Annotated in this window: 57 protein-coding genes, 3 tRNA genes, 1 pseudogene and 1 riboswitch (1 of these 62 running past the window's edge); of the genes and pseudogenes, 25 read left to right on the top strand and 36 right to left on the bottom strand. The window is 71.6% G+C overall.

Annotated elements, in window-relative coordinates; all coding sequences use genetic code 11:
- Positions 1-172 carry the start of a M6 family metalloprotease domain-containing protein gene (locus NQU55_RS13045; RefSeq protein WP_168095676.1) on the bottom strand. It extends 1052 nt beyond the left edge of the window, so 172 of the gene's 1224 nt are visible here — the first part of the coding sequence; it begins with the start codon at positions 170-172; the stop codon falls past the left edge of the window.
- Positions 173-528: 356 nt separating this feature from the next.
- Between NQU55_RS13045 and NQU55_RS13040 the strand changes: the two genes are divergently transcribed.
- The gene (locus NQU55_RS13040) at positions 529-2337 is read left to right on the top strand and encodes a putative bifunctional diguanylate cyclase/phosphodiesterase (RefSeq protein WP_168095675.1); all 1809 of its coding nucleotides are present in this window, start codon (positions 529-531) and stop codon (positions 2335-2337) included.
- Positions 2338-2365: 28 nt separating this feature from the next.
- Here NQU55_RS13040 and NQU55_RS13035 read toward each other — a convergent pair whose 3' ends face one another.
- Complete coding sequence (locus NQU55_RS13035) at positions 2366-3454, bottom strand: MsnO8 family LLM class oxidoreductase (protein WP_168095674.1); 1089 nt, start codon at positions 3452-3454, stop codon at positions 2366-2368.
- A 262-nt stretch (positions 3455-3716) separates the two neighbouring features.
- Between NQU55_RS13035 and NQU55_RS13030 the strand changes: the two genes are divergently transcribed.
- The 5 genes from NQU55_RS13030 (at position 3717) to NQU55_RS13010 (ending at position 6927) form a co-directional block, all read left to right on the top strand.
- Complete coding sequence (locus NQU55_RS13030; protein ID WP_168095673.1) at positions 3717-4475, top strand: IclR family transcriptional regulator; 759 nt, start codon at positions 3717-3719, stop codon at positions 4473-4475.
- 100 nt (positions 4476-4575) lie between these two features.
- Positions 4576-4649: transfer RNA gene (locus tag NQU55_RS13025), tRNA-Lys, on the top strand.
- Between the two features lie 107 nt (positions 4650-4756).
- Positions 4757-5179, top strand: coding sequence for a hypothetical protein (locus tag NQU55_RS13020; RefSeq protein ID WP_168096373.1), 423 nt, complete (start codon positions 4757-4759; stop codon positions 5177-5179).
- A 77-nt stretch (positions 5180-5256) separates the two neighbouring features.
- Positions 5257-6081, top strand: a complete 825-nt coding sequence (locus NQU55_RS13015) for a DsbA family protein (protein WP_168096374.1) — start codon at positions 5257-5259, stop codon at positions 6079-6081.
- Positions 6082-6090: 9 nt separating this feature from the next.
- The gene (locus NQU55_RS13010) at positions 6091-6927 is read left to right on the top strand and encodes a cytochrome c biogenesis CcdA family protein (RefSeq protein ID WP_168096375.1); all 837 of its coding nucleotides are present in this window, start codon (positions 6091-6093) and stop codon (positions 6925-6927) included.
- A 91-nt stretch (positions 6928-7018) separates the two neighbouring features.
- Here the strand turns inward: NQU55_RS13010 and NQU55_RS13005 are convergent, their stop codons facing one another.
- From NQU55_RS13005 to NQU55_RS12995, 3 genes are all read right to left on the bottom strand, one after another.
- The gene (locus NQU55_RS13005; protein WP_168096376.1) at positions 7019-7609 is read right to left on the bottom strand and encodes a lytic polysaccharide monooxygenase auxiliary activity family 9 protein; all 591 of its coding nucleotides are present in this window, start codon (positions 7607-7609) and stop codon (positions 7019-7021) included.
- 70 nt (positions 7610-7679) lie between these two features.
- Entirely contained in the window at positions 7680-8336 is a 657-nt protein-coding gene (locus tag NQU55_RS13000) for a nucleoside/nucleotide kinase family protein (protein ID WP_168096377.1), read from the bottom strand.
- Between the two features lie 53 nt (positions 8337-8389).
- Entirely contained in the window at positions 8390-8899 is a 510-nt protein-coding gene (locus tag NQU55_RS12995; RefSeq protein ID WP_256790580.1) for a C40 family peptidase, read from the bottom strand.
- Positions 8900-9041: 142 nt separating this feature from the next.
- Between NQU55_RS12995 and NQU55_RS12990 the strand changes: the two genes are divergently transcribed.
- The 3 genes from NQU55_RS12990 to glxA all read left to right on the top strand — a co-directional run bounded on the left by NQU55_RS12990 (position 9042) and on the right by glxA (position 13208).
- Positions 9042-9115 (top strand) — tRNA-Lys (locus tag NQU55_RS12990).
- A 305-nt stretch (positions 9116-9420) separates the two neighbouring features.
- The gene (locus tag NQU55_RS12985; RefSeq protein ID WP_256790578.1) at positions 9421-11256 is read left to right on the top strand and encodes a glycosyltransferase family 2 protein; all 1836 of its coding nucleotides are present in this window, start codon (positions 9421-9423) and stop codon (positions 11254-11256) included.
- Positions 11253-13208, top strand: coding sequence for a radical copper oxidase GlxA (glxA, locus tag NQU55_RS12980; RefSeq protein ID WP_168096315.1), 1956 nt, complete (start codon positions 11253-11255; stop codon positions 13206-13208). The genes NQU55_RS12985 and glxA overlap by 4 nt, the downstream gene beginning before the upstream one ends.
- Before the next feature lie 22 nt (positions 13209-13230).
- On the opposite strand, the gene NQU55_RS12975 is transcribed toward glxA, so the two are convergent.
- The 5 genes from NQU55_RS12975 to NQU55_RS12955 all read right to left on the bottom strand — a co-directional run bounded on the left by NQU55_RS12975 (position 13231) and on the right by NQU55_RS12955 (position 17630).
- A complete protein-coding gene (locus NQU55_RS12975; RefSeq protein WP_168096314.1) occupies positions 13231-14265 on the bottom strand; it encodes a glycoside hydrolase family 6 protein in 1035 nt (344 codons plus the stop codon).
- Between the two features lie 151 nt (positions 14266-14416).
- Entirely contained in the window at positions 14417-15082 is a 666-nt protein-coding gene (locus NQU55_RS12970; protein ID WP_256790572.1) for a class F sortase, read from the bottom strand.
- A 19-nt stretch (positions 15083-15101) separates the two neighbouring features.
- The gene (locus tag NQU55_RS12965; RefSeq protein ID WP_168096412.1) at positions 15102-15749 is read right to left on the bottom strand and encodes a hypothetical protein; all 648 of its coding nucleotides are present in this window, start codon (positions 15747-15749) and stop codon (positions 15102-15104) included.
- Between the two features lie 165 nt (positions 15750-15914).
- Positions 15915-16694 (bottom strand): HAD-IIA family hydrolase, encoded by a 780-nt coding sequence (locus tag NQU55_RS12960; protein WP_168096411.1) that lies wholly within the window; start codon positions 16692-16694, stop codon positions 15915-15917.
- Positions 16695-16826: 132 nt separating this feature from the next.
- Positions 16827-17630, bottom strand: coding sequence for a hypothetical protein (locus tag NQU55_RS12955; protein WP_168096410.1), 804 nt, complete (start codon positions 17628-17630; stop codon positions 16827-16829).
- A 248-nt stretch (positions 17631-17878) separates the two neighbouring features.
- Between NQU55_RS12955 and NQU55_RS12950 the strand changes: the two genes are divergently transcribed.
- Together NQU55_RS12950 and NQU55_RS12945 are read left to right on the top strand one after the other, a co-directional pair.
- Positions 17879-18085, top strand: a complete 207-nt coding sequence (locus NQU55_RS12950; RefSeq protein ID WP_168096409.1) for a DUF5988 family protein — start codon at positions 17879-17881, stop codon at positions 18083-18085.
- 2 nt (positions 18086-18087) lie between these two features.
- Positions 18088-18528 (top strand): hypothetical protein, encoded by a 441-nt coding sequence (locus tag NQU55_RS12945; protein WP_256790568.1) that lies wholly within the window; start codon positions 18088-18090, stop codon positions 18526-18528.
- On the opposite strand, the gene NQU55_RS12940 is transcribed toward NQU55_RS12945, so the two are convergent.
- Entirely contained in the window at positions 18494-19648 is a 1155-nt protein-coding gene (locus NQU55_RS12940) for an ROK family transcriptional regulator (RefSeq protein WP_168092439.1), read from the bottom strand. The genes NQU55_RS12945 and NQU55_RS12940 overlap by 35 nt on opposite strands.
- A 65-nt stretch (positions 19649-19713) precedes the next feature.
- Here NQU55_RS12940 and NQU55_RS12935 point away from each other — a divergent pair, with 65 nt between their 5' ends.
- Positions 19714-20844 carry a Gfo/Idh/MocA family protein gene (locus tag NQU55_RS12935; RefSeq protein WP_168092434.1) on the top strand — a complete coding sequence of 377 codons (1131 nt, stop codon included), beginning with the start codon at positions 19714-19716 and terminating at the stop codon, positions 20842-20844.
- A gap of 84 nt (positions 20845-20928) precedes the next feature.
- Positions 20929-21894, top strand: coding sequence for a phosphotransferase (locus NQU55_RS12930; RefSeq protein ID WP_168092433.1), 966 nt, complete (start codon positions 20929-20931; stop codon positions 21892-21894).
- 29 nt (positions 21895-21923) lie between these two features.
- On the opposite strand, the gene NQU55_RS12925 is transcribed toward NQU55_RS12930, so the two are convergent.
- Complete coding sequence (locus NQU55_RS12925) at positions 21924-23063, bottom strand: alkene reductase (protein WP_168092432.1); 1140 nt, start codon at positions 23061-23063, stop codon at positions 21924-21926.
- Positions 23064-23127: 64 nt separating this feature from the next.
- Between NQU55_RS12925 and NQU55_RS12920 the strand changes: the two genes are divergently transcribed.
- A complete protein-coding gene (locus NQU55_RS12920; RefSeq protein WP_168092431.1) occupies positions 23128-23529 on the top strand; it encodes a MerR family transcriptional regulator in 402 nt (133 codons plus the stop codon).
- Between the two features lie 111 nt (positions 23530-23640).
- Here NQU55_RS12920 and tgmC read toward each other — a convergent pair whose 3' ends face one another.
- The 5 genes from tgmC to NQU55_RS12895 all read right to left on the bottom strand — a co-directional run bounded on the left by tgmC (position 23641) and on the right by NQU55_RS12895 (position 26862).
- Positions 23641-24837, bottom strand: coding sequence for an ATP-grasp peptide maturase system methyltransferase (gene tgmC / locus NQU55_RS12915; RefSeq protein WP_168092430.1), 1197 nt, complete (start codon positions 24835-24837; stop codon positions 23641-23643).
- Positions 24834-25796: an ATP-grasp ribosomal peptide maturase gene (gene tgmB, locus NQU55_RS12910; RefSeq protein ID WP_372504702.1), complete on the bottom strand. Its 963-nt coding sequence runs from the start codon at positions 25794-25796 to the stop codon at positions 24834-24836. The genes tgmC and tgmB overlap by 4 nt, the downstream gene beginning before the upstream one ends.
- Entirely contained in the window at positions 25796-26044 is a 249-nt protein-coding gene (tgmA, locus tag NQU55_RS12905) for a putative ATP-grasp-modified RiPP (protein WP_168092429.1), read from the bottom strand. The genes tgmB and tgmA overlap by 1 nt, the downstream gene beginning before the upstream one ends.
- Positions 26045-26461: 417 nt before the next feature.
- Positions 26462-26698: a DUF6255 family natural product biosynthesis protein gene (locus NQU55_RS12900; RefSeq protein ID WP_168092428.1), complete on the bottom strand. Its 237-nt coding sequence runs from the start codon at positions 26696-26698 to the stop codon at positions 26462-26464.
- Positions 26695-26862, bottom strand: coding sequence for a hypothetical protein (locus NQU55_RS12895; RefSeq protein WP_168092427.1), 168 nt, complete (start codon positions 26860-26862; stop codon positions 26695-26697). Before NQU55_RS12895 ends, NQU55_RS12900 begins: the two co-directional genes overlap by 4 nt.
- A 269-nt stretch (positions 26863-27131) precedes the next feature.
- On the opposite strand from NQU55_RS12895, the gene NQU55_RS12890 reads away from it, so the two are divergent.
- Both NQU55_RS12890 and NQU55_RS36805 read left to right on the top strand, forming a co-directional pair.
- Positions 27132-28016 (top strand): helix-turn-helix domain-containing protein, encoded by an 885-nt coding sequence (locus NQU55_RS12890; protein WP_168092426.1) that lies wholly within the window; start codon positions 27132-27134, stop codon positions 28014-28016.
- Positions 27997-28245: a DUF397 domain-containing protein gene (locus tag NQU55_RS36805; RefSeq protein WP_256790565.1), complete on the top strand. Its 249-nt coding sequence runs from the start codon at positions 27997-27999 to the stop codon at positions 28243-28245. Before NQU55_RS12890 ends, NQU55_RS36805 begins: the two co-directional genes overlap by 20 nt.
- Here NQU55_RS36805 and NQU55_RS12880 read toward each other — a convergent pair.
- From NQU55_RS12880 to NQU55_RS12855, 6 genes are all read right to left on the bottom strand, one after another.
- On the bottom strand, positions 28230-28490 hold the full coding sequence (locus NQU55_RS12880) for a hypothetical protein (RefSeq protein ID WP_168092425.1): 261 nt from the start codon (positions 28488-28490) through the stop codon (positions 28230-28232). The genes NQU55_RS36805 and NQU55_RS12880 overlap by 16 nt on opposite strands.
- A gap of 90 nt (positions 28491-28580) precedes the next feature.
- Complete coding sequence (locus tag NQU55_RS12875) at positions 28581-29438, bottom strand: fumarylacetoacetate hydrolase family protein (protein ID WP_168092424.1); 858 nt, start codon at positions 29436-29438, stop codon at positions 28581-28583.
- Positions 29439-29559: 121 nt separating this feature from the next.
- The gene (locus NQU55_RS12870; protein WP_256790562.1) at positions 29560-30672 is read right to left on the bottom strand and encodes an amidase domain-containing protein; all 1113 of its coding nucleotides are present in this window, start codon (positions 30670-30672) and stop codon (positions 29560-29562) included.
- 363 nt (positions 30673-31035) lie between these two features.
- Complete coding sequence (locus tag NQU55_RS12865; protein WP_168092436.1) at positions 31036-32532, bottom strand: sodium:solute symporter family protein; 1497 nt, start codon at positions 32530-32532, stop codon at positions 31036-31038.
- Positions 32533-32573: 41 nt separating this feature from the next.
- Positions 32574-32771: a DUF3311 domain-containing protein gene (locus tag NQU55_RS12860; protein WP_256790560.1), complete on the bottom strand. Its 198-nt coding sequence runs from the start codon at positions 32769-32771 to the stop codon at positions 32574-32576.
- A 41-nt stretch (positions 32772-32812) separates the two neighbouring features.
- Positions 32813-34093 carry a DUF445 domain-containing protein gene (locus NQU55_RS12855; RefSeq protein WP_240976290.1) on the bottom strand — a complete coding sequence of 427 codons (1281 nt, stop codon included), beginning with the start codon at positions 34091-34093 and terminating at the stop codon, positions 32813-32815.
- Between the two features lie 312 nt (positions 34094-34405).
- On the opposite strand from NQU55_RS12855, the gene NQU55_RS12850 reads away from it, so the two are divergent.
- Positions 34406-35731 (top strand): SGNH/GDSL hydrolase family protein, encoded by a 1326-nt coding sequence (locus tag NQU55_RS12850; RefSeq protein ID WP_168092421.1) that lies wholly within the window; start codon positions 34406-34408, stop codon positions 35729-35731.
- 151 nt (positions 35732-35882) lie between these two features.
- On the opposite strand, the gene NQU55_RS12845 is transcribed toward NQU55_RS12850, so the two are convergent.
- Positions 35883-36551 carry a DUF1707 SHOCT-like domain-containing protein gene (locus NQU55_RS12845; protein WP_240976289.1) on the bottom strand — a complete coding sequence of 223 codons (669 nt, stop codon included), beginning with the start codon at positions 36549-36551 and terminating at the stop codon, positions 35883-35885.
- Between the two features lie 354 nt (positions 36552-36905).
- Between NQU55_RS12845 and NQU55_RS12840 the strand changes: the two genes are divergently transcribed.
- Positions 36906-39260, top strand: coding sequence for a transglycosylase domain-containing protein (locus NQU55_RS12840; RefSeq protein WP_168092419.1), 2355 nt, complete (start codon positions 36906-36908; stop codon positions 39258-39260).
- 139 nt (positions 39261-39399) lie between these two features.
- On the opposite strand, the gene NQU55_RS12835 is transcribed toward NQU55_RS12840, so the two are convergent.
- The 3 genes from NQU55_RS12835 to NQU55_RS12825 form a co-directional block, all read right to left on the bottom strand.
- Positions 39400-39720 carry a DMT family transporter gene (locus NQU55_RS12835; RefSeq protein ID WP_058044297.1) on the bottom strand — a complete coding sequence of 107 codons (321 nt, stop codon included), beginning with the start codon at positions 39718-39720 and terminating at the stop codon, positions 39400-39402.
- 31 nt (positions 39721-39751) lie between these two features.
- Positions 39752-39812: riboswitch (guanidine-III (ykkC-III) riboswitch) on the bottom strand.
- A gap of 11 nt (positions 39813-39823) precedes the next feature.
- A complete protein-coding gene (locus tag NQU55_RS12830; protein ID WP_058046871.1) occupies positions 39824-40126 on the bottom strand; it encodes a GroES family chaperonin in 303 nt (100 codons plus the stop codon).
- Between the two features lie 103 nt (positions 40127-40229).
- Complete coding sequence (locus NQU55_RS12825) at positions 40230-40550, bottom strand: DUF3618 domain-containing protein (protein WP_168092821.1); 321 nt, start codon at positions 40548-40550, stop codon at positions 40230-40232.
- 141 nt (positions 40551-40691) lie between these two features.
- Between NQU55_RS12825 and bcp the strand changes: the two genes are divergently transcribed.
- The gene (bcp, locus tag NQU55_RS12820; protein WP_168092820.1) at positions 40692-41159 is read left to right on the top strand and encodes a thioredoxin-dependent thiol peroxidase; all 468 of its coding nucleotides are present in this window, start codon (positions 40692-40694) and stop codon (positions 41157-41159) included.
- 165 nt (positions 41160-41324) lie between these two features.
- On the opposite strand, the gene NQU55_RS12815 is transcribed toward bcp, so the two are convergent.
- Both NQU55_RS12815 and NQU55_RS12810 read right to left on the bottom strand, forming a co-directional pair.
- Positions 41325-42566: a sensor histidine kinase gene (locus tag NQU55_RS12815; RefSeq protein ID WP_168092819.1), complete on the bottom strand. Its 1242-nt coding sequence runs from the start codon at positions 42564-42566 to the stop codon at positions 41325-41327.
- Entirely contained in the window at positions 42566-43096 is a 531-nt protein-coding gene (locus tag NQU55_RS12810) for a hypothetical protein (RefSeq protein WP_168092818.1), read from the bottom strand. Before NQU55_RS12810 ends, NQU55_RS12815 begins: the two co-directional genes overlap by 1 nt.
- 231 nt (positions 43097-43327) lie before the next feature.
- Here NQU55_RS12810 and NQU55_RS12805 point away from each other — a divergent pair, with 231 nt between their 5' ends.
- The 4 genes and pseudogenes from NQU55_RS12805 (at position 43328) to NQU55_RS12790 (ending at position 46372) form a co-directional block, all read left to right on the top strand.
- A complete protein-coding gene (locus tag NQU55_RS12805; protein WP_168092817.1) occupies positions 43328-44803 on the top strand; it encodes an MFS transporter in 1476 nt (491 codons plus the stop codon).
- Between the two features lie 107 nt (positions 44804-44910).
- Positions 44911-45590 (top strand): annotated as a pseudogene (locus NQU55_RS12800) (HNH endonuclease signature motif containing protein).
- The gene (locus tag NQU55_RS12795; protein WP_168092816.1) at positions 45587-46243 is read left to right on the top strand and encodes an HNH endonuclease signature motif containing protein; all 657 of its coding nucleotides are present in this window, start codon (positions 45587-45589) and stop codon (positions 46241-46243) included. The pseudogene NQU55_RS12800 and the gene NQU55_RS12795 overlap by 4 nt, the downstream one beginning before the upstream one ends.
- A 54-nt stretch (positions 46244-46297) precedes the next feature.
- Positions 46298-46372, top strand: a tRNA-Leu gene (locus tag NQU55_RS12790).
- 55 nt (positions 46373-46427) lie between these two features.
- Here the strand turns inward: NQU55_RS12790 and rdgB are convergent.
- The 4 genes from rdgB to NQU55_RS12770 form a co-directional block, all read right to left on the bottom strand.
- Entirely contained in the window at positions 46428-47030 is a 603-nt protein-coding gene (gene rdgB / locus NQU55_RS12785; protein ID WP_168092815.1) for an RdgB/HAM1 family non-canonical purine NTP pyrophosphatase, read from the bottom strand.
- Between the two features lie 37 nt (positions 47031-47067).
- On the bottom strand, positions 47068-47451 hold the full coding sequence (locus NQU55_RS12780; protein ID WP_168092814.1) for a hypothetical protein: 384 nt from the start codon (positions 47449-47451) through the stop codon (positions 47068-47070).
- Positions 47452-47546: 95 nt separating this feature from the next.
- Positions 47547-48278: a ribonuclease PH gene (gene rph / locus NQU55_RS12775; protein ID WP_168092813.1), complete on the bottom strand. Its 732-nt coding sequence runs from the start codon at positions 48276-48278 to the stop codon at positions 47547-47549.
- A 121-nt stretch (positions 48279-48399) separates the two neighbouring features.
- On the bottom strand, positions 48400-48633 hold the full coding sequence (locus NQU55_RS12770; protein ID WP_030369451.1) for a PTS sugar transporter subunit IIB: 234 nt from the start codon (positions 48631-48633) through the stop codon (positions 48400-48402).
- Positions 48634-48836: 203 nt separating this feature from the next.
- Here NQU55_RS12770 and NQU55_RS12765 point away from each other — a divergent pair, with 203 nt between their 5' ends.
- Together NQU55_RS12765 and NQU55_RS12760 are read left to right on the top strand one after the other, a co-directional pair.
- The gene (locus NQU55_RS12765; RefSeq protein WP_168092812.1) at positions 48837-50168 is read left to right on the top strand and encodes a PTS transporter subunit EIIC; all 1332 of its coding nucleotides are present in this window, start codon (positions 48837-48839) and stop codon (positions 50166-50168) included.
- A gap of 188 nt (positions 50169-50356) precedes the next feature.
- Positions 50357-51649, top strand: coding sequence for a PTS transporter subunit EIIC (locus NQU55_RS12760; protein WP_168092811.1), 1293 nt, complete (start codon positions 50357-50359; stop codon positions 51647-51649).
- Positions 51650-51755: 106 nt separating this feature from the next.
- On the opposite strand, the gene NQU55_RS12755 is transcribed toward NQU55_RS12760, so the two are convergent.
- From NQU55_RS12755 to NQU55_RS12745, 3 genes are all read right to left on the bottom strand, one after another.
- Positions 51756-52508: an MBL fold metallo-hydrolase gene (locus NQU55_RS12755; protein ID WP_168092810.1), complete on the bottom strand. Its 753-nt coding sequence runs from the start codon at positions 52506-52508 to the stop codon at positions 51756-51758.
- Positions 52509-52683: 175 nt separating this feature from the next.
- Positions 52684-53634: a PLP-dependent cysteine synthase family protein gene (locus NQU55_RS12750; protein ID WP_168092809.1), complete on the bottom strand. Its 951-nt coding sequence runs from the start codon at positions 53632-53634 to the stop codon at positions 52684-52686.
- Between the two features lie 9 nt (positions 53635-53643).
- Positions 53644-53979: a MoaD/ThiS family protein gene (locus NQU55_RS12745; RefSeq protein ID WP_168092808.1), complete on the bottom strand. Its 336-nt coding sequence runs from the start codon at positions 53977-53979 to the stop codon at positions 53644-53646.
- Positions 53980-53994: the final 15 nt, after the last annotated feature.

The raw sequence follows: 53994 nt of genomic DNA, 5'->3' as shown, positions 1-53994 counted from the left end.
TCCAGCTGTCGAGCCCTTCGGAGTGGTGGGCCTGGCTGCGCGGGAGCGCGCAGGGCCCGCCGGGCCCCACGGCCTGGGCGGGGACGGCGACGAGGGTGGTCGCCGCGATGGCGCACAGGACGGTGAGGACGGCCCCGACGCGGCGCAGCGGCCGCGGCCGGTCCACTCCCATGGGTGTCTGCGGACGCACCACGTCGACCTCCCGGGACGGATTCGGGACACCTCATCCACCCTCGGTGGATTTATGGTGGTATGCCCTATTCCGCTGCTCCGGTCGAGTGACTAGGCCGACTTCTGGGTACATCACACTCAGTCACTGATGGTCAATCGAGATGGTGTGGCACAACAGCCTCAGGCACGAGCGCGCACGGTCGTGCAGAAGTGGACACCCCGGGGGCCGCGGCCCGGCCTCTCGCGGAAGGGCCGCTGGAACGGTCCCCCCGCGAGCTCTATGATCGCCACATTTCCAGCACGGATACCCCGGGCGGACGGCCTCCCGCCGTCCGTTCGGACACGCGTACGAGATCCATGAGACCCATACGAAACCAGTGCGGAACGAATGCCTTGCGGGAGCGAGCGGTGAGCGGAACCCTCGATGGCCAGGGCGGCGCGCCCTGCCCAACGCCTACAGTCGTCACGCAACGTAATGAATCCAGTGATTTTCGTGCCGCGTTCAATGCCGCGCAGCTCGCCATGGCCGTGGTGGGCCGCGACGGTCTGGTGCGCACCGCCAACCACGCGCTCGGGGCGCTGCTGGGCACCGACCCGGCCCGGCTCGCCGACGCCCCGGCCGCCGAGTTCACCGGCCTGCGCGAGGACTCGCGCACCTGGAGCGCGTACCGCGAAGTGCTGCTCGGCCGCCGCGAGCGGCTGCACTGCACCCGGCGGCTGAAGCACACCGGCGGCCAGGGGGTGTGGGCCGAAGTGATCGTCACCCCGCTGCCCGACAGCTGCGACACCCTGCTGTCCGTCGCCGACATCAGCGACCGGCGCGACCTGCGCGCCCGGCTGCGGCACCTGCGGATGCACGACCCCGTCACCCGGCTGCCCAACCGCAGCCTCTTCTTCGAGCGGCTGACCGCCGCGCTGGCATCGGCCTCCGCCGCACCGGGCGGACAGGGCCGGATCGGGGTCTGCTACCTGGACCTCGACGGCTTCAAGGCCATCAACGACACCCTCGGCCACCGGGCCGGGGACCGGCTGCTGGGCGCGGTGGCCCGGCGGCTGAGCGAGTGCGCGGCGCCCGGCGGGCACCTCGTCGCCCGGCTCGGGGGCGACGAGTTCGCGCTGCTGGTGGAGGGCTCCGGGGGCACCGAACAGCTCGTCGAGCTCGCCGCCCGCATCCAGGACGCACTCCAGCGGCCGTTCGAAGTGGCCGGGCAGCAGCTGTCGGTCTCGGCGAGCATCGGCGTCGTGGAGCGCCCCGCGGCCGGCACCCACGCCACCGAGCTGATGCAGGCCGCCGACACCACGCTGTACTGGGCGAAGGCCGACGGCAAGGCCCGCTGGACGCTCTTCGACCCCGAGCGCAACGCCCACCGGATGACCCGCCAGGCCCTGTCCAGCACGCTGCGGCCCGCGGTCGAGCGCGGCGAATTCGTCCTGCAGTACCAGCCGTTGGTGGGCCTGGGGGACGGGGTCGTGCGGGGGGTGGAGGCGCTGGTCCGCTGGCGTCACCCGCAGTTCGGGATGCTCGCGCCGAATCGGTTCATCGGCCTCGCCGAGGAGACCGGCGCGATCGTCCCCCTGGGCCGCTGGGTGCTCGCGACGGCCTGCCGCCAGGCACGGCGCTGGCAGCTCGCCCACCCCGACGAGCCGATCGTCGTCAGCGTCAACGTCGCGGTGCGGCAGGTGTGGGACTCCGACCTGGTCTCCGACGTCGCGGCGATCCTCGCCGAGACGGGGCTGCCGCCCCGGCTGCTGCAGCTGGAGCTCACCGAGTCGGCGGTGATGGGCTCGGCCGGCCGGCCGCTGCAGCAGCTGCGCCAGCTCAGCGACATGGGCGTGGCCATCGCCATCGACGACTTCGGCACGGGCTACTCCAACCTCGCCTACCTCAGCCGGCTGCCGGTCTCCACGCTCAAGCTCGACGGCTCCTTCGTCCGGGGCTTCCGCTCCGGGGAGCCGCCGAACCCCGCGGACGAGACGATCGTCGAGGCCCTCGTCCAGCTCGCGCACCGGCTGGGGATCACCGTGACGGCGGAGTGCGTGGAGAGCGCGGAGCAGGCGGAGCGGCTGGGGCGGATCGGCTGCGACACGGGGCAGGGCTGGTTCTACTCCCGCCCCGTGCCGGCGGACTCGATCTCCTCCCTGCTGACGACGGGGGTGCGGCCCTAGCACCCCCGGTCCGGGCCGGAGCCCCGCGTCACATGCCGTACACGTCCGCGATCAGTTCGTAGCTGCGCAGCCGCGCCCCGGCGCCGTGCGCGTTCGTAGTGATCATCAGTTCGTCGACGCCGGTCGTCTTGACCAGGTGGTTCAGCCCCTCCCTGACCGCCTCGGGCGTACCGTGCACCACATTGGCGATCCGGCTGTCGACGAACTCCCGCTCCGCGGGGCTGAAGTCGTACGACGCCGCCTCCTCCGGCGTCGGGACCAGCCCCGGGCGCCCCGTGCGCACCCGCAGCATCGACAGCGCACCGGTGAGCACCTGGCGGCGGGCCTCCCCCGCGTCCTCCGCCGCGAACGCCTGCACGCCGATCTTGGCGTACGGGCGGTCGAGGACCGAGGAGGGGCGGAAGCACTCGCGGTAGAGCTCCAGCGCGGCCACCGTGCTGCCGGAGGAGAAGTGGTGCGCGAAGGAGAAGGGCAGGCCGAGCGCGCCCGCGAGCCGCGCGCTGAAGCCGGAGGAGCCCAGCAGCCAGACCGAGGGGCGGTCGGCGCGCTGCACCCCGCCGGGGACGCGGCCCTGGACCGGGCCGGGCACGGCGTGGATCCCGGCGTAGCGGTGGCCGTCGGGGAAGTCGTCGTCGAGGAAGCGGATCAGCTCGGCCAGCTGCTGCGGGAACTCGTCCGCGCCCTCGCTCAGCCGGTCGGTGCGGCGCAGCGCGGCGGCGGTGGCGCCGTCCGTGCCGGGAGCGCGCCCGAGGCCGAGGTCCACGCGCCCGGGGGCGAATGCCTCCAGGGTGCCGAACTGCTCGGCTATCACCAGCGGCGCGTGGTTGGGGAGCATCACCCCGCCGGAGCCGAGGCGGATGCGCTCGGTGTGCGCCGCGAGGTGGGCGAGGACGACGGCCGGGGAGGAGCTCGCGATGGCGGGCATCGAGTGGTGCTCGGAGACCCAGAAGCGGTGGTAGCCGCGGCGCTCGGCCAGGCGGGCCAGCTCGACGGTGGTGGTGAGGGCCTGCCGGGCGGTCCGTCCGGCGCCGACGGTCGCCAGGTCCAGTACGGACAGGGGAACGGGGGCGCTGCCCAGGGCCTGCCCCCGGATGAAGTCGTCCTGCGCGTCGGGCACGGTGGTCCGCCTTCCTGTTCCTGATCGTCTGCGGTGCGCTGTGCGGCACCGCGCCGGGAGCCGGTCCGCTGCGACCGGCCGAAAGGAGCAGCCGGAGAGTGTCTCCGGTTATTCCCCCGCCGGGCCCCCGCACCGTCCGCAGGCACGTTTCCTCCGCTATGGCATCGGCATATGCCGAGGTGACAACACCCCCTGCTTGCGGCACGTTTCGCCGTTATCGTGGTCGGCGGGACACTCGCCGGAAAGCCCGTAGGGGGAGACCGTGGCGCTCATGCCCGACCCGACCGCACCGTTGCATTCGGTGCAGTACGCCCTGCGGGTGCTCGAGGCCATCGCCCGGCACTCCGGAGGGGTGACCACGATCCAGATCGCACGCGAGACCGGGCTGCCCGCCGCCCGCCTCGCCCACCTCCTGCCGATGCTCCGCCGGGAGGACTACGTCCAGCGCACCGGCGACGGCGGATACGTCACGGGCGACGCCCTCGTCCTGCTCGGCTCCGGCGGCGACCGCAGCACCGCCCTGCGCCACAAACTGCAGCGGTCGCTGGCCGAGCTCCGCGACTCCCTCGGCGCCGCCGTGTACCTGAGCCGCTACATCGACGGCGAGGTCAGGATCACGCAGGTCGCCGACGGGCCGCACACCCCGCGGGTCAACGAGTGGGTCGACTTCCGCTCCGCCGCCCACGCCAGCGCCGTCGGCAAGTGCCTGCTCACCCAGCTCGACCACGACGACCGCCGCGACCACCTCTCGCGCCACCGGGCCGCCCGGCTCACCTCCCGGACGATCACCAGCGAGAAGGTGCTCCTGAACACCCTGGAGCGGCAGCCCGCCACCGTCCCCGTCCTCGATCTCCAGGAGTACGCCGTCGGCACGGTGTGCGCGGCCGTCCCGGTCAGCGCGGGCAGCGCCGTCGGCTGCCTGGCCCTCTCGCTCCCGCTGACCCACGCCCACCGGCTGCGGCAGGCCGCGGAGACACTGAACCGGCGGGCCGCACCCCTGATGCTGTCGATGGCCCTCTGAGGGCGGGCGGGAAGGCGGCAGGAAGGGCGGACGAGCGGTCCGAGGGGAAAGGCGGTCGAGAGCACCCCTCCGGACCAGGTATATTTATCTCTGTCAGCAGGCGCCGCTAGCTCAGTTGGTTAGAGCAGCTGACTCTTAATCAGCGGGTCCGGGGTTCGAGTCCCTGGCGGCGCACAGACAGCCGAAGGCCCTCACCGTCAGGTGAGGGCCTTCGGCGTATGCGTCCCCCGCCCGTAGCATGGAGCCCGTCCGTCCCGCCCGCGCGCAAGGAGAGGAGAGCCGTGACCAGCACGCCCAAGGGTCACCGGCCGGTGGCCGCGGCCGCGCTCCTGCTCCTCCTCGCGGTCGTCTTCGGCCCGCTCCCGGGCGGCGCACAGCCGTACGCCGAGGTCACCTCGCCTGTACGCGCCACGGAGCCCGTCCGCCACGCGGAGCCCGTGCGCCACGCGAACCCGGCATCCGCCGGGGCCCGGCAGCTCGTACGGGCCGACGCTCCGGACACCGGCTCCAGCTGCCGGCAGCAGGACGTGCCGCTGAAGGACGCCGAGACCGCCGTCGCCTCCGGGCACGCCGACCCCGTCACCGCGCCGGGCACCGCCCGCGCCCCGCTCCCCCAGGCCGCCGCGCCCCGGGCGACCGCGCCGCGCGCGCCGCCTGCCCCCGCCGCCGGCTGCGCCGAGCTGCTCCCCGTTCTGCGGATCTAGATCCGCCCGACACGGCCCCCGCCGGGCCGTGCTCCGGCACATCCAGATTCCGTCCGCTTCAGGGAGCTTTCTCCTTTATGTCCGCCAAGTCCCCCAAGGTCGCCAAGACCTCCAAGGCCGCCGCTCCGTCGTCCAAGGCCGCGAAGCCGTCCCCGGCCAAGGCCCGCACCGCCTCCCTCCCCCGCCGTCTCGCCGCCCTCGGCGCGGTCCTCGCGCTCGTCGTCGCCGTCGTCGCGGTGGGCATGGCCATCGGCAAGAGCGGCAGCGGCTCCGGCACGCGCAAGCCCTCCGCTTCCGGCACGTCCACCGCCGACCCGATGGAGGGGATGTACGCCCAGGCCGAGCGGGCCACCAGCCGCCGCCAGGACGGCGACCCCCTCGCGCTCGGCCGGAAGGACGCGCCGGTCGTGCTCGTGGAGTACGCCGACTACCAGTGCTCGTACTGCGGCAAGTTCACCCGCGACAGCCAGCCCGAGCTGGTCAGGAAGTACGTCGACCAGGGCGTGCTGCGCATCGAGTTCCGCAACTTCCCGATCTTCGGCAAGGACTCCGAGCGCGCCGCCCGCGCCTCCTGGGCGGCCGGTCAGCAGGGGAAGTTCTGGCAGTTCCACGACGAGGTCTACGCCAAGCTCCGCAAGGGCGACGCCCTCGCCGAGGACAAGCTCGCCGACCTGGCCGGCAAGGCCGGCGTGAGCGACATCGACCGCTTCCGCTCGGACCTGAACGGGTCGGCTTCCGAGGAGGCCGTCAAGAAGGACCAGAAGGAGGGGTACGACCTCGGCGTGGCCTCCACGCCGTCCTTCCTCGTCGGCGGCCGCCCCATCGCCGGTGCCCAGCCGATGGCCGCCTTCGACGAGGCCATCGCCCAGGCCGAGCGGGCCGCGCACGCGCGCAAGAAGTAAGGGGACGCCGTGACCGACATCGGCTACCTCGCCGCGTTCCTCGGCGGCGCCCTCGCCCTGGTCAGCCCGTGCAGCGCGCTGCTGCTGCCGGCCTTCTTCGCGTACTCCCTGGCGAGCCCGGGCCGGCTGCTGGCCCGCACCGGCGTCTTCTACGTGGGCCTCGCGACCACGCTCGTCCCGCTCGGCGTGGCCTCCACCGCCGCGAGCAGGCTGTTCAACGGCCACCGCGAGGCGCTGGTGACCGCGGGCGGCTGGATCGTGATCGCCCTGGGCGCCGCCCAGATCCTGGGCCTGGGCTTCGCGTCGAAGAAGGCTCAGGCCGCCGCCGGGCGGATCACGCCGCGCTCGGCCGCGTCCACGTTCCTGCTGGGCTGCGTGTACGGGCTGGCCGGGTTCTGCGCCGGGCCGATCCTCGGTGCGGTCCTCACCGTGACGGCCGTCAACGGCAATCCCGTCTACGGCGGCTCCATGCTCGCCGTCTACGCCCTCGGCATGGCGCTGCCGCTGTTCGTGCTGGCGGTCTTCTGGGACCGCTTCCGGCTCGGCGGCCGGCGCTGGCTGCGCGGCCGGGAGCTGCGCCTGGGACCGCTGCGGCTGCACACCACCTCGCTGGTCTCGGGCCTGTTCTTCATCGGCATCGGGGTGCTCTTCCTCGCCTACGACGGGACGACGGGCCTGCCCGGGCTCCTGGACGCCGACCAGGAGTACCGCCTGGAGGAGCTCGCCTCCCGGGTGGGCGGCGCGGTGCCGGACTACGCGCTGCTGGCGGGGGTCGCGCTGGTGGTCGCGGGGGTGCTGGCACGGATCGCCCTGCGGCCGGGGAAGGGTGACGCGGAGAGCGAGTGAGCCCCGCCCCGGGGAGCCGGGTGGCGCCTCCCCGGGGTGGGGCCGGGGAGGCGCCGGGATGCTCCGTCCGTCCGTACGGCCGCCGGGGCCGTCAGAACCGGACGTCGGAGCAGGCGTAGAAGGCGTTGCCCGTGTCCGCGATGGTCCAGACGGCGAGGACGAGCTGCTTGCCGCTGCGGCCCGCGGGGAGGGTGCCCTGGTGGGAGACGGTGGCGTCGGGGACCCGGCCGCCGTAGGGAACGGTCAGGAAGGGCTGGGATTCGAGGTCGGCGCGGGTGAGCGGCCGGCCCGGGTCGTAGGTGGGCCTGGTGAGGTAGTAGCGGAAGTCGGTGGTGGCGTGGCGGGCCGTGAGCCGCCATCGGAACGTGAGGCTCTGGCCCGCGGTGACCTGGGTGGCGGGCCACTGGCCGCCGCGCGGATCGTCGAGCTCCGCGAAGCGGCTGTTGCCGCCGGAACATATGGTGCCGTCGGCGGGCCCGCGGGCCGGGAAGCCCTTGGAGCCCTCGACGCTCTGCGGCTCCCACTGGATCGCGCCGCAGTTCTTGACGGTGCCGTTGGAGCAGTACACCTGGCGACTGGTGGGGGAGTCGGTGTAGCCGTGACTGCTCGCGCTGCCGGTGGCGAACAGGGACACGCCTGCGATGCCGAAGCCGATGATCGCCGCACTGATCTTTTTGCGCATGCTTTCGCTCCTCGGAGAACGTGGGGGGTTCTGTGAGCCGAGTGAAATGCGGTCTAGACCAAGGCGGAGGCTAGTACCGGCCGTTTGGCATGTCTAGGCCAACGGTCGCAAGAATCCGGTCACACCGCCGACGCGAAGCCTTCACTTGTTCGCCGTTGGGACCGTCATTGCCCTGCACCCATGCCCGTGCGGCAACCTCGTCCCGCCCTCCGGTCATTTGCCGTTCAAGCAGGCGGTCTTGACGGACTTCGTCAGGTGTCTCGAGGTACCAGACCTCGGCGAGGTACCGGCGGGCGTCCCGCCAGCCCGGTTCGTCGCAGGCCAGGTAGTTGCCCTCCGTCACCACCAGCCGGGCGGACGGCGGGACCAGGTGCCGGGCGGCGACCGGCTCGTGCAGCGTGCGGTCGTAGTCCGGCACGTAGACGTCCCGGTCGCGCTCCTCCGTCACACGGCGCAGCAGGTCGGCGTAGCCCCACACGTCGAAGCTCGGCGCGGAGCCCTTGCGGCCGGTCAGGCCGAGGCGCTCCAGCTGCGCGTTGGAGAGGTGGAAGCCGTCCATCGGCAGGTACGCGGCGGAGCCGGCGCCGTGCCGCCGGCGCACCTCCGCGACCAGGGCCCGGGCGAGCGTCGACTTTCCCGCGCCCGGCGGTCCGGCGATGCCGAGGAGGGACCGGCCGTCCGCGGCCGCGAGGGCCCAGGCGTCCGCCGCCCATGTGGTGATCGTCATGCGGGCACGCTAGCGCCGCACGTCACCGGCGCCGGGGCCGGACGCCGGAAGGCTCACCGCACCCGCCCGTAGAGGGTCGGCCGGTAGCGGGAGAAGGTGGAGATCCGCACCTTCGCCCCCGGGTGCGGCGCCTCGATGTAGCGCTGCCCGCCCAGGTAGACCGCCACGTGGTGGACCCCGGAGGCCCGGCCGTTGCGGGACCAGAAGACCAGGTCGCCGCGGCGCAGCGCGCGGCGGTTGATCCTTTTCGTGGCCCGGTACTGGTCGGAGGCGATGCGCGGCAGCCGCACGCCCGCACGGCGGTAGGCCTGCTGGACGAGCCCGGAGCAGTCCCAGCGGCGGGGGCCCGTGCCGCCCATGGCGAAGGGGTCACCCAGATGGGCCATGGCGTAGCGGATGGCCGGTTCCAGACGGTCGTCGGCGGGCGGGGCCGCCGGGAACACCGTCCGGGGGCCGCCGCGTCCCGCCTGCGGACCGGGGGCCGCGGCCGCGGGGGCCGCTCCGGGCCCGGCCAGCACCGCCGCCCACACAGCCGCCACGACCGCGCCGCGTATTCGCACCACGCCCGTCGCCTTCCTTCGTTCCGGCACCCTGCCGGCACTCGGGCACAGCTTCTCAGCAGTCCCGGAGAACCGCATGTCGGAGCGGCCGGCCGGGTGGTCGGGAGCACCCTCCGGGATCAGGTAGAGTTTTCTCTGTCAGCAGGCGCCGCTAGCTCAGTTGGTTAGAGCAGCTGACTCTTAATCAGCGGGTCCGGGGTTCGAGTCCCTGGCGGCGCACGCGAGTCTCAAGGCTCCTCACCACCGGTGAGGGGCCTTGAGTCATTTTCCGGTCAATGGCATGACTCATCATGGCAGGTCGCACCACTTTGCCCGGTAAACACCTTGTTTCACCCTTGCGATCATGCCCGGGCGTCCGAGATCCTGAACTGACAGCGATGACCCAACATCACTGAGTGACTATCGAGTTGAGTTGGGCTGCGCCGGGGGGGCCGGTGCTCTTGGGGTCCGTGCGGCCGTGGGGGGCCGGATGAGACCCGCGATCTGACACACGCAGTCAGCATGCGTGCGGGGGGCAATGACAGATGACGTCCACTCCTGCCGACGCCCGGCGGCAGCTCCACGACCCGACGGCGGCGGCCGGGCCCCGCACACCCGTCAGCCAGGGAACGATTCCCCAGCAACCGGGGCATAATCGTGCGCTTCCGTCGCGGCCGCCGAGAGCCCGGCCCCGCTTCGACTACGAGCACTACAGCCGGCTGGCCGGCCCGCTCACCCAGCCCGACCCGGACCGCCCCTATCGGGTGCGCTACCGCAGCCTGCTCGCCGAGGAGACGCACCGCGTCCTCGGCGCGGCCCTCCTCGGCGCCGCGCCCGTCGTATCGCTGGGCCTGCTGATGTGGCTGATGCAGCCGGCGCACTGGACCCAGCGCGACCACGCCACGCCCCTGATGCGGGCGCTGGATGCGGTGATGCTGGTCTCCATCGGGCTCATCGAGCTCTTCCGCACGATGAACGTCGCCTCCAACGCCCACGCCACCCTCGTCGCCCGCGACCCCGTCCCGGTCGTGCCCGAGACCGGCACCAAGGTCGCCTTCCTCACCTCGTTCGTGCCCGGCAAGGAGCCGCTCGAGATGGTCACCCGGACCCTGGAGGCGGCGGTCCGGCTGCGCCACCGCGGCCCGCTCGACGTCTGGCTGCTCGACGAGGGCGACGACCCCGCCGTCAAAGCCGTCTGCCGGCGGCTCGGCGTGCGCCACTTCTCCCGCAAGGGCATCGAGAAGTGGAATCAGCCGAAGGGCTCTTTCCGCGCCAGGACGAAGCACGGGAACTACAACTCCTGGCTCGACGCCCACGGCGACGACTACGACTTCTTCGCCTCGGTCGACACCGACCACGTCCCGCTGCCCAACTTCCTGGAACGCATGCTCGGGTACTTCCGCGACCCCGATATCGCGTTTGTCGTTGGTCCTCAGGTCTACGGGAACTACGATGCGGCCGTGACCAAGGCCGCAGAAAGCCAGCAGTTCCTTTTCCACGCCCTGATCCAACGCGCCGGAAACCGCTACGGCGCACCCATGTTCGTCGGCACCAACAATGCCGTCCGGATCAGCGCCCTGAAGGGAATCGGCGGCCTCTACGACTCGATCACCGAGGACATGGCCACCGGCTTCGAACTGCACCGTCACCGCAATCCCGCGACCGGCCGGAAGTGGCGCTCGGTCTACACCCCGGACGTCCTCGCGGTCGGCGAGGGCCCCAATGCCTGGACGGATTTCTTCACCCAGCAGCTGCGCTGGTCCCGGGGCACGTACGAGACCATCATCAAGCAGTACTGGAAAGGCCCCTGGAGCCTCTCCCCCGGGAAATTCCTCAATTACACCCTCATGGTCATCTATTATCCGATGACCGCACTCAACTGGATGCTCGGCGCCCTCAGCTGCGCCCTGTTCCTCGGGCTCGGGGCCTCCGGGATCCAGATCAATTCCGAGGTCTGGATGATGCTCTACAGCGATGCGGCCGCGCTGCAGATCGGGCTCTACATCTGGAACCGCCGGCACAATGTCTCGCCGCATGAGCCCGAGGGCTCGGGCGGGCTGGCCGGCATGGTGATGTCCGCGCTCTCCGCGCCGGTCTACGCCCGCTCGCTGACGGATGCCGTGCTGCGCCGCAAGAGCGGCTTCGTGGTCACGCCCAAGGGGGATTCGGCGAGCCCCGACACCCTCTTCGGGACGTTCCGCATCCATCTGTTCTTCCTGCTGGTCTTCGGCGGCTCGCTGGTGGCCTCCTTCTGGCTCGGCCACACCCACGTCGCCATGCGCACCTGGGCGTCGCTGGCCCTCGCGATCACCCTCGCCCCGATCGTCGCGTGGTGGTGGACCGCGCACCGCGCCAAGAGAGCCGTGGAGGCCTCCCGATGAACTTCCGGCACTACCGTGTCAGCCGCCGCACCCGCCGCTTCGCGGTCGGGTCGGCGGTGGTGCTCGCCCTGGCGGGCATGAACGGGCCGGCCATCTGGGGCTACGCCTCCCACCAGTACCACGACTACAAGATCAATCAGCCGGAGTACAAGGCGAAGAACGGCCACTGGGCCGTGGTCGACGTCCCCGAGCGGTACCGGATCAATACGATCCACGCGGCGCTGCTGCACACCGGGAAGGTGCTCCTCGTCGCCGGCTCGGGCAACAACGCCGCCAACTTCCGGGCGAAGTCCTTCCGCACGGTCCTGTGGGATCCGGCGCGCAACACCTTCAAGGACATCCCGACCCCGAAGGACCTCTTCTGCGCCGGCCACACCCAATTGCCCGACGGCCGCCTGCTGGTGGCCGGCGGCACCCAGCGCTACGAGAAGCTGGAGGGCGACGTCGACAAGGCCGGCGGGCTGATGGTCGTCCACAACGAGGACCCGGACAAGCCGATGACGCTCCCCGCGGGCACGCGCTTCACCGGCCGCAAGAACAGCAAGACCTTCGAGGCGAAGGACACGGTCCTCGTCCCCCGCGCCAAGAAGGAGCAGGACAAGCAGACCCGCAAGGTCACCGTCACGGTCTCCACCGCCCGCGTCTACGTCGAAGCGCTGCACAAGGGCCACCAGTACGAGACGGGCCTGACCGACAACTACCGGGTCGAGGGCCTCACCGGCAAGGACGCCCAGAACGTCTACGGGATCGCCAACAAGCTCTCCTTCGACAAGAAGGACTTCCAGGGGATCAAGGACACCCTGGAGTTCGACCCCGAGGCCGAGCGCTACGTCACGGTCGACCCGATGAACGAGGCCCGCTGGTATCCGACGCTGACCACCCTCCAGGACGGCCGGGTCCTGTCCGTCTCCGGCCTCGACGAGATCGGCCAGGTCGTCCCCGGCAAGAACGAGATCTACGACCCGAAGACCAAGAAGTGGACCTACCTCCCCAAGGAGCGCTTCTTCCCGACGTACCCCGCCCTCTTCCTCACCGACAAGGGCCGCATCTTCTACACCGGTTCGAACGCCGGGTACGGCCCGGCGGACAAGGGCCGCGTGCCGGGCCTGTGGGACCTGACGAGCAACGACTTCACCGAGGTCCCCGGCATGAGCGATCCGGACACCCTGGAGACCTCGATGTCCGTGCTGCTGCCCCCCGCCCAGGACCAGCGGTACATGGTGCTCGGCGGCGGCGGGGTCGGCGAGGACAAGAAGTCCACGGCCAGGACCCGCATCGTCGACCTGCACGACCCCAGCCCGCGCTTCCGCGACGGCCCCGACCTCTACGCCGAGGCCCGCTATCCCAGCAGCGTCATCCTCCCGGACGACACGGTGCTGACCACCAACGGCTCGGGCGACTACCGCGGCCGCAGCGACTCCAACATCCTGATGGCCGAGATCTACGACCCGGCGGCCAACAGCAGGCGCGCCGTCGCCGATCCCCTGGTGGGCCGCAACTACCACTCCGGCGCCCTGCTGCTGCCCGACGGCCGCGTGATGACCTTCGGCTCCGACTCGCTCTTCGGCGACAAGGCCAACACCAAGCCGGCCGTCTTCCAGCAGCAGATCGACCTCTACACCCCGCCCTACCTCTTCCGGAAGGACCGCCCGGAGCTGAAGGACGCCGAGCCGAGGACGGTGGAGCTGGGCGGCACGGCCACGTACCGCACGGACCGCCCGCGCGACATCGCCAAGGCGCGGCTGATCAGGCCGGGCTCGTTCACGCACGTCACCAATGTGGAACAGCGCTCGATCGCGCTGGAGTTCACCAGGACGGCGGACGGGATCACGGTCACCCTGCCGAAGGACGCCTCGCTCGTCCCGCCCGGGTGGTACATGCTCCATGTCGTCGACGGCAAGGGGACGCCCTCACCGGCGGTGTGGGTGAAGGTGCCCGTGGCGGAGTCGTGAGGCCGTGGCGCCGGCGCCCGGGTCAGCGGGCGTTGCGCGCCAGGTCCAGCGCGTAGGTCTCCCACCACTGGCCCGCGTCCGGGCCGCCCTTGCACGTGCCGTCCGACTCGCCGGGCCGCTTGACCCACAGGTACGCGTCCACCTTGTCGTCGCCGGTGCGCGTGGTGGGGGGCTCGCCGAGGGCGCGGCCGCGGGGGTTGCACCAGGCCTTCTCGTGGTCGGCGGCGCGCAGCGGGCCGTTGCCGTTGCGGCTGGTGTCGATGACGAAGTGCTTGCCGCCCAGGAGCTGGGACAGCCGGTGGCCGTACTCCTTGCTGGCCTTGGTGGTCTGGAAGTTGGAGACGTTGAGCGCGAAGCCGTCGGCGCGGTCGATGCCGGCGCGGAGCAGCGGCTCCTCCATCCGGTCGGCCGGGGTGACCCAGCTGGGGTTGCCCGCGTCGAGGTAGACCTTGGTGCGCGGGAGCGCCTTGAGGCGGCCGACGGCCTCCTTGAGCAGCGCGAAGCGCTCCTCGTGGTGCTCGCGGGGGGTGCAGCCGTCGGAGATGTGGGGCAGGGCGTCGGGCTCCAGGATGACCGTCGCGCCGCGGTCGCCGATGCCCCGGACGGCGCCGTCCAGCCAGCCCCGGTAGGCGTCGCCGTCGGAGGCGCCGCCCTGGGAGTACTGGCCGCAGTCGCGGTGGGGGATGTTGTAGAGCACGAGGACCGCGGTCCGGTCGGCCTTGGCCGCGGCTTCGGTGAAGCCCCGGGCCTGCCCCTCCGGGTCGTCGGGCCCGATCCACTCGGCGACGGGCTGGGCCGCGATCCTGGCGAGGAGGTCGGCCTGGCCGCTCCGGCCGCCCTTGCGGAGCTCGGCCGCCCGCTTGGCCGCGGTGGACTCGGGGTTGACCCAGAACGGGTCCTTCGCCTTGGGCTGCTGGGCCGGCGCCTGCACGGGCGCCGCTTCCGCGGGGGGTTCGGGAGAGGACGAGGAGCAGCCGGAGAGGAGCAGCAGCGCCCCCACGGCGGCCCCTGCGGTGGTGAGCGACGCGCGGGCGCGGCCGGAGTGACTGCCGTACATCGATTCCCCCTCGGGTGCATTCCTGTAGGGGTGGCCCCACGCCCCCACGGGACATGACCGGTCCCTGCAATGCTGGCACAAGCCACCGCAGGCCGGTGAGTGATCCGCTGATGACGGGCAGTCAATTCGCCCGGTTGGAGCACCCATACGCTCAGTTCCGTCCGGTTCCGGTCAGATAGGCGGAGACGACGACGTTCGCGCTGTACGAGCGGCGGTCGCGGTCGTAGTCGCCGCCGCAGGTGATCAGGCGCAGCTCGGCGCGTTTGGTGTCGCGCGCGCCGTAGGCCTTGGCGGCGTCGAAGCGGTCCTTGGTGAAGACGGAGACGTCCTCGACGGTGAACTCGGCGGTGGTGCCGTCCGCGCGGCGGACGGCGACGGTCTCGCCGGGCTTGAGGCTGCCGAGGTCGTAGAAGACGGCGGGCGCGTTGTCGGTGTCGACGTGGCCGACGAGCACGGCGGCGCCGGGCGCGCCGGGGGCCGGCCCGCCGCGGTACCAGCCGACGGCCCCGGCCCGCGCGTACGGCGGCGGGTCGACGGCGCCCGCCCGGTCGAGCCCCCTCTCCTCGACGGGGGCGTTCACGTCCAGGGCCCCGATGACCAGGGCGCGGGGCCGGGCCGGGGGCAGGGGCGCATGGGCGGGGGGCAGCGGTTCGGCGAGCGGCCGGCCCGCCGCGGCGACGTCCCCGGCCGTGGGGGTGGCGGACGACCCCGGCCCGTCGGTGATCTCCCGCCCCCACAGCCACAGGGCGAGCAGCAGGACGCACCACACCGCCCCCGTCAGGAGCCGGCCGCGGCCGCCGGCGTGCGCTTCGGACATGGCCCGGGATCGCCTTCCCTCACTGCTGCCGGGACGACTCGGTGCGGCGCCGCTGCCAGATCAGGCCCGTGGCGATCAGCGCGGTGATGCCCGCGAGGACGAGGCCGGGGGTGCCGGGGGCGCCCTCCGCCGCGGTGCCGCCCCCGCCCGCGGGGACGGGCGCCACCGGGGCCGGCTGTTCCGGCGGCTTCTGCTGGTCCTGCGGGTGGACGGACGGCCGCTCCGGCACCGCGCGCTGCGCGGGGGGCTGTGCCTCCGGGGCCTGGGAGGGCAGCACCACCTGGTCGTGGGCGCGCGAGGGCGGCAGGGGCTTGCCGTGGGGGACGACCGTCAGCTTGCCCTCGGCCACCGCGTCGTAGCCGTCGCAGTTGACCCTGACCGGGTAGACGCCGGGGTCCACGGTCGAGCGGACCGTGGCCTCGGCGAAGAGCCCCGCCGAGTCCTTGGCGAGCTTGGCGTCGGTCACGAAGGCCTCGGAGGCGGCGGTGGCCCTGTTGCCCGCGCAGCCGGCCACGCGCAGCTGCACCTGGCCCCCCGGGTGACTGCTGACGGGGGTGAGTTCGATCGTTCCGGACATGGTGGCGGGCTCGTCGTTGGCGTGCGCGGCGGGCACGCAGACGGCGACGGCCGCGAGAGCACCGCACAGGGCGAGACGGACAGAGTCCATGGTGAACCTCCTGGTGTTCAGAGGTTCACCCGCTCCTCCCCGCGGGCGCATCCGCTCCGTAGGCGAGTTGCTCCGTTCGGTGCCGGACGGGGCCCGTTCAGATGAGGGCGGCGGGGCCCGTTCGGATCAGGGGCCGGAGACCGGGCCGCCCTGCGGGCCGGGACGTCAGATGAGATCGGCCAGGTCCGCGATGGAGTCGACGACGCGGGAGGGCCGGAACGGGTAGCGGTCGACCTCCTCGGGGCGGGTCAGCCCGGTCAGCACGAGGTAGGTGCGCATGCCCGCCTCCAGGCCGGCCAGGATGTCGGTGTCCATCCGGTCGCCGATCATGGCGCTGCCCTCGGAGTGGGCGCCGATGGCGTTGAGCCCGGCCCGCATCATCAGGGGGTTGGGCTTGCCGACGAAGTACGGCTCGCGGCCGGTCGCCTTGGTGATCAGCGCGGCCACGGAGCCGGTGGCGGGCAGGGCGCCCTCCGCGGAGGGCCCGGTCTCGTCGGGGTTGGTGGCGATGAAGCGCGCACCGGCGTTGATCAGCCGGATGGCCTTGGTGAGCGCCTCGAAGGAGTAGGTCCGGGTCTCGCCCAGGACGACGTAGTCGGGCTCGGCGTCGGTGAGGACGTAGCCGATGTCGTGCAGGGCAGTGGTCAGGCCCGCCTCGCCGATGACGTAGGCGGTGCCGCCCGGCCGCTGGTCGTCCAGGAACTGGGCGGTGGCCAGCGCGGACGTCCAGATGTTCTCCACCGGCACGTCCAGCCCGATGCGGGCGAGGCGGGCGTGCAGGTCACGGGGGGTGTAGATGGAGTTGTTGGTCAGGACGAGGAAGGGCTTGCCGGACTCTCTGAGCTTCTTGACGAAGGCGTCGGCCCCGGGGATCGGGATGCCCTCGTGGACCAGCACGCCGTCCATGTCGGTGAGCCAGGACTCGATCGGCTTGCGCTCTGCCATGCGGTACTCCTGCCGTACGCGCCCGCTCGCGGGCCTGGGGGGCGGCCGGGTCGCACCTCTTCGTGCCGCGGCCTGCCCTCCAGCGTAATCAGCTCCCGCCGGCCTCCTTCCCCACCGGGGTTCCCCGGGTGCTCAGCGCCCCGAGCGGCGGGCGCCGACGACGAGGGACGCTCCGGCGAGGAGGAGGGCGCCGGCCGCCGCGGCGATGGCGAGCAGGGGGCGCTGGGAGCCCGTGTCGGCGAGGATCGGCTGTTCGCCGTCGTCGGCTCCCCGTTTCTTGCCGGGGGCGGCGCGGCCGGGGGCCTTGCCGATGCCGAACGTGTAGTCGTTGGACTCCCCCACCCAGTCGCCGTCGTCGCCGCGCCGCTGCACGGCGGTGACGTTGGCCGTCACGGCGCCTTCGGGGGCGCCCTTGGCGAAGCCGAGGCGTACGCGGACGGGCACGCTCCCGTGTGCGGGGACGGAGAAGCCGGGGAAGGCGGGGACCCGGGCGGCACGGTGGGCGCGGCCCTGATTCCTGCCGGCGCGGCCGGGGTCGTCGGCGCCGTCGAAGACGCCGACGTTCTCCGCCTCGTCGGTCCGTTCGAACCGCACGGGGCGCCAGCGCGCCGCCCCCGGGTCGTAGAAGTCGAGGCGGATGTCGTCCGGGGCGAGCGCGCGGCCGCGGTCGGCGAGGACCGCGACGGGGTGCACGGCCCGGCACTCGGCGCCGGAGCCGTTGCGCAGTTCCAGCCGCCAGGAGCGGGGCGGGGCGCCGCGCTCGTACGTCCGCGGGCCGCCGCTCAGCCGGGCGGCGATGGGGAAGTCCGGCGTACCGGGCGAGGCGCAGTGGGAGCGGGCGGCGCTCTCGCCCGCCGGGGAGGCGGGGGCGGGTGCGGCCGTGGAGAAGATCGCGAGCGCGGTGGCGCCGAGGACGAGCACACGGGGCTTGGGCATCGCGGGACCTTTGCGGTGGGGGTCGTGGGGCCGGCCGACGGGGTCGTGTCGTGGGCCCGGTTGACGGGTCGTGGGGTCCTGTTGCTGTCCCGAACCTCCCACCGCCCGGCGGCGGTCCCCGGCCCGGCGCGGCCACGTACCCCCGACCAGCCGTCACATACCGCCCGATGAGCCTATTTTCGTGTCATCCGAGTGGCGCCGGTGCGCCGGGCCGTGCCGCGCGGGTGCCGCGCGGTCAGGATCGGGACATGGCCACTGCTGACAAATGCGTCCTCCAGGGCGGGCCGGAAGGCCTCCCGGAGCACATCGTCCCGACCGCTGCGCCGGGCGAGGAAGTGAAGGTGCCCTTCCGGGGCGGTTACGAACATTTCAGGGCCACGTCGCGGCAGTGGGACACGGCCCAGGGCCGGCTGCCGGTCTACGAGTGGGTGGCCCGCACGGAGGTGGCGGAGTAACGGTGACGGAGGAGCGAGGCGGCCGGGGGACGCCGGCCCCACGGAGCGGGGACGACGCCGAGACGTACCGGCGGAACCCCCTCAAGACCCTGGCCGGCCTGCCCCTGGTCGGCGATCTGCTGGAGCCCTTCCTGGGGCACTACCCCGGCAAGGACCTGCCCGCGCTCTTCTCGGCGCCCCATTTCCGGGGCCGGTGGCAGGAGTTCGGCCCCGGCGCGTACGAGCACGCCGGGCCCGTCCGGTCCGTGCTGGTGCCGGCGCGGCGCGGCAGGCCGGGCAAGGGCCCGCGGCCGCGCTGGGTGGTCACCCTCTACAGCGGGCCGGGCCAGACGGGCACGAGCACGCGGATCGAGGAGGGCGACGACGCGTCGGAGCTGGGGAAGGAGCCGGACGGCGGGTTCGCCTCGCTCAAGGTCGAGCGGTTCCTGGGGACGGGGCCGTGAGGCCGGGCGGACCTGCGAGGCCGGCCCCCTCCAGGGCCCGGTGACGGTCCCGCCCTCCCCGGCCGAACAGCGAGGCCAGGACGAGCTCCGCGGCCCCTTCCACGACGGTGCGCTCCCCGGCCGGGACGACGGCCACCGGCGGCGCGCCGCCGAGCACCTCCCGCACCCCGGCCGCGTAGGCGGCGGCGTCCTTCAGCAGCACGCCGCCCCCGAGCAGCACGAGGTCGATGTCCAGCAGCCGTACGAGGTTGGCGGCGCCGGTGCCGAGCAGCCGGGCCGCCTCCGCGGTGTCGCCCCGGGCGACCGCGTCCAGGCACAGCACCTCGATGCAGCCGCGGCTGCCGCAGCGGCACGGCGGCCCGTCCAGCAGGAGCACCTGGTGGCCGAACTCCCCCGCGCCCGTCCGCGCGCCCCGGTGCACCTCGCCGCCCAGCACGAGGCCGGCGCCCAGCCCGGTGCCGAGGTGGAGGTAGGCGAAGGAGCCCGCCGCCCCGACGCAGCCGCGGAGCACGAGGCCGAGCGCGGCGGCGTTGGTGTCCTTGTCGACCACGACGGGCATCCCGAGCCGCTCGGCGAGCGCGTCCCGCAGCGGGAACCCGTCCCACCGGGGCAGGCCGGTGACGCGCTGCAGGACGCCGGTGCGGTGGTCGAGGGGGCCCGGAAGGGCGACCCCGGCGCCGAGGACGCCGAGGAGGGAGCCGCCGGCCCCGGCCCGTACGCGCGCGACCTGCGCCGCGACCGCGTCCAGGACCGCCTCCGCGCCCGCCCCGAGGTCGAGGGGGGACGTACAGGTCGCGGCCTCGGCCCCGGCCAGGTCGACGAGGGTGACCGTCAGGGCGTCGCGTTCGAGGTGCACGCCGACCGCGTGCGCCGCCTCCGGCATCAGGCGCAGGGCCGTGGCGGGCTTGCCGCCCGTGGACGCCCGGCGGCCCGCCTCGGCGGCCAGGCCCGCGACCCGCAGCCGCCCCGTGATCTTGCTGACCGCCTGCGGGGTGAGGCCCGTGCGGTCCGCCAGCTCGGCGCGGCTCGCGCCGTCCGGCCCGGCGTCGCGCAGCAGTGCGAGGACGAGGGCGGCGTTGTGGTCGCGGAGAGCGGCGAGGTTGGCGCCGGGGGCGGGCATGCGGTTCACCGTTCCATTGTCCCCGCCGCTTGCGGTTTCGCAACAGCGTTGCCAAAGTAGGGACCATGAATGGCGCGAACGGCACGGACGGCATGAACGGCGACGGCGGGGCCCCGCACGGGAGCCTCCGGGTGGGCCTGATCGGCTACGGGCTCGCGGGCTCCGTCTTCCACGCCCCGCTCATCGCCGCCACGGACGGCCTCGTCCTCGACACGGTCGTCACCGGCAACCCCGACCGGCAGCGCCAGGCCGCCGCCGAGCACCCCGGCGTGCGGACGGTCGCCGGCGGCGAGGCGTTCTTCGAGCGCGCCGGAGAGCTCGACCTCGTCGTCATCGCCTCCCCCAACCGCACCCACGTGCCGCTGGCCCGCACCGCCCTCGAAGCCGGCCTCCCGGTCGTGGTCGACAAGCCGCTCGCCGCGACCGCCGCCGAGGCGGAGGCCCTCGCGGAGCTCGCGGAGGAGCGCGGCCTGCTGCTCAGCGCCTTCCAGAACCGCCGCTGGGACAACGACTTCCGCACCGTGCAGCGGCTGCTGGCCGACGGCGCCCTCGGCGGCGTCCTGCGCTTCGAGTCCCGCTTCGAGCGCTGGCGGCCGCAGCCCAAGGGCGGCTGGCGCGAGTCCGGCGACCCCGCGGAGATCGGCGGCCTCCTCTACGACCTGGGCAGCCACGTCGTGGACCAGGCCCTCACCCTCTTCGGCCCCGCCGCCTCCGTCTACGCCGAGGCCGACGTCCGCCGCCCCGGCGCCGAGGCCGACGACGACACGTTCATCGCCGTGACGCACACGAGCGGCGTCCGCTCCCACCTGTGGGTCAGCGCCACCACCGCCCAGCTCGGCCCGCGCTTCCGGGTGCTGGGCAGCGCGGCCGGCTATGTGAAGTACGGCCTCGACCCGCAGGAGGCGGCGCTGCGGGAGGGCCTGCGCCCCGGCTCCGGGCCCGCCGGCTGGGGCGTCGAGCCCGAGTGCCTGTGGGGCCGCCTCGGCGCGGGCGAGTCGCCGCAGACGGGCGGCGGCGACCCCGTCCCCACCCTGCCCGGCGACTACCCCGCCTACTACGCGGCGATCGAGACCGCCCTGCGCACGGGCGGCGAGCCGCCGGTGACGGCGCGGGAAGCGGCGGCGACGCTGCGGGTCCTGGAGGCGGCGCGGGTGTCGGCGGACGAGGGACGGACGGTACGGATCGAGGCCGAATAGGGGGCGAAGAGGCGCGGCAAGGCGGCGTCGCAGCCGGCGAAAACCCTTCGACAACGGCCTTTCCTCAGAGGAAAGATCGCCCATATGCCTAATGCTGACACCCCCTCCCCCGCCCCCACCGCCGCCGAACGCGCCGAGCTGGCGCTCGACCTGGCCACGCGGGCGGGCCGCAGCCTCGGACTGCAGGCGGACGAGCCGCGCGTGCTGCACAACGTCTTCAACGTGCTGGTGCACCTGGCCCCGCACCCCGTCGTGGTCCGCGTCCCCTCCCCGGCCTCCGGGCCCGTCGAGGAGCAGGCCGCCAAGCAGCGCCGCGAGCTCGCCGTGGCGGGCTGGCTGGCGGACCGGGGCGCGCCCGTCGTCGGGCCGAGCCCCCTCGTCCCCCGCGAGCCCGTCGAGATCGGCGGACGGTCGCTGACGTTCTGGGAGTTCGTCGACGAGACGGACCCGCTGTCCGCCGTGACCGACCCCGAGGCCCTGCAGAAGCGCTTCGTCGAGCAGACGGGCCTGGCGGCGGAACTGCACGCGCTGCTCGCCGAGTACCCCGGCGACGACCTGCCCGTCCTCTCCCCCGTCGTCCCCGCGGTCGGCCGCACCCTGGCCGCGCTCGCCGAGAACCCGCACCCCCTCCTCACACCCGCCGAACTGGACCGGGCCCGCGAGGAGTACGAGGTCCTGGAGACCCTCGTCGCGGACCTGCCCGCCCGCTTCCCCGGCGCGCGCCTGCAGACCCTCCACGGCGACTCCCCCGCGTACAACCTCCTGCGCATCGCCGGCGGTCACCTCTTCAGCGACTTCGAGGACGTCACCCGCGGCCCCGTCGAGTGGGACCTCACCCTCGTCGGCCCGCTGGGGATCGAGGAGTACGAGCGCGTGAGCGGCACGCGCGTGGACCGCGCCCTGCTGGACGTCATGGAGGGCGCGCGCTACCTGCAGATCGTGGGAGCGCTGGCCTTCGCCTCCCTCAAGCCGGACCTGGCCCCGATGCTGGAGCCCGCCATCGACCAGTGGCGCGCGCGGGCACCGCTGAGCCTGGAGAACCTCGGCTGACGGAGGGCGCGGCCGGGGGCCGCGGCTCGTCATGCTCCGACGGGTTCGGGCGCCCCGGCCCCGCGCCGGGCGTCGGCCAGCGCGGGATAGTCGGTGTACCCGCTCTCGCCGCCCGTGTACATCAGGCCCTTCTCCCGCACCGGGTTGAGCGGCGCGCCGGTGCGCAGTCGTTCGACCAGGTCGGGGTTGGCCAGGAAGGAGCGGCCGAGCGAGATCAGGTCGGCGCCCGCGGCGAGCAGCCGCTCGCCCTCGCGCCTGCCGCCGTCGGCGGGCAGCGGCCCTCCCCACCCCAGCACCGGGTTGGCGATCAGCGTGCCCGGCCAGGCCTTGCGGATGTCCTGGAAGAGGGGCTGGTCCGGGTCGGCGAACACGACGTGCAGATAGGCCGGGCCGGCGTCGGCCAGTGCGGCGACGAGCGCCGGGTAGATGCTCTCGGTGTCGCCCTCTTCTATGCCGTTGACGGTGAGTCCCGGGGCGATCCGCACGCCCACCCGCTCGGGGCCGACGGCGTCGACGACGGCCCGGACCACCTCGACGACGAACCGGATGCGGCCGGCCACCGGGCCGCCGTAAGCATCGGTGCGGTGGTTGGTGCCCTTGGCCAGGAACTGGTGGAGCAGGTAGCCGTTGGCGGCGTGCACTTCCACACCGTCGAAGCCCGCCTCGACCGCCCGGCGGGCCGCCGCGGCGAAGTCGGCCACGGTGGAGCGGATCTCGTCGGCGGTCATCTCGCGGGGGACGACCGCGGCCTGGTGCCCGCCCGGGGTGAAGATCGTGTCCGGGAGCGGCACCGGCGAGGGCGCGACCGGCGTGTGCCCGCTGTTGTCGGGGTGCCCGACCCGGCCGCCGTGCTGCAGCTGCAGGAACATCCGGCCGCCCTCGGCGCGCACGGCGTCGGTCACACGCCGCCATCCGGCCACGTGCTCCTCGTTGTAGATCGCCGTGATGTTTGGGTAGGTCTGCCCCACGGCGTTCGGCGTGGACGCCTCGGCGATGATCAGCCCCGCGGAGGCGCGCTGGGCGTAGTAAGTGGCCATGATCGGCTGCGGGACACCGGCGGCCGTGGCGCGGTTGCGGGTCATCGGCGCCATCACCAGGCGGTTCGGCAGGCGCAGGGCACCGAGCCGGGCGGGCTCGAAGAGGCGGGATTCAACTGGCGCGTTCGTCATGCCGGTACGGTAGAACCTGACACCGGCGTCAAGTTCAAGTCCGAAGTCGGCATACGGGGTGGGAATGCGGATCGGTGAACTGGCTCGCCGCAGCGGGGTGAGCGAGCGTTCGCTGCGCTATTACGAGACGCAGGGGCTGCTGAGGGCCGAGCGCACTCCGGGCGGCCAGCGGTCCTACGGCGAGTGGGCGGTCGACCGGGTCATCCGCGTCCAGGCGCTCTACGCCGCCGGGCTGAACAGCAAGAAGATCGCACAGCTGCTCCCCTGCATGCGTGACGCGGACGGCGCCCCCAACGAGATCGCCACGCCCCAGCTGGTCGACGAGCTCACCGCGGAACGGGACCGCATCACGCGCATGGTCGCCGACCTGATCCGCTCCCGCGACGTCCTCGACGAGGTCATCGCCACGGCCTCGGCCGGAATGCCCGCCCCGGCTCCCCACCCGGCCGGAGCCGACCGCGCCTAACGCCCCACCCGGCAGAGGCCACCCCTCCTGCCGGCCGGTCCTGACCCGGGCCACCGCGACACGGTCGTACGCGATGCGGGCCTACGCGATACGGGCCTACGCGATACGGGCCTACGCGATGCGGTGTTCCCACCTCAGAGCGGGCGCGGCTTCGATCCAGTAGGTGTGCGACCGCTCGCACACCCGGAGCCGTACGGAGCTGATGTCCGGCCTCCCGGCGTCCTGCCACGCGATCAGTGCTCGCTCTACGTCGTCCCACAGAGCAACCGGCCCGCCCTGCCGCACGATCCAGCTCGGCCCGTCGCCGGTCAGCTCCGCGAAGGACTCCCGCTCGGTGTCGAACAGATACGCCCTCCGGTCGCCACCTTCGGTGATCGCGTGCGTCAGTTGCACGCCTGGGGCGGCGAGCTGGGCGAGGAAGGCGGGTGTCCACTCCTCCAGCAGCTGCGGCGCGACCACCGTACGGCGTTCGGTGTCGGCGTAGGCGGTGCGTGCCGACAGGTCCCCGGCAATCGGGGTCACTGCCTGCGAGCGGGCGGGCATGAAGGAGGAGCGCCCGATGATCTGCCCCTCGGCGGTTCCGTCGTGCTGCACGGTCACCTTGGCCAGCCCGGTTCCGTAGGACCAGAAGCCGACAGTGGCCAGGATGATCCCACCGGGCTTGGTCTGGCGGATCCAGGCGTAGGGGATGCGGCGGACGGCGCAGGTGGCGATCACCCGGTCGTACGGTGCCCGGCGGGGATGGCCGAGCAGGCCGTCCCCGGTGACCGTCCACGTCGAATACCCGGCCTTCTCCAGAGCGGCATCGGCACGTGCCGCCACATCCGGGTCCACCTCGACGCTGGTCACGTTGTCCTCGCCGAGCCTGTGGCACATGAGCGCGGTCGAGTATCCGGTTCCTGTCCCGATCTCCAGCACCGACTGCCCGTCCTCGACCTCAAGGGCCTCGATCATGCCGACCACGGTGGCCGGGATCGTGGACGAAGATGTCGGGAAGCCTCGCACCGGCCCGGTGGCCCGGTCAGCCGTCAGGTGGTTGTCGAGCTGGGTGACGAGCGACTGGTCGCTGTAGGCGGCTTCCGTCCAGTCACTGAGACTGGGGCCTCTTGCGGGGACAGGCTGCCAACGGCCGTCGTCAATGGGCAGAAAGACTCCGGGCTGCAGGAACAGCTCCCGCGGTACGGCCTCGACCGCTGCCCGCCACGCCGGCGTCCGTAGGTCACCATGAACGGTCAGCCGGTCTGCGAGTGCGCGGCGCTCACTCTCGGTGCCCGTGCCCGTGCCCGTGTCCGCGTCGGACGGCGTCATGTTCCTCCTCGCATCAGCAGCTCGGCGAAGGAGGCGGCCAGCCTCAGCCCGGTCTGCTCCTCCAGCCAACCCCATTGGCCGTTCGGATTCAGCTCCAGCCAGTGGAATTCCCCCTGCCGGTCAACGCACAGATCGAAACTGCCCGAGGCCAGCCCGAAGTGCTCCAGGTAGGCGATCAACACCTTCTCCAGCCCGGGTGGCAGCTCCGCCACGCTGTAGGAAAGCGCGCTGTAGTCCTTACGCCAGTCCAGGAGACCGGAGTCGATCCGCACAGCGAACACCTTCTCGCCCACGACCACGACTCGGAGGTCGGCCACCTTGTCCACGCGTGCCTGGAACAGGTGCGGTGTGACCGTGACGCTCGCGTCGAGCTCATCGGCGGACACCGGCTCGGTCCACGTGGTCAGGCCGGTCTCACCCCGCCGGTACGGCGTCCAACGGAGCACCTTGTAGATCACCTCACCGTGGACGGCAAGGAACTCACGCACCTCGTCCAGGTCATTGGAGACGAGCGTGGGCGGCACGGTGAGACCCAGCCGCTGGGCCACGGCAAGCTGGAGCGGCTTGTGCTCGGCCTCGAAATTCCTGAGCGGGTGATTGACGTACAGACAGCCCGGCAGCGCGTACAAGGTGCCGCCGAGCCCGTGCCGGACCTGTGCGGCGGCGAAGCGCGCGTCCGGCGCATCCAAGTGCTCAAAGGCCGGCCAGGTCGGGCGCCGCCAGTACATCGAGCGGATGGCGGCGAGATCTGCCGACCGCGAAGAGGTGCGGACCTGCCCTGCCGGCGCGGCCGGGCAGGTCCCGAACCGGGCCGAGACCGTCAGGTTCTCGCCGATGTCACCAGGGTTGAACCTGATCACGGGCACATCGCGCCGGTTGAGTTCGGCGATCACCATGTCGGCGGTCTGATCATCCGCCTCAGTGACCACCATCACCGGCCCCTCAGCCATGGCAGCCATCAGTCCTGTTCGCTGTCCTGATCGTGGTCGGTGTCGTTACGGCTGTCCAAGTTGGTGCTCTGCGGCTGCGTCTCAGTGCCCTTGCTGGTGCCGTGCTTACCCATCTCCACCACCTGGCCGGCACAGTTCCGGAAGACGCCTCTCTGGGTGTCCGGGTCAATGGTGACGGTGGAGTACGCCTGCCGGTACGTCGTCGGGTAAGGCCGCATCCGGCTGATGCCCCATGGACGGACAACGGACTCTTCCATGAAATCTCCCAGTGCGTCGTACGGACGGAAACGTCGTGCTGTGCGGTGGGACACGGGCGGCATTGCACTCGGGGTGCACGATCCTGCCCTTCAGGCCCGGCCAGGGCCAGACCCCGAACGCCCCGTCCCCGTCTGCTGCCGCTTCTGAGGCCGAGGTCAGAGCAGGCTGGCAGCAGGGGGAGGGGTGGGGCGGAGGCCCTGCCGACAGTTTGCGATTGGTGGATTGCCGGGCGCCGTACTCCTGCCGTCGCACCTGCGGGTGCGTGAGGAGACCTTGCGCCGGGATCGTGGCCGAGGGGGAGCTGGCTGCTGCCGCGATGTGGTTCCTCCCGCCGTGGGCGCTCCGCTCAGCGCGCCACCGTCGTGGCCGGGCGACCACCTGTCCCTGGGTGGGTGCTTGTGTGATCCGGGCCCCGCCTACGCCGCGGCGGTCAGCCCCCACCACACCGTCCTGCGCGGCATGTTCGCGATCCACGCCGCCGCGGCGCGGTCCGCTCGGCGGGCGTCCCTCGGTTTCGGGGTGAGCGCGCTCGGCAGGCCCGGCGGGCGCACCGCGCCGTAGTCCGCGAAGCGGGTCACCCCGCAGGCCTTGCAGCGGGACTCTCCGGGGGCGGGGTGTTCCCACCCCTCGCTGTGGTTGCAGCCAATCCTCACCCGAGCGTTCCTTCCGCCATGTGCGACCTCCAGTGCCGCCGTACCGCGACCAGGGCGTCGCCCGCCTTGAAGGGGTCCCCCTCGATCGTCGCCTCCCACCACGTCGCCTTGAGCGCCGGGCACTCCGGGCAGTCGGCGATCGATGGACGGGCGGGATGTTCCACGCTCCTACGCACCTCTGCCCGCTCAATACTGGTCGCCAACCGCAGAGCGGAGAACGGTACTTCCGATTCCGTACCTCCACCGGGTGGACGTACGCGAACCCGCCCACCTGTGCCATCGGTGACTTGTACGATCCGGCCATCCCGGGTGTCCACCACGAACGCCCCGTTCCTGTAGGTCATCCCCCACGCTCCTTCCCGCGTTCGGACGCCCTCCCCACAATGCACCTATTTCTAGGGCGATTTCAAACTTCAAATTGTAGGGCTACAAATTGCAGCTCAAGGAGGCCGGGTTGGGACAGCAGGCACAGCGCACCGCGAGGCGCAGGAAGCTGGGCGCGGCCCTCAAGGAATTGCGGGAGGCGGCGGGTATCGCCGTCGCCCAGGCTGCGGCGGCAGTGACCGGCGACAACTCCAAGGTCAGCCGCATCGAGACAGGACGGCACCGCATCACTCCAGCAGAACTGGAGGCATTGCTGGACCTCTACCGGGTCGAAGAGAAGAGAACTCGTGACTGGCTGATCGCCCTGGCTTCAGAAGCGCGGAAGAACACTTGGTGGCGCCAATATGGACAGCTGTTTCCCGGATCCAGCGAGTCCCTGACGCTCGAATCCGAGGCGGAGAAGATTTCCGTCTTCCAAGCTCAGCTGGTACCCGGCCTTCTGCAGACCCCGGAGTACGCCCGTGCAGTCCTGGCCGGAGCTCCGGAACCGCGCACAGAGGAAACGCTCGACTTGTATGTCGACATCCGCATGCAACGTCAACGGCTCCTGCAGCGCGACCAACCACCGCAGTATCACTGCATCATGCTGGAAGGCGTGATCCGCCAGCACCTCGGCGGCCCCAAGACCATGGCACTGCAACTCCGGAGCCTGGCAGCCATGAGTCGGCTCCCTCACGTGACGATCCAGGTCGTCCCCTTCACCCAGAGCGTGCACGCCAGCACCAGCGGCTCGTTCAACCTGTACTCGTACGCGCCCCCGATGGACTTCCACGTCGTCCACATCTCGCACCTCGGCGGCGCGCTGTTCATGGAGCAGGATGACACTGTGAGGAAGTACCAGCGGGCATTCCAAGCCCTCCAGGCTTTGGCAATGTCAGCCGAACACTCCACCAGCCTGATGGTGTCGATCGCAGATGAGCTTGAACAGGAGTGAAGTACACGTGATACGCCATGACCTGCCTCCCCACGCGTGGCGCAAGTCCTCATTCAGTGACGACGACGATCCGGACTGCATCGAGATGCAGCCCACCGACGACAGACTCGTCGCCATAGGCGACAGCAAAGACCGCCCCCGCGGCGCGCTGACATTGTCACCGCACGCGTGGACAACGTTCGTGCACTCCATACGCCGCAGCGAGGGCGCTTTTCAACCGGTCTCGTGACGCGGCCGGTGGCACACCAGGCCGCACAGGCCCAGGACGGCGCCGACCGCGACCAACCCCGCGCCGAAAACCAGCGTGTCGGCGCCCGCCGACCGGCCGTCATGGGCCAGTTCACGGCCGTCGGGCGCAACGTGCCGCTCCCGGGGCGCCGGCGCGGACACGGGCGCGGACGCCCCCCTCGACGCCGGGAAGCTGAACGCGCACACCAGCACCACGCTCGCCACCACGGCGAGCGCAGCGACCACCGCAGGGCTAGTTCTCCGCGTTCTGCGCATATCGGAAAATATGCCGCACGTCGGGGGCAAAACCGCGCCGTACACGCCGAGGGCCGGACGCTACGCGTCCTTGAGTTCCTGCCGCTGGCGTCCCAGCCCCGTTCCCTCCAGTTCCACCACGTCCCCCGCCCTCAGGTACGGCTTGGGGTCGGGGCGGCTCATGGCCACGCCCGCCGGGGTGCCGGTGAGGATGACGTCACCCGGATAGAGGGTCATGAACGTGCTGACGTACCGGATGACCTCTGCCACCGGGAAGATCTGGTCGGCCGTGCTGTCGTCCTGTTTGAGGTCGCCGTTGACCCACAGGCGCAGGCGCAGGGCCTGCGGGTCGCGGAGTTCGTCGGGGGTGACGAGCCAGGGGCCCAGCGGGGTGAACGTCTCGTAGTTCTTGCCCTTGACCCACGCGCCGCCGCGGGTGAACTGGAACTCGCGTTCGGAGACGTCGTGCGCGAGGACGTAGCCGCCGACGGCCGCCAGCGCGTCCTCGTCCGTCTCCACGCGGCGCGCGCGGTGGGCGATGACGACGCCGAGTTCGATCTCCCAGTCGGTCTTCTCGCTGCCGGGCGGCAGCAGGACCGGGTCGTCGGGGCCGACCACCGTGTCCGCGGCCTTGAGGAAGAGGACGGGTTCGGCGGGGACGACGGAGCGGGTTTCGGCGGCCAGGCGGCGGTAGTTCAGGCCGACGCCCACGATCTTGCCGATCCGGGCGAGGGGCGGGCCCGTGCGCAGGCCGGCGGGGTCGAGGGCGGGGAGGATGCGGGCGCCGACGGCGGCGCGGATGCGCGACAGCGCGGGCGCGTCGCCGAGGAGCGCGCCGTCGACGTCGGTCACCAGCGCCGACAGGTCGCGAAGGGTTCCGTCCTCGTCCAGCAGCGCCGGGCGTTCCGCCCCCGCGGGCCCCACACGCAGCAGTTTCATCGCTTGATCGTCCAAGAACGGAGGGGTTCTCCGCAAGGGCCGTTTCGGACTGCGAACAGTGAATTGCGGGCCGTGCCCGCCCACCCGGAGGCCGGGCGGGGCGGGCACGGCCCGCGCCGCATCAGGTGCGGTAGGCGTAGTAGATCGCCCCGGGGTAGGACGCGATGATGCTCGCGACCGACTTCCGGTAGGTGTTCGTCGAGTGGTACGTCAGGTACGGGACGCCCATCCGGCTGCGGTAGGTGGTCATCATGGAGTGGTCCTTGGACCCGTCACCGTCGAAGTCCATCTGCAGGATGTCGCCGACGTCCATCTGGTAGACGTTCGACAGGTTGGTCGCCCGCTTGGTGGACAGCGTGTGCCACGACCACTCGTTGGCGCCGACCCAGGAGTCGGACTGGCTCGACTTGTTGTACCACCACTTGCGGTAGTCGGACGTGTCCGTACCGGCCGCGTCCTTCCAGCCGCCGGCCTTGAGGGCCTGGCTGATGAAGTTGGTGCAGTCGCCGCCGTAGCTGTTGAAGCTGCGGTAGGCGGGGTTGTAGTTGCGCCAGTACTTCTCGGCGTAGGCGGCCATGGCCTTGTAGTCGAGACCGCCCTTGGTGGTGGAGGTCAGCGTCTTCGGCTTGGCGTTGCGGCTGCCGGGGTACCGGGTCGCGGCCGGGCTGCCGTTGAGGTCGATGCTGCCGGTCGCCGCCACCGCGGTGCGGGGCTCGTTGATGGCGCCGGGGCCGTCGTCCTGCGGGCGGATGCCGGTGAGCTCCCACTTGCCGTTCTTCCCGAGGGAGAAGCTGAGCTCGTGGTGGGCGGTGAAGCCGGTGGTCGACGGCTCGTCACCGCGGATCTTCTTGTACGTGAGCACCGTGGTCTCGGTGACACGGACGGTGGCGCGGTTGCCCTTGACCGTCGTCTTGTCGACCGAGGTCTTGGTGTCGGCGCCGGTGTAGGCCTCGCCGAGGGCGGCGAGCCAGGTCTTCCGCATCTTCAGCGAGGACAGTCCGGTGTCCTCGGCCTTGGAGAGACCGGAGGAGAGACGGACCTTGCCGTCGACCTTGGTCGCCTTGCGGTCGGCCGAGCGGGAGTCCAGGAGGACCGAGGTGCGGTCGTTCAGCACGGCATCGGCTATTCGGCCGAAGGCCTCGACGGTCGCGCTGTCCGCCGGGCGGGAGTCCGGCTTGCCCGCCGCGAACGCGGCCGACGTGGGCAGGAGAGCGGCCGTCGCGGCCACCGTCACAGCCGCCCCAACAGCGGCTCTGAATCTCGTTATGTGCACGATGTTTCCCCTTGTCGCCCGGTCCGATCGGACCGGGGACGGAATCTTCGCACAAACCTCGGATTACCAGTGGTACGGGGGATCATTGCATGGATCTGCGCGTTCTCCCGAACACGTACGGTCAAAATTGGTCCAGGCCGACGAGTCGGGATCGTCGGCCTGGTCGCATTTCGTCAGGCCGGGGGCACTGCCGCCCACTTGCCTGCGTGTCCCCCTACTTGTCGTAGAAGGTCCGGAGCCGGCCGGAGAACAGCGCGGACATTTTCATTCGCCTTTACTCTCGGCAAGTGCCGGAACCGGCCAAGCAATCGACTCATTCGCCCCTTATGCCGGAACCGACCCCTCCGGTCGCACCGGTCCCTCCGGTCGCGACGACTCCTCCGGTCCCGGATCGGTCGCCAGGACCTCCTCGTCCGGGCGGTCGTCGGCCGGCTGCGGGCCGAACCGGGAGACGGCCAGCGCCACCACCAGGTTCACGCCCAGCGCGAGCGCTCCCGCGTTCACGCCCCACAAGGGGTCGTGCTCGGTGAAGACGAGGGCGCACACGAGCGTCACTCCCGCCACGAGTCCGCTCACCGCGCCCCACAACGTCAGCCGCCGCCACACCAGACCCAGCAGGATCATCGGCACCAGCTGCGCCATGCCCTCGTAGGAGATGAGGGAGAGGCGGACGAGGGTGTTGGGGGTCAGATACGTCAGCGCGAGCGCCAGCGCGCCCGACACGACCACCACGATCTGCGCCGCGAACCGCTGCCGCCGCGGCCGGCCGGCCAGCGCCGGGATCGTCCCCAGCACGCTCTTCCCCCACATCGTGCCGATGACCAGCATGAACACGGCCATGGGAACGATGGAGGACAAGGCAGCCGCGACGCCGGTGACACCGACCGCCCACGCCGGCAGGGAGTCGACGACGAGCTTGAAGAGGGCGAGGTTCGACCCGGCACCCGTCAGGCCCGGGACGACGAAGAGCGCCGCCATGCCCAGCAGCATCGGCACGAACAGCAGCACGTTGTAGAACGGCAGCAGCATCGCGTTGCGGCGCAGGGCGTCGGCGCTGCGCGCGCCCAGGTACCCCGCCACGGTGGTCGGGAAGATGACGACCGTCAGGGAGTTGAGGAAGCTCGTGGTCGCGAACCAGGTGACGTCGAGGCCGCTGCCGCCGTGGCCCGTCAGCGTCAGCCAGTCGGGCTTCTCGGCGACGAGGCGGTCCAGGAAGGGCCCGTAGCCGTCGAAGTAGTGGTTCGGCACGTAGATCGCGAGGAAGGCGAGCGTGACGATGACCAGCACGTCCTTGAGCACCGACACCCAGGCGCTCCCCCGCAGCCCGCTCACGACCACGAAGCCCGTCGTCACGGCGAAGGCGATGAAGTAGGCCTGGTTCAGGCTGATGGCGCCGTACGAAATGGTGGAGACGACGACGCCCATGCCGGTGATCTGCAGCTGGATGTACGGCAGCAGGCACACGGTGGCCAGGACCGCGACCGCCGTGCCGAGCCAGGGGCGGCCGTAGCGGTGGGCGACCATGTCGGTGATCGTGACCAGGCCGTGGCGGCGGGCGTACGACCAGAGCGTCGGGCCGACGACGTAACCGATCGCGTAGCCGCAGGACATGTAGGCGATGACGTAGAGGACCGGGGCGCCGTGGTTGTAGCCCCAGCCGGCCGCGCCGAGGTAGCTGAAGCTGGTGTAGCCCTCGCCGGCCATCAGCACCCAGATGAAGACGGTGCCGAGGCTGCGGCCGCCGACGGACCACTCGGCGAGGCCGGTGGTGCGGCCGTGGCCGCGCACGGCGAGGAGGCCGAGGGCGACGGTGAGCACCATGAAGACGGCGAAGACGGTGGTCGCCACCGCCGCGTCGCCGTTCACACCCGGCCTCGCTTGCGGTCGCCCCGCCAGGCGAGGAAGACGGCGGCGGGGGTGAGGAGCGTGGCGGCGAGCAGCCAGAAGAACAGGAAGGGCAGACCCATGACCGTCGGCCGCACCCGGTCGACGAGCGGAAGCGTGCCGAGGAAGAGGACATACGGGGCGAGCAGCCACAGCAAGGTGGGACGTTTCAACACGGGGTGACACTAACCGGGCCGGGGGCCGGCCCGGCGGCGCCCTAGCCTCCCAGCCCCTTCGTCAGCCCGTAGATGCACAAGCCCGCCAGCGCCCCCACCACCGTGCCGTTGATGCGGATGAACTGCAGGTCCCGGCCGATGTGCGCCTCGATCTTCCGGGACGTGTGCTCCGCGTCCCAGCCCGCGACCGTGTCCGTGATCAGGGCCGTGATCTCGTCGCGGTACGTCGTCACGACGTAGACCGCCGCGTCCTCCAGCCACCCGTCGACCTTCTCCCGCAGCCGGTCGTCGGCCGCCATGCGCGAGCCGAGCGAGAGGATGCCGGCGCGCACGCGCAGCCGCAGCTCGCTGCGCTCGTCCTCCGCCGCGGCGACGATCATGGCGCGGACCGAGGCCCACACCGACGCGATGACGTCCTGCACCTCACCCCGCCCCAGCAGGTCGGACTTCAGCCGCTCGACCCGCGCCCGGGTGTCCGTGTCGGACTGCAGGTCGCGCGCGAAGTCCTCCAGGAAGCGGTCGACGGCGCCGCGCGCCGGATGGTCGGGCATGTCGCGCATCTCGATGGCGAAGCGCAACAGCTCCTTGTAGACCCGCTCCCCGACCTTCCGGTCGACGAACCGCGGCGTCCACCCGGGCGCACCCCCCGTCACGGCCCCCATCACGGAGTCCCCGTGGGTGACGAGCCAGTCGTGGGCGCGGACGCACACCAGGTCCACGACCTTCCGGTGGCCGCCGTCCGCGACGACCTTCTCCAGCATGGCGCCGATGCCGGGGGCGACTTCGGCGGCGTCGGCGCGCCGGGTGATGGCCTCGCCGACGACGGCCTGGACGTCGGAGTCCCGCAGGACGGTGAGCGCGCCGCGCACGGCGGTGGCCAGCTCGGCGGTGACGCGGTCGGCGTGCTCGGGCCGGGAGAGCCAGGCGCCGAGGCGGGAGGCGATGCCCACGGCCCGCAGCCGGACCCGCACCACGTCGCCGGAGAGGAAGTTCTCGCCGACGAAGTCGCCGAGGCTCTGGCCGAGCTGGTCCTTCTTGGTGGGGATGATCGCGGTGTGGGGAATCGGCAGGCCCATCGGGCGCCGGAAGAGCGCGGTGACGGCGAACCAGTCGGCGAGGGCGCCGACCATGCCGGCCTCGGCCGCCGCGGCCACGTAGCCGGCCCAGGCCCCCGCGCCCGCCGACTGGGACCACTTCGCGAGCCCGTACACCAGTGCGACAGCGAGCAGGAGCCCCGTGGCGAGGGCCTTCATCCGGCGCACACCGCGGCGTTTCTCCTCATCGGCCTCGCTGTAGGTGAAACCCCCCGGCGGAACGGGCATCACCCGTTCAGCGGTACCCGCATCCTCACTCGGCGACCGTTTCATCCGCACCACCCGTTCCAGCCGACTTCCCGTGCATTGTCCTTACCCGGCCTACTCCTGGAACGGACCGGGAGTTCCCCGCGTCTGACAAGTCGCATGTGACACGTTGCGTGATCCCTCAGGCCGACGGGCGATCCCCGAGACCACCGTGGGATCATGGAACGGCGATCGGACCGCGAGGGCGCTGTTGCTGATCAGTCGCTGTTTTCCGTCCCCGGTTCCGCTTCCGCACCCGGAGCGCTCGCTCCGCCTCTTCCAGGAGACACCCGCATGAACAGGCCACCCCTGCCCCGCGGCACGGCCTACGCCGTCCTCGCCGCGCTGGCGGCCGTGGTGATCATCGTCTCGACCGCGATATTCATCGGGGTCGGCGGTCAGGACGGACAGGCCGTCACCAGCCGGCACGAGAGCCGCCCCTCCGCCGAGCCCGCCGCCTCCGGGGAATGGATCGGCTCCTGGGCCACCTCGCCGGCCGCCGCCGAGCCGAACACCGCCCAGGGCTTCGCGGGCATGTCGATCCGCAACGTGGTCCGCACCAGCATCGGCGGCACCGGCGCCCGCATCCAGCTCTCCAACCTCTACGGGACCCTGCCGCTGGCCGTCACCCACGCCTCGCTCGGCCTGGCCGCGGCCCCCGGCTCCCCCGCGGCCACCCCCGGCAGCATGCAGCGCCTGACCTTCGGCGGGCAGCCCACGGTCACCGTCCCGGCCGGCGGCTCCCTGCTCAGCGACCCGGTCCGGATGGCCGTCCCGGCCGCCTCCGACCTGCTCGTCACCACGTACTCGCCGACCCCCTCGGGCCCGGTCACCTACCACCCGCACGCCCGGCAGATCTCCTTCATCGCGCGCGGCGACCACACCGAGGACCCCCTCGGCACCCCGTACACCACGAAGACGCCGTACTGGCGCTACCTGACGGCCGTGGACGTGTGGACCCAGGAGGCGCACGGCACCGTCGTCGCCCTCGGCGACTCCATCACCGACGGCGTGACCTCCACCGTCGGCGCCAACCGCCGCTGGCCGGACTTCCTGGCCGCCCGGCTGCGCACGGAGCCCGGCGCCCCGCGCTACGGCGTCCTCAACGAGGGCATCAGCGGCAACCGCATACTGCTGAGCAACTCGGCCGCGCCGATGCCGAACAACCCCAGCGGCCTCTCCCGCTTCGACCGGGACGTGCTGGGCCGGACCGGCGCCCGCGTCGTCGTCGTGGCGCTCGGCATCAACGACATCCTGCGCAAGCCGCAGGTGCAGGACCCGCAGCAGATCGCGAGCGGCCTGCGCGCGCTGGTGCAGCGGGCGCACGCGCGCGGCCTGCGGGTGGTCGGCTCGACGCTGATGCCGTTCGGCGGGCACAAGGGCGCGGTGGACCGCCAGGAGGCCACGCGCCAGGGCGTCAACGCGATCATCCGCTCCGGCGGCGTCTTCGACGCGGTCGTGGACTTCGACCGGACGCTGCGGGACCCGGCGGCGCCCGAGCGGCTGCTGCCGGCCTACGACTCCGGCGACCACCTGCACCCGAGCGACGCGGGGTACGAGGCGATGGCGCGGGCCATCGATCTGGAGACGCTCAAGGGGCAGGCGGCAGCCGCGCTGTGACCTCCGGGGGCTTCGCCCCCGGGCTCCGGCCGCGCTACCGCGCGGTGTCCTCAATCGCCGGACAGGCTCTTTACCGGACAGGCTCTTTATAAGAGCGGGGTCTGCCCAAGGGCGGGCCCTGCCCGAAGACGGCCTCCTTGAGGTCAGCGCCCTACTCCAGCGGCCTGCGCCGCTCCTCGCGGTCCAGGCGCCGCTGCTCGCGCCGCTCCTCGCGGAGCCTCCTGCGCTCCTCCCGGGTGGCCTTCCGGACCACCCCCACCCCGCCCCAGAAGGTGAAGCCGGTGACGCGCACCCGCGGCGAGCCCGGGGTGCCCGGGCCCGAGGCCTTGTCGTCGAAGCCGCCCATGATGCCGATGCCGTCGACGTGCACGTCCAGGTCCGGCGGCACGGTGATCTGCATGCCGCCCATGACGGCGATGCAGCGGATGACGATCTCGCCGTCCTCGAAGCGCGCCTCGCGCAGGTCGAGCTCGCCGCCGCCCCAGAAGGTGAAGGCGGTGAAGCGGCGGGGCACGGTCCAGGTGCCCCGGCGCTGGAAGCCGCCCATGACGCCGACGGCCACCGTGCCGCTCGCGGGGCCGCCGATGCGGTCCGCCCAGCTCTGCTGCGCCGGCGCGACCGCGCCCGCGGACTTGGTGAGGGAGACGGCTCCGGCGGGAGCCGGCAGGTCGCGCACGAGCGGCTCCAGGTCGCCGTGCGTCCGCGCCTTGTAGGCCGCTTCCAGCCGTTCCTCGAACTCCTCCATGGTCAGCCGGCCCTCGGCGACGGCCTCGCGCAGGGCCTCGGCCACGCGCTCCCGCTCCGCGTCGGAGGCCCTCATGTCAGGAAGTTCGCTCATCATACGAACAGCGTAGCGAGCGGAAGAATCGATTCGGGGCGTTGCGCGAGAGGGGACATTCACCGCAACGGCCCCGCCGGGGCGCATCTCGTACCGCATCCGGTCGTTGAACCTCGGCAGCGTCGGCCCCGGTTTTCACCCCCCGGAGTGGCCGGCGCCTGGCCCGGACGGCCGAGCCGGGCCTGCCCGGTGTGCGGAACGTGCCATGGCGCGGAACGCATGATGCGACAGTGTTCGACGGGATGTACGACGTGTACGAAGCACAGCGGACCGCCCGCCACGAGACCGCGCCGCCGTGACCGAACCAACGGCGGCGGCCGAGGAGTCCCTACAGACATGAGCGACGAGCACGCACAGCGGGCCGCCGGGGGCGGCCGTGGCGCACCGGCGGGCTGGGCGCCCAGGGAGACCGGCGGCCCGGGGCGCGGCGGGCACGGCGGCCGGCCCGGAACGCCGGGACGTCCGGACCGCCCCGGGAACGGCAACGGCAACGGCCGCAACGGCCGCCGCCGCACCGGCTGGCGGCGCCTCCTGCCCACCTGGCGGATGGTGCTGGGCGCCTTCCTGCTCCTCGTCCTCCTCGTCGCGGGCGGCCTCATCGCCGGCTACATGCTCGTGCAGATCCCCGCCGCCAACCAGGCCGCGGTCGCCGAGAGCAACGTCTTCCTCTACGCCGACGGCAGCCAGCTGGCGCGCGACGGCGAGGTCAACCGCGAGAGCGTGCCGCTCAGCAAGGTGCCCCGCACCGTGCAGCACGCCGTGCTCGCCGCCGAGGACCGCGACTTCTACTCCGAGTCAGCCGTGAACCCCGAGGCCATGCTGCGCGCCGCCTGGAACACCGTCACCGGAAAGGGCAAGCAGTCCGGCTCCACCATCACCCAGCAGTACGTGAAGAACTACTACCTGGGCCAGGAGCAGACCATCTCCCGCAAGGTGAAGGAATTCTTCATCGCCATCAAGCTGGACCGCGAGGAGAGCAAGGACGACATCCTCGAAGGCTATTTGAACACCAGTTACTTCGGCCGCAACGCCTACGGCATCCAGGCCGCCTCCCAGGCGTACTACGGCAAGGACTCCGACAAGCTGAACACCGCCGAGGGCGCCTACCTCGCCACGCTCCTCAACGCCCCGAGCCTGTACGACGTCGGCGCCCACCCCGAGAACCAGGCGCGCGCCACCGCCCGCTGGAACTACGTCCTCGACGGCATGGTCAAGAAGCAGTGGCTGAGCCAGGACGAGCGCAACGCCATGAAGTTCCCCTCGCCCGGCAAGGCGCGGGCGCGCCTCGGCATGTCCGGCCAGCGCGGCTATCTGGTGGAAGCGGTCAAGGACTACCTCACCAGCAACAAGATCGTCGACGAGCAGACGCTCGCCCGCGGCGGCTACCGCATCACCACGACCATCGAGAAGAAGAAGGAGGAAGCCTTCGTCGGCGCCGTCCAGAAGCAGCTGATGGACGAGCTCAGCGACAACCGCACGGTCGACCGGTACGTGCGGGCCGGCGGGGCCTCCATCGACCCGCGCACCGGCCGGGTCGTCGCCCTCTACGGCGGCATCGACTACACCAAGCAGTTCGTCAACAACGCCACCCGCCACGACTTCCAGGTCGGCTCCACCTTCAAGCCGTTCGTCTTCACCTCGGCGGTCGCCAACGACGCGTCCACGCAGGACGGGCGCACCATCACCCCGTACACGCTCTACGACGGCACGAACAAGCGCCCCGTGCAGGGGCCGGACGGGCCCGTCGGCTACGCCCCCGCCAACGAGGACGACATCTCCTACGGGCGGATCACCGTCACCAAGGCCACCGACCTGTCCGTCAACGCCGTCTACGCCCAGATGGCCCAGGACGTCGGCCCGGCCAAGGTCAAGGACACCGCCGTCGCCCTCGGCATCCCCGAGAACACCCCCGACCTGACCGCAACCCCCTCCATCGCGCTCGGCGTCGCCAACGCCAGCGTCCTGGACATGACCCAGGCGTACGCGACGCTCGCCAACCACGGGCGGCACGGCGCGTACACCCTGGTCGACAAGGTCGCCAAGGGCGCCGAGATCGTCCCGCTGCCGGGCAAGGACGTGAAGCAGGCCGTGACGCGCACGGCCGCCGACACCACGACCTCGATCCTGGAGAGCGTCGTCGAGAACGGCACCGGCCGCGGCGCGCAGGCCGCGGGGCGCCCGGCGGCGGGCAAGACCGGCACCGCCGAGGACGACAAGGCCGCGTGGTTCGCGGGCTACACCCCCGACCTCGCGACCGTCGTCGCCGTGATGGGCCAGGACTCCGACACCGGCGAGCACAAGTCCCTCTACGGGGCCGCAGGGCAGGCCCGCATCAACGGCGGCGGCTTCCCCGCCGACATCTGGGCCGCCTACACCCGCGACGCCCTCCGGGGCACCTCCGTCAAGGACTTCGACCTGGAGCTGGAAAGCGGCGCCCGCCTCCCGACCATGGAGCCGCCGGTCACCTCGGCGCCGCCGGAGATCCCCACGCCGCCCACGCCGCCCACGCCGCCGCCCGGGCCGCCCACGCCGTCGCTCCCGCCGCTGCCGCCGACCGGGCCGCCGCCGGGCTTCCCGACGGGGCCGCCGTCACCGCCGTCGCTGCCGGGGTTCCCCACGTTCATCCCGAACGAGCCGAAGGACGGGCACGGGGTCGGCGGGCTGGACCGGGACCTGCTGGGCGACTACTGAGCACCGGTGCGCGGGCCGGGGGGCTCCCCCTGCCCGCGCGGCCGGTCAGTGGCCCGAGGTCGCCTTCAGGCCCACTACCGCCACCAGCAGCAACACAATGCTGCATCCCCCGGGGGACAACCCCCGGACCCCCGGCCGGTCAGTGGCCCGAGGTCGCCTTCAAACCGACCACCGCCACCAGCAGCAACACAATGAAGAAGATCCGCGCGGCCGTGGCCGGCTCGCCCAGGACCAGCATGCCCAGGACCGCCGCGCCGGCCGCGCCGATGCCGACCCACACGCCGTAGGCCGTACCGATGGGGAGGGACTTCGCCGCCTGCGACAGCAGCAGCATGCTGGCGGCGATACCCGCGATGGTGAACACGCTCGGCCACAGCCGGGTGAACCCTTCGGTGAACTTCATGCCGATCGACCAGCCGACCTCAAGCAGACCGGCGACGGCGAGCAGGACCCATGCCATGACGGCACCTCCGTGGACGAGAACTTCCAGGGGTGCGTCGTCTTGTCCTGACCCGGTACGGCGCGTCTCGTCGGGTTCAGACAACCGTACCAAAAGGGGCGTATTAGAGATAGAGGCCCGTGGAGTCCTCCGAGCCCTCCAGCCGCTCCGCGGCCACGGCGTGCAGATCGCGCTCGCGCATCAGCACGTACGCCACGCCCCGCACCTCCACCTCGGCCCGGTCCTCGGGGTCGTACAGCACCCGGTCGCCCGGCTCCACCGTGCGCACGCTCTGCCCGACCGCCACGACCTCGGCCCAGGCCAGCCGGCGGCCGACCGCCGCCGTCGCGGGAATGACGATGCCGCCGGAGGACCGGCGCTCGCCCTCCGGGATATCGGTCCGGACCAGCACGCGGTCGTGCAGCATCCGGATGGGCAGCTTGTCGTGGCTGGTGTTCGTCCTCACGCAGACGACCGTACCCGCCCGCACCCGGCCCCGCGGCCACGGATCACGGATCCGTGGATGTGACCTACGCCCCGCGGCGCTTCGACGACACGGCGATCAGCCCCAGCACGCCCACCGCGACCATGGCCACCGGCACGATCCGGTCCAGCCGCGGAGCGCCGTCCTCCGTGGTGAAGCGCGCCTTCGCGTCCGACACCAGCCGGTGCGCCGCCGCACAGGCACGGCCCGCGGTGTGGTCCACCTTCGCGGCGACCTTCGCCTTCGCGTCGCCCACGATCGTGCTCGGGTGCATCCGCACGCCGATCTCGTCGAGCGTCACGGCGAGCTCGTTCCGCCTGCGGGCGATGTCCGCCTCGATCTGCGCAGGGGTCCTGGCATCCGACACCGCGCTGCCTCCGTCGTCTCGATAAGAGTGATGATGAGTGATGACGACAGTCTGTCAGCTCGCCGGACCCCGTGCCCCGCGGCACCCCCGATCGGGCCGGTGACTACGCTCGGGACGCAGGCCCACGACCCGAGGAGAGCCATGAGCGAGCGACTGCAGCCCGGCGACACCGCCCCCGCCTTCACCCTTCCCGACGCCGACGGCAACCCGGTCTCGCTCGCGGACCGCAAGGGCCGCAAGGTGATCGTCTACTTCTACCCCGCCGCGCTCACCCCCGGCTGCACCAAGCAGGCCTGCGACTTCACCGACAACCTCGACTTCCTCGCCGGCCAGGGCTACGACGTGATCGGCGTCTCCCCCGACAAGCCGGAGAAGCTCGCGAAGTTCCGCGAGAAGGAGAGCCTCAAGGTCACGCTCGTCGGCGACCCGGAGAAGAAGGTCCTGGAGGCGTACGGCGCCTTCGGCGAGAAGAAGCTGTACGGGAAGACGGTCACCGGGGTGATCCGCTCGACGGTGATCGTCGACGAGGACGGCCAGGTCGAGCGTGCGCTCTACAACGTGAAGGCCACGGGCCACGTAGCGAAGATCATCAAGGACCTGGGCCTGTAGGCCACCGACCCGGGGCTCCGCCCCGGACCCCGGTCCTCAATCGCCGGACGGCTCGGTCATCCGGAGCTCACCGGCCTCGATCCTGCCGAGCCCGGCAGGAATCCAGCCCGTCCGGCGCTTGAGGACGCCCGCCGCAGGCGCAACGGGCCCGCACGGCGGACACCGTCACTCGCCCTCCGCAGGAGCCTCCGCCTCGGGGAGGTCCAGGATCGCCTGCGCGCCCCCGCCCCGCGCCGTGCCGAACTCCAGCCGTGCCCCCAGCACCACCGCCTGGCCCACCGCGATCGTCAGCCCGAGGCCGTGCCCCGTGCCGCGTTCCGGCGCCGCCGTGCGGAAGCGGCGCGGGCCCTGGTCCACCAGGTCCGGCGGATAGCCGTCGCCGTGGTCGCGCACCACGATCCGCGTGCCCTCCACGGTGACCTCGATCGGCGGCTTCCCGTGCTTCGCCGCGTTGGCCAGGATGTTCACCAGGATGCGCTCCACGCGGCGGGCGTCCGTCACCACGATGCGGCCCTCGCCGACCACCTCGACCGCCACGTCGTCGACGCCGCGCTGGCCCTGCGCCCGCTTGACGATCCCGCGCACCAGCGACGGCAGCTCGACGGCGTCCAGCTGGGCGCGCTCCCGGCCGGCGTCCAGCCGGGACACCTCCAGCAGGTCCTCCACCAGCACCCGCATCGTCTGCGCGCGCTCGCGCACCATCTCCACCGCCCGCGGGTGCGGCAGCAGCTCCGCCGAGGCCACGAGCCCCGCCACCGGCGTCCGCAGCTCGTGCGCCACGTCCGCCGTGAACTCCCGCTCCGCCTCCACCCGGGCCGCCAGCGACGTCGCCATGTGGTGCACGGAACGCCCCAGCTCGGCGACCTCGTCCCGGCCGCCCGCGGCCAGCGCCTCCGCGTCCGGCGGCTCGCCCGCCGCGATCCGCCGGGCCGCGGCCGCGCTCAGCCGCAGCCGCCGCGACAGGCTCTGCGCCACGAACCAGGCGACCACCGCCATCAGCGCCACCGTCGCCGCGCCGGCCACCAGCAGCGCCTTGTCCAGCGCCGTCATCAGCGGGTCCCGGTCCGGGTAGGGCGCCGACACCGAGAGCACCTTGTCGCCGCCGACGGCCGTCGCCGCCCACACCCGCGGGTCGTCCCCGCCGCTGATGTACGTGCCCGAGCGGCCCCGCGCCACGGCCCGCGCCAGCGGGAACGGCAGTGCCGCGTCGTCCAGTTGGGCGCCCAGCGCGAGCGTGCTGTCGCGCTGGTAGATCTGCAGCGCCGAACTCAGCAGGTCGTCCTGGTAGGCCTGGGCCTGCCGGTCGCGCTCCGCCGTGGAGATGTGGTGCACGGCCAGCCCCAGCACCACGACGGCGAGCGCGGTGACGAAGGAGATCGCGAGGGCGATCCGGCCACGGATACCCATCACGCGATCGTGTACACCTCTTTCGCCTTCGCATGGGGGGTGGCGCCCGTGTAGCTGACCTCGATGCCCGTGAAGGCCATCATCCCGTCGACCTTCGTGACGTCGTACAGCCGCAGCCGCGCCGGGAAGGAGGCCGGGGAACCGCCGCCGGCCGCGCCCGAGACCAGCACCACGCCGGAGCCGTCCGCGCCGTCCGCGGAGAAGGAGTCCCACTTGATGTCGCTGGCCACCACGCCGGCGTTCGAGCAGTTCAGCGTGATGATCTTCGGCTCCACCACCGGCCTGCCGACGCCGCACTCGCGCACGCCCGGCATCTCCCGCGGCGCCGGGGTCTCCGGCGCCGCCTCCGGGGTGTCCCGCGCGGGGTGGGCCCTCTGCGCGGCCGCCGTCTTCGGGGCGTCGGCGACCGTGCCCGACCGGTCCTCCGCCTGGCTGAACCACACGCCGCCGAGCGCGAGCACCGTCACGGCCGCGAAGATCGCCAGGGCGGTGCGCATGCCGGGGCGACGGGGCGCAACACAGTCGGCCATCGGCCCTCTCTCTGGTCTTTCCGGGGTTCTCGGGTCCGGCTGAACGTCCCCGCTGTGAGGGACGGTGAAATCGGGCCGCGCGTTCCCTTCATGCCTATATCAGCTTCCGGGGCGCACCGGGCGGCGGGCGTGACCAATCTCCCTATCGGCAGGCGCACCGGTTTGAGCCGCGGCACAGCGCGCAGACGCAGGCCCGTACGCATCGCCGCGCAACCGTGAGGGGGCCGAGCCGTGCCCAACGGCAGCAGCACCGAGGCCGGGAACGCCGGACACGACCCGGCCGCCGTCAGACGCCACCCGGCCCTGTTCCGGGCCGTCGCCCGCCGCCGCAACCCGCGGCTGCGGCGCACGGACATCACCGTCACGGACGAGCGCACGGTCAGACGGGCGGTCAAGGCGGCGGCGCTCGGCAACGCCATGGAGTGGTTCGACTTCGGCATCTACAGCTACCTCGCCGTCACCCTCGGGGACGTCTTCTTCCCCTCCGGCAGCGACACGGTGCGCCTGCTGTCCTCGCTCGCGACGTTCGCCGTGGCCTTCCTCGTCCGGCCCCTCGGCGGCATGTTCTTCGGCCCGCTCGGCGACCGGATCGGCCGCAAGCGCGTCCTGGCCCTGACGATGGTGCTGATGGCCTCCGGGACCTTCGCCATCGGCCTCATCCCGTCGTACGCGGCCATCGGCTTCTGGTCACCCGTGCTGCTGATCTGCTTCCGGATGCTGCAGGGCTTCTCCACCGGCGGCGAGTACGGGGGCGCCGCGACCTTCATCGCCGAGTACGCGCCCGACAAGCGCCGCGGCTACTTCGGCAGCTTCCTCGAATTCGGCACCCTCGCCGGCTACGTGGGCGCGGCCGGCCTCGTGACCGCCATGACCTCCGCGCTCGGCGGCGCCGCGATGGCCGACTGGGGCTGGCGCGTCCCCTTCCTCGTCGCCGGCCCGCTCGGCCTCGTGGGCCTCTACCTGCGGATGAAGCTGGAGGACACCCCCGCCTTCCGGAAGCTGGAGGAGGACGAGGAGAGCGGCGGCACCGAGATCAAGGAGATCTTCACCGCGCAGTGGGCGCGGCTGCTGCTGTGCGTCGTCCTGGCCGGGGCGTACGGCATCACCGACTACATGCTGCTGTCGTACATGCCGACGTACCTCACCGACCGGCTCGGCTACGACGACGCGCACGGCCTGCTGATCCTCATCGCCACGATGGTCCTGCTGATGGCCGTCATCACCTGCGTGGGCCGGCTCAGCGACCGGATCGGCCGCAAGCCGCTGCTGATGGCGGGCCTGGGCGGCTTCGTCGCCCTGTCGGCACCGGCGTTCCTGCTGCTCAAGCAGGGGAGCCTCGCGGCGGTGTTCGGCGGCATGCTGATGCTCGGCCTGCCCCTGGTGTGCCTCCTCGGCACCATGTCCGCCGTCCTCCCCGCCCTCTTCCCCACCCACGTCCGCTACGGCTCCCTGGCCATCGGCTACAACATCTCCACGTCCCTCTTCGGCGGCACGACCCCCCTGGTGATCACGGCCCTGATCCACGCCACGGGCAGCGACATGACGCCGGCGTTCTACACGGCGGGCGCGGCCCTGATCGGCATGGTCGCCGTCGCCTTCATGCGGGAGACGGCCCGTCAGCCCCTGGAGGGCTCGCCGCCGGCGGTCGCGACACGCAAGGAAGCGGAAGAGATCGTGGCATCCCAGTCACCTGAGCCTAAGTTCTGATCAACCACGGCATCGAAGTAACTACCGGACAGGCGTGCCGTTGATGAGTTCGAGATCGCGAACGGATACGCGATCACGTCGCGTCATCGACTATGGGGAGGGGCTCCATGCCTGTCAGTCCGTACACACGAGAAGCCCTGGCGGAGGCGGCGGAATCGTCGCGGACTCTGTCCGAGGCGCTGGAGAAGCTGGGGGTGGACCCGAAGAGTTCGCGCCGCCGATATCTTCACGACCGCATGCGGAAGCTGGGCGTGGACACGTCCCACTTCGAACGCGAAGGGGCTCGCTGGACCAAGGAGATCCTCGAAGACGCGGTGGCGGCGTCGTCCAATATATGTACGAGGTCCTGCACCGCCTGAGCGTCGACGTCGTAGGCGGTCAACACGCCCACATCAGCCGCCGGGTCCGAGCGTTCGGCATCGATACGTCGCACTTCACCGCCGCTGCTCCGGGAAGCAGAAAACGGAGGCGCTCTCCGGAGGAACTGCTCACGGTGCAGACCTCGTCCAAGGCTCGTCGCGAGCAGAGCTGCCGCCTCAAGGGAGCGTTGCTGGCACTCGGCGTGGCCGACCGCTGCGTACTGTGCGGCATCGAGGCCACGTGGCAGGGATATCCTCTGCCGCTGGAGGTCGACCACATCGACGGAGACTGGCGCAACAATCGCATCGAGAATCTGCGGCTGGTCTGCCCCAACTGTCACTCGACGACGGACACATACCGTGGTCGCGGGAAGGCTCGTCACGCCATCGCCCGCCGCGCATCACACACTGATGGTGAGGGCCGATGAGCAGCGGCACGCAGTACACGCGTGAGCGGCTGGCCGAGGCTGCTCGGACGTGCACCGACATCAGTGAGGTCATAGCCTTCTTCGGCACCCCTCCCTATCGCCACCTGTCCCAGTACCTCTATCGGCGATTCGAGCACTACGGCATCGACGTCTCACACTTTCCTCGTCGCCCGTACCGCAGAGACAGGCCGTGCCCCGACGCCCTGCGCGACACGGTGTCCCGGTCCGTGTCCATCGCTGAGACGCTGAGACGGCTCGGGCTGCGGGACAGCGCCGGCCAACGCTCCCGATTGCGTCAGTGGGTAGCCGAGGACGGCCTCACCACCTCTCACTTCCTGGGGCAGGCTCATCAGCGGGGGAAGCCCGGCACGACGCCCAGGAAAACTCCCGAGGAGCTGCTGGTGAAGCACTCGGGGAAGTGGCGCGCAAAGGCCCATCTGCTCCGGCGCGCTTTGCGTGAGACCGGAACCGCCGAAGAGTGCGCGGGCTGTGGGACCGGTCCTGCATGGGAGGGCAAACCCATGACTCTCGAAGTCGATCACATCAACGGTGACTGGAGTGACGACCGACGCGAGAACCTCCAGCTGCTCTGCCCCAATTGCCACGCAGTCACCGGCACCTGGTGCCGAGGGGGCCGACAGCGAACCGCGTAGGCGCCTCGCCTCGCCGACCGTCGGCTTCGCGCAGTAAGGTAGGGCGCAGTACGTGCGCCCGTACGCCAACGGCGAGCGGCGATCTTTAGGTGGTCGTGTCTGTCGGTTCGAATCCGACCGGGCGTACCAGTGCCGACGGCCCGGCTCGCGCACCCGCGAGCCGGGCCGTCGTTGTGTTCATCCGTCAGCCCAGCAGCTCGCGCACCACCGGCACCAGGCCCCGGAACGCCTTCCCCCGGTGGCTGATCGCGTTCTTCTCCTCCGCCGTCAGTTCGGCGCAGGTGCGGGTCTCGCCGTGGGGCTGGAGGATCGGGTCGTAGCCGAAGCCGCCGCCGCCCGCCGGTTCGTGGCGGAGGGTGCCTTCCAGGCGGCCCTCGACCACGCGCTCCGTGCCGTCCGGCAGGGCCAGGGCCGCGGCGCAGGCGAAGTGGGCGCCGCGGTGTTCGTCGGCGATGTCGCCGAGCTGGGCCAGGAGCAGGTCGAGGTTGGCCTTGTCGTTGCCGTGGCGGCCGGCCCACCGGGCGGAGAAGATGCCGGGGGCGCCGTTCAGGACGTCGACGCACAGGCCGGAGTCGTCGGCGACGGCCGGGAAGCCGGTGGCCCGGGCGAGGGCGTGGGCCTTGAGGAGGGCGTTCTCGGCGAAGGTGACGCCGGTCTCCTTGACGTCCGGGATGCCGGGGTAGGCGTCGGCGCCGACGAGTTCGACGTCGAGGCCGGCCGCCTCCAGGATGGCGCGGAGCTCGGTGACCTTGTTGGCGTTGCGGGTGGCGAGGATCAGGCGCTTCATGGGGCGATTATCCCGGCCCGTCCGCGCCCTCCCCCGCCTACTTCGACGTGCACACCTTCGACAGCTCCCCCGCCGCGTCCGTCAGCGGCGCGAGGTCCGGGGTCCTGTCGTCCCGCAGGGCGTCGCGGACGTTCCCCACGGCCTTCTGGAGGTGGTCGAGCGCCTTGCCGACGTCGACGTTGCTCGTCTTGTCCTTGAGCTTCTTCGTGTCCTTCTCGAGGTTGTCGAGGATCTTGCCCGCGTTGTCGGTGTCGGTGGCCGTGTCGGTGACGCTGCGCTGGAGGTCGTCGACGTCGTTGGATATCTCGATGCCGAGGCGGGCGCAGTCGACGGCCTTCTGGGCGGTGGAGCAGCCGGCCGCCAGCGGTACGGCGACGAGTGCTGCGGCGGCCAGTGCCAGTGCTGCCTTGCGTGCGGGCATGAGGGCCCCTCCCCTGTGGGTACGGCTACGGGCGCACGGCCCGGAATTTCCGGCCGTACGCCCGTAGGAACGCTCCTGATCCCTCCGGCGGTTGCTTACAGCGTCGCCGCGAGTGCCTCGCGCTGGGCGGCGTCGAGTGCGGAACAGCCCGTGACGGCGAGGTCGAGGATGGCGTTGAGCTCTTCGCGGGCGAAGGGCTCGGCCTCGGCGGTGCCCTGGACCTCGACGAAGCGGCCGTCGCCCGTGCAGACGACGTTCATGTCGGTCTCGGCGCGGACGTCCTCTTCGTAGCAGAGGTCGAGGAGGGGGACACCGTCGACGATGCCGACGCTGACCGCGCTGACCGTTCCGGTGAGGGGCTGCCGGCCGTGCTTGACGAGCTTCTTGCCCTGGGCCCAGGTGATGGCGTCGGCGAGGGCGACGTAGGCGCCGGTGATGGCGGCGGTGCGGGTGCCGCCGTCGGCCTGGAGGACGTCGCAGTCCAGGACGATGGTGTTCTCGCCGAGGGCCTTGAAGTCGATGACGGCGCGCAGCGAGCGGCCGATCAGGCGGGAGATCTCGTGGGTGCGGCCGCCGATCTTGCCGCGGACGGCCTCGCGGTCGCCGCGGGTGTTCGTGGAGCGGGGCAGCATCGAGTACTCGGCGGTGACCCAGCCCTCGCCGGAGCCCTTGCGCCAGCGGGGGACGCCCTCGGTGACGCTGGCGGTGCAGAAGACCTTGGTGTCGCCGAAGGAGATGAGGACGGAGCCCTCGGCGTGCTTGCTCCAGCCGCGCTGGATGGTCACGGGGCGGAGCTGGTCGGGCGTGCGACCGTCGATGCGAGACATGGTGATGAGCCTACTGGCATCGGGGGAGCGCGAAGGGCCCCGTTCCGGTTGGCGGCGGCGTCGCGCGGGGCGACGTCGTGCTCGATCCGGGGCGGGGCCCTTCGGCGGGAGCCTCAGCGGCTCACATCATGTCTTCGATCTCACCGGCGATCGGGTCGGCGTCGGTGCCGATGACGACCTGGATGGCGGTGCCCATCTTGACGACGCCGTGGGCGCCGGCGGCCTTGAGGGCGGCCTCGTCGACCAGCTCCGGGTCGGCGACCTCGGTGCGGAGACGGGTGATGCAGCCCTCGATCTCCTCGATGTTGTCGATGCCGCCGAGGCCGGCGACGATCTTCTCAGCCTTGCTGGCCATGTGCACTCCTGGTTGTCTTCGGCCCTTCGGCGGTACCACCGACCGGCTTCCACACGGTAAACCACGTTCAGCCCAACTATGCGGGCAAATGTCCGCCATCCGGCAAAGGATGGCCTCACCCACCACCCCGCATAAGTGGTCTACACCAGTATGCGGCAAGCACCGAGTGGACCGCCGCCGGGGCGGCGGCCGGGAGGACGCAGATGACCACGGACGCCACAGCGGCACCGGCACCGCGGCAGAGCCCCTGGCGGGCGCGCTGGCAGACCCTCTTCTCGAACCTGCAGAAGATGGGCCGCAGCCTCCAGCTGCCGATCGCGGTGCTCCCGGCCGCCGGCATCCTGAACCGGCTCGGCCAGCCGGACGTCTTCGGCCGGGACGGCCTGGGCTGGACGGACGTGGCGAAGGTCTTCGCGGGCGCGGGCGGCGCGCTGCTGGACTCGGCGCTGGGCCTGCCGCTGCTGTTCTGCGTGGGCGTGGCGATCGGCATGGCGAAGAAGGCGGACGGCTCGACGGCGCTGGCCGCGGTGGTGGCCTTCCTCGTCTACTTCTCGGTGCTGCACCAGTTCCCGGAGGACTGCCCGCAGGAGACGACGTTCGGCGGGGCGGGGCTGTGGAGCGGGGTGTGCGTCTCGACGGGCGGCACGGCGGCGCCGGCGAGCTTCCAGAACCCGGGGGTCTTCGGCGGCATCGTGATCGGCCTGCTCAGCGCGTGGTTCTGGATGCGCTTCCACCGGGTGCGGCTGGTGGACTGGCTGGGCTTCTTCAACGGGCGGCGGCTGGTGCCGATCCTGATGTCGTTCGTCGCGCTGCTGTTCGCGGTGGTCTGCCTGTTCGTCTGGCCGCCGGTGGGCGACGCGCTGACGAGCTTCAGCAAGTGGCTGTCGGACCTGGGGTCGGGGGGATCCGGCGTCTTCGGCGTCGCGAACCGGGCGCTGCTGGTGGTGGGCCTGCACCAGTTCCTCAACACGTTCATGTGGTTCCAGTTCGGCGACTACACGAAGCCGGACGGCACGGTGGTGCACGGCGACATCAACCGCTTCCTGGCGGGCGACCCGAGCGCGGGGCAGTTCACGACGGGCTTCTTCCCCATCATGATGTTCGCGCTGCCGGCGGCGGCGCTGGCGATCGCGCACTGCGCGAAGCCGCACCGGCGCAAGGAGATCGGGGGCATGATGCTCTCGGTGGGCCTGACGTCGTTCGTCACGGGCATCACCGAGCCCATCGAGTACTCGTTCCTCTTCATCGCGCCGCTGCTCTACGTGGTGCACGCGCTGCTGACGGGCGTGTCGATGGCGGTGAGCTGGGGGCTGGGGGTGCACGACGGGTTCAGCTTCTCGGCGGGCCTGATCGACTACGTGATCAACTGGGGGCTGGCGACCAAGCCGTGGCTGATCATTCCGATCGGGCTGTGCTTCGCCGTCGTCTACTACGCGATTTTCCGGTTCGCGATTACGAAGTTCGACCTGACGACTCCGGGGCGTGAGCCGGAAGAGCTCGCGGAGGAGATCGAGCGCGGGAACGTGAAGGACTAACCGCACCCCGTAACGAGCCCCCGGAGCCGGCGGCCCGGGGGCTTTCCGCTGTGTCCGAAGCCACGGAGAAGCGCGGATTCCTTTATCCCGTACTCACGTGCTACAACAGGTCTAAACCACTGAGTGGTGTAGACCAAAAGCGGGCCGTCCCCCTTCCCCCGAGCGCCCGCCTCACCTGGAGGAATCCGATGAGTAAGAGCGCCAAGGCGGCAAAGGCGGCGCCTGACGACGCCGCTGCGCCGGAGAAGAAGAAGTTCGGCGCCGGCGCCATGGCGATTGCCCAGCGTATCGGCCGCAGCCTGATGCTGCCGGTCGCGGTGCTCCCCGCCGCCGCGCTGATGGTCCGCCTCGGCCAGGGCGACATGCTGGGCAAGGAGTCCCTCCCGGCGTTCCTCAACAAGATCGCCGAATTCATGTCCGCCGGCGGCGGCGCGATCCTCGACAACATGGCGCTGCTGTTCGCCGTGGGTGTCGCGATCGGCTACGCCAAGAAGTCGGACGGCTCGACGGCGCTGGCCGCCGTGGCCGGTTACCTGGTCTTCAGCAAGGTCCTGGGCACCTTCACCGACGGCAGCCTCCCGAAGAAGGAGGCCGTGGTCGACCACAAGGTCGCCATGGTGGAGCAGGCCGTCGATGCCAAGGTCCTCGGCGGTGTCGTGATGGGCCTCGTGGTCGCGCTGATATACCAGCGCTTCTACCGCACCAAGCTGCCGGACTGGGCGGGCTTCTTCGGCGGCCGCCGCCTGGTGCCGATCCTGTCGTCCTTCGCGGGTCTGCTCATCGGCGTCGTCTTCGGTTACATCTGGCCGGTGCTCGGCACGGGTCTGCACAACTTCGGCGAGTGGCTGGTCGGCTCCGGCGCGGTCGGCGCGGGCATCTTCGGCGTCGCCAACCGCGGTCTGATCCCGGTCGGCATGCACCACCTGCTCAACTCCTTCCCGTGGCTCCAGGCGGGTTCGTACGAGGGCCCCAAGGGCACCGTCAACGGCGACATCGCCCGCTTCCTCGCCGGCGACCCGAACGCCGGCCAGTTCATGACCGGCTTCTTCCCGATCATGATGTTCGCGCTGCCGGCCGCCTGCCTCGCGATCGTGCACTGCGCCCGCCCCGAGAACCGCAAGGTCGTCGGCGGCATGATGTTCTCCCTCGCGCTCACCGCCTTCGTCACCGGCGTGACCGAGCCGATCGAGTTCACCTTCATGTTCGTCGCGCCGCTGCTCTACGCGATCCACGCGCTGCTGACCGGTGTCTCGATGGCCCTGACCTGGGCGCTCGGCATGAAGGACGGCTTCGGCTTCTCGGCCGGCGCCATCGACTTCCTGCTGAACCTGGGCATCGCCTCGAAGCCGTGGATGCTGGTCCTCGTGGGTCTGTGCTTCGCCGCGATCTACTATGTGGTCTTCCGCTTCGCCATCACGAAGTTCGACCTCAAGACCCCCGGCCGCGAGTCCGAGGAAGAGTCCGCCGAATTGAAGGCGTGACCTCGTAAGTAACGGCAATACAAGCAGCTGCCCCCGGAATCCCATGGATTCCGGGGGCATTTGCTTGCGCATTTCCGGGTTTACGGAAAACGGAAAGGAACGGGGCTCAGAGCTCGTACACCGCGCCCGCACGGGCGAGTTCGACCGGCCCGTCGTAGACGTCCCGTGCGTCGCGCAGGTTGGTCAGCGGGTCCGTCCACGGCGGGATGTGGGTGAGGACCAGCCGGCCCGCACCGGCGCGCGCGGCGTGCTCGCCCGCCTCGCGGCCGTTGAGGTGGAGGTCGGGGATGTCCTCCTTGCCGTGGGTGAACGACGCCTCGCACAGCAGGAGGTCGGCGCCGTCGGCCAGGCCGTGCAGCTCCTCGCAGGGGCCGGTGTCGCCGGAGTAGACGAGCGCGCTGCCGTCGTGCTCGACGCGGAAGGCGAAGGCCTCCACGGGGTGGCGGACCCGGTCCGTGCGGACCGTCAGCGGGCCCAGGGAGAAGGTGCCGGGGGTGAGCGTGCGGAAGTCGAAGACCTCGCTCATGCAGGAGTCGTCGGGCACGTCCCCGTACGCCGTGGCCAGCCGGTGCTCGGTGTCCCGCGGGCCGTAGACGGGGATGGCCTCGGCGCGGCCGCCCTCGTGCCGGTAGTAGCGGGCCACGAAGTAGCCGCACATGTCGATGCAGTGGTCGGGGTGCAGGTGCGAGAGCAGAATGGCATCGAGGTCGTAGAGACCGATGTGGCGCTGCAGCTCGCCGAGGGCTCCGTTGCCCATGTCGAGGAGCAGCCGGAAGCCGTCGGCCTCTACGAGGTAGCTCGAGCAGGCCGATTCCGTGGACGGGAACGACCCCGAGCATCCGACGACGGTGAGCTTCATGCGGGCCTGAACCTCCGTTGACTCGTGACGGGGGGCCATGCGGTCCGTCGAGCGTAAAGCGCGAACGGGACGGCCGCTCCTCCGCGAGGTGGGGTTGTGGCTGAAGTCACCGGTACGGACCCTTCTGGGCGGGCCCCCGGGCCGGGCCCGCCGGGCCCGGGGTGCACGCCTGCGGCTACGCCCAGAGCTGGCCGTGCAGCGCCTCCACGGCCTCCTCCGTGGTGGCGGCCGTGTAGATGCCCGTCGAGAGGTACTTCCAGCCGCCGTCGGCCACGACGAAGGCGATGTCGGCGCTCTCCCCGGCGCGTTCGGCCTTGCGGGCCACGCCGAGGGCGGCGTGCAGGACGGCGCCCGTGGAGACGCCCGCGAAGATGCCCTCCTCGGTGAGGAGCTCGCGCGTGCGGCGCACGGCGTCCTCGGAGCCGACCGAGTAGCGCGTGGTGAGGACGGAGGCGTCGTAGAGCTCGGGGACGAAGCCCTCGTCCAGGTTGCGCAGGCCGTAGACGAGGTCGTCGTAGCGGGGCTCGGCGGCGACGATGCTCACGCCGGGCTTGTGCTCGCGCAGGTAGCGGCCGACGCCCATGAGCGTGCCGGTGGTGCCGAGGCCGGCGACGAAGTGGGTGATCTCGGGGAGGTCGGCGAGGATCTCCGGGCCCGTGCCGGCGTAGTGGGCACCGGCGTTGTCGGGGTTGCCGTACTGGTAGAGCATCACCCAGTCGGCGTGCTCGGCGGCGAGCTCCTTGGCGACGCGGACGGCGGTGTTGGAGCCGCCCGCGGCCGGCGAGGAGACGATCTCCGCGCCCCACATGGCGAGCAGCTGCCGCCGCTCCTCGCTGGTGTTCTCCGGCATGACGCACACGATGCGGTAGCCCTTGAGGCGGGCCGCCATGGCCAGCGAGATGCCGGTGTTGCCGGAAGTGGGTTCGAGGATGGTGCAGCCGGGGGTCAGCCGCCCGCTCCGCTCCGCCTGCTCGATCATGTGCAGGGCGGGGCGGTCCTTGACCGAGCCGGTGGGATTGCGGTCCTCCAGCTTGGCCCAGACGCGGACCGACCCGGACGGGGAGAGCCTGGGCAGCCGCACCAGCGGGGTGTTGCCGACCGAGGCCAGGTGGCTGTCGTAACGCATGCGCGCGACTCAGCCCCGCCCGTCGCCCGACCGCCACCCCGGCCGGACGGGGCTTCGCCCCGGCACCTCTGCCCCGCCGGCGACCGCGGGGAGGATGGTGACGCTGTCGCCGTCGCCGAGCTCGGTGCCGATGCCGGCGAGGAAGCGGACGTCCTCGTCGTTGAGGTAGACGTTGACGAAGCGGCGCAGCTCGCCGGACTCGTCGACGAGGCGCTCGCGGATGCCCGCGTGGCGGCTCTCCAGGTCCTTGAAGAGCTCGTCGATGGTGGCGCCGCTGCCTTCGACGGCCTTCTTGCCGTCGGTGTAGGTGCGGAGAATGGTCGGGATGCGGACCTCGATGGCCATGATGTGGCTCCTGTC

Origin of the sequence: Streptomyces telluris, from assembly GCF_024519335.1 — a bacterium.
Classification (GTDB): Bacteria; Actinomycetota; Actinomycetes; order Streptomycetales; family Streptomycetaceae; genus Streptomyces; species Streptomyces telluris.
The sequence above is the reverse complement of the archived record's forward strand: the minus strand, read 5'-3'. Positions and strand labels throughout refer to the sequence as shown.

Coding starts and splice junctions, on each gene's coding strand:
- NQU55_RS12975 (WP_168096314.1), bottom strand. CDS start 14,265: ATGTACGGCAGTCACTCCGGCCGCGCCCGCGCGTCGCTCACCACCGCA.
- NQU55_RS12875 (WP_168092424.1), bottom strand. CDS start 29,438: ATGAAACTGCTGCGTGTGGGGCCCGCGGGGGCGGAACGCCCGGCGCTG.
- NQU55_RS13000 (WP_168096377.1), bottom strand. CDS start 8,336: ATGACGATCACCACATGGGCGGCGGACGCCTGGGCCCTCGCGGCCGCG.
- NQU55_RS12985 (WP_256790578.1), top strand. CDS start 9,421: ATGACGTCCACTCCTGCCGACGCCCGGCGGCAGCTCCACGACCCGACG.
- NQU55_RS12830 (WP_058046871.1), bottom strand. CDS start 40,126: ATGCTGCACGACCGCGTGCTGGTCCGGACCGATATCCCGGAGGGCGAG.
- NQU55_RS12780 (WP_168092814.1), bottom strand. CDS start 47,451: ATGCCCGCACGCAAGGCAGCACTGGCACTGGCCGCCGCAGCACTCGTC.
- NQU55_RS13040 (WP_168095675.1), top strand. CDS start 529: ATGAGACCCATACGAAACCAGTGCGGAACGAATGCCTTGCGGGAGCGA.
- NQU55_RS12840 (WP_168092419.1), top strand. CDS start 36,906: ATGAGCGACGAGCACGCACAGCGGGCCGCCGGGGGCGGCCGTGGCGCA.
- tgmC (WP_168092430.1), bottom strand. CDS start 24,837: ATGACGCCGTCCGACGCGGACACGGGCACGGGCACGGGCACCGAGAGT.
- NQU55_RS12795 (WP_168092816.1), top strand. CDS start 45,587: ATGAGCAGCGGCACGCAGTACACGCGTGAGCGGCTGGCCGAGGCTGCT.
- NQU55_RS12930 (WP_168092433.1), top strand. CDS start 20,929: ATGCCTAATGCTGACACCCCCTCCCCCGCCCCCACCGCCGCCGAACGC.
- bcp (WP_168092820.1), top strand. CDS start 40,692: ATGAGCGAGCGACTGCAGCCCGGCGACACCGCCCCCGCCTTCACCCTT.
- NQU55_RS12745 (WP_168092808.1), bottom strand. CDS start 53,979: ATGGCCATCGAGGTCCGCATCCCGACCATTCTCCGCACCTACACCGAC.
- NQU55_RS12755 (WP_168092810.1), bottom strand. CDS start 52,508: ATGAAGCTCACCGTCGTCGGATGCTCGGGGTCGTTCCCGTCCACGGAA.
- NQU55_RS12940 (WP_168092439.1), bottom strand. CDS start 19,648: ATGCCCGCCCCCGGCGCCAACCTCGCCGCTCTCCGCGACCACAACGCC.
- tgmB (WP_372504702.1), bottom strand. CDS start 25,796: ATGGCTGCCATGGCTGAGGGGCCGGTGATGGTGGTCACTGAGGCGGAT.
- NQU55_RS12750 (WP_168092809.1), bottom strand. CDS start 53,634: ATGCGTTACGACAGCCACCTGGCCTCGGTCGGCAACACCCCGCTGGTG.
- NQU55_RS12810 (WP_168092818.1), bottom strand. CDS start 43,096: ATGGCCGACTGTGTTGCGCCCCGTCGCCCCGGCATGCGCACCGCCCTG.
- NQU55_RS12970 (WP_256790572.1), bottom strand. CDS start 15,082: ATGTCCGAAGCGCACGCCGGCGGCCGCGGCCGGCTCCTGACGGGGGCG.
- NQU55_RS12955 (WP_168096410.1), bottom strand. CDS start 17,630: ATGCCCAAGCCCCGTGTGCTCGTCCTCGGCGCCACCGCGCTCGCGATC.
- rdgB (WP_168092815.1), bottom strand. CDS start 47,030: ATGAAGCGCCTGATCCTCGCCACCCGCAACGCCAACAAGGTCACCGAG.
- NQU55_RS12815 (WP_168092819.1), bottom strand. CDS start 42,566: ATGGGTATCCGTGGCCGGATCGCCCTCGCGATCTCCTTCGTCACCGCG.
- rph (WP_168092813.1), bottom strand. CDS start 48,278: ATGTCTCGCATCGACGGTCGCACGCCCGACCAGCTCCGCCCCGTGACC.
- NQU55_RS36805 (WP_256790565.1), top strand. CDS start 27,997: ATGAGCTTGAACAGGAGTGAAGTACACGTGATACGCCATGACCTGCCT.
- NQU55_RS12770 (WP_030369451.1), bottom strand. CDS start 48,633: ATGGCCAGCAAGGCTGAGAAGATCGTCGCCGGCCTCGGCGGCATCGAC.
- NQU55_RS12760 (WP_168092811.1), top strand. CDS start 50,357: ATGAGTAAGAGCGCCAAGGCGGCAAAGGCGGCGCCTGACGACGCCGCT.
- NQU55_RS12960 (WP_168096411.1), bottom strand. CDS start 16,694: ATGGCAGAGCGCAAGCCGATCGAGTCCTGGCTCACCGACATGGACGGC.
- NQU55_RS13015 (WP_168096374.1), top strand. CDS start 5,257: ATGTCCGCCAAGTCCCCCAAGGTCGCCAAGACCTCCAAGGCCGCCGCT.
- NQU55_RS12950 (WP_168096409.1), top strand. CDS start 17,879: ATGGCCACTGCTGACAAATGCGTCCTCCAGGGCGGGCCGGAAGGCCTC.
- NQU55_RS12865 (WP_168092436.1), bottom strand. CDS start 32,532: ATGGTGCTCACCGTCGCCCTCGGCCTCCTCGCCGTGCGCGGCCACGGC.
- NQU55_RS12835 (WP_058044297.1), bottom strand. CDS start 39,720: ATGGCATGGGTCCTGCTCGCCGTCGCCGGTCTGCTTGAGGTCGGCTGG.
- NQU55_RS12855 (WP_240976290.1), bottom strand. CDS start 34,093: ATGCCCGTTCCGCCGGGGGGTTTCACCTACAGCGAGGCCGATGAGGAG.
- NQU55_RS12765 (WP_168092812.1), top strand. CDS start 48,837: ATGACCACGGACGCCACAGCGGCACCGGCACCGCGGCAGAGCCCCTGG.
- tgmA (WP_168092429.1), bottom strand. CDS start 26,044: ATGGAAGAGTCCGTTGTCCGTCCATGGGGCATCAGCCGGATGCGGCCT.
- NQU55_RS12850 (WP_168092421.1), top strand. CDS start 34,406: ATGAACAGGCCACCCCTGCCCCGCGGCACGGCCTACGCCGTCCTCGCC.
- NQU55_RS12925 (WP_168092432.1), bottom strand. CDS start 23,063: ATGACGAACGCGCCAGTTGAATCCCGCCTCTTCGAGCCCGCCCGGCTC.
- NQU55_RS13005 (WP_168096376.1), bottom strand. CDS start 7,609: ATGCGCAAAAAGATCAGTGCGGCGATCATCGGCTTCGGCATCGCAGGC.
- glxA (WP_168096315.1), top strand. CDS start 11,253: ATGAACTTCCGGCACTACCGTGTCAGCCGCCGCACCCGCCGCTTCGCG.
- NQU55_RS12935 (WP_168092434.1), top strand. CDS start 19,714: ATGAATGGCGCGAACGGCACGGACGGCATGAACGGCGACGGCGGGGCC.
- NQU55_RS12845 (WP_240976289.1), bottom strand. CDS start 36,551: ATGAGGGCCTCCGACGCGGAGCGGGAGCGCGTGGCCGAGGCCCTGCGC.
- NQU55_RS12965 (WP_168096412.1), bottom strand. CDS start 15,749: ATGGACTCTGTCCGTCTCGCCCTGTGCGGTGCTCTCGCGGCCGTCGCC.
- NQU55_RS12920 (WP_168092431.1), top strand. CDS start 23,128: ATGCGGATCGGTGAACTGGCTCGCCGCAGCGGGGTGAGCGAGCGTTCG.